A 56,758-nucleotide genomic window follows, 5' to 3' on the forward strand; every position below is an offset into this window, starting at 1 on the left:
GCCAACCATTCTTAGGGAACCCCGCCATGACCGATACCCCCGCCCTGGTCATCCGCCCCGCCACCGAGGCCGATCTGCCCGCCATCGTCGCCATGCTCGCCGACGACCCCCTCGGGGCCACTCGGGAATCCCCGGAGGACCTCACCCCGTACCTCGCGGCTCTCAAGCGCCTGGCCGAAGATCCGAACCAGCACCTGGTCGTCGCCGTCCGCGCGGACCGCGTCGTGGGCATCCTCCAGCTCACCATCGTCCCGGGCCTCTCCCGCAAGGGATCCACCCGCTCCATCATCGAAGGGGTCCGCGTCCACACCGACGAACGGGGCAGCGGCCTGGGTACCACCTTCGTCGAATGGGCCATCGAGAAGTCCCGCGACGAGAACTGCGACCTGGTGCAGTTGACCTCGGACGCGACCCGGACCGACGCCCACCGCTTCTACGAGCGGCTCGGCTTCGCCGCCTCCCACGTCGGGTTCAAACTTCAGCTCTGAGCGTCGGTGCCGTAGGCCGGCCGCCGTGTCGGCGGCCCGGCCTACGATCGGGAGGATGAGCCCCAGCCTTCCCCTCGTCAGCACCGCCGAGCGCCGCCACCGGCTCGGCCGTCGCCACCGCCTGGCTCCCTCGACTCGCGTCGCCACCGCTGCCCAGGCGGCGGACGCCGTCGTGGCCCTGCACGCCACCGACGCCGCGACCCTCTTCCTCTCCATCCGCGCCCGGCTCAGCGCGGGCGGCCCGGAGGCGATCGAACAGGCGCTCTACGAGGACGTGGGCCTTGTCCGGCTGCTGAGCATGCGCAACACGCTCTTCGCTGTCTCGAGGGACCTCGCTCCGCACGTCGACTCCTCCACCGCGCGGGCCATCGCCGTCAAAGAGCGCCGCACTCTCCTCAAGCACCTCGACGAGGACGGCCAGGGACTGGACGCCGCCTGGCTGGCCCAGGCCGAGAGCGCGGCGCTCGAAGCCCTCGACCGCAGCGGCCCCTGCACCGGCAGCCAGCTGTCAGCGGCCGTACCCGCCCTGCGCCGGAAGATCACCATCGGCAGGGGCAAGAAGTACGAGACGCAGACCGGTGTCGCCACCCGCGTCATCCGCCTGCTGGCCGCCGACGGCCGGATCCGGCGCGACCGCCCGCGCGGATCATGGACCTCCAGCCAGTTCCGCTGGGTCCACACCGAACCCTGGCCCGCCGTGCCCCCAGCCGAAGCCCGGGCCGAGATCGCCCGCCGCTGGCTCCACGCCTACGGTCCGGCCACCGAGACCGACCTCAGGTGGTGGACCGGCTGGACCCTCACCGACGTCCGCAAGGCCCTCGCGGCCGTGGGCCCCGACCAGGTCCGCCTCGACGACGGGACCACAGCCCTCGTCAGCCCCGGTGACACCACGCCCGAACCGGCCCCGGAGCCCTGGGCCGCCCTGTTGCCCGGGCTCGACCCCAGCGGCATGGGCTGGGCCGACCGCGGCTTCCACCTCGATCCCGCGCACCGGCCCGCCCTCTTCGACTACGCCGGCAACATCGGCCCCACCGTGTGGTGGAACGGCGAGATCGTCGGCGGCTGGGCCCAGCGCACCGACGGCCAGGTCGTCTGGCGGCTGCTGGGCAGCCCCGGCCGCGCCGCCGAGAAGGCGATCACCGCCGAGGCCGACCGCCTCGCCGCATGGGTGGGCGGCGCCCGCATCACCCCGCGCTTCCGCACCCCTCTGGAGCGCGAACTCGTCGCCTGAGCAAGGGCGTCAGCCGATACCCCGCCAGCCCTGCGGGTCCACCCCGCCGGGCACCGGGGCCTGGGCGTCGTACGGCTCCCGCGTGAACACGAAGGACGCCAGATCGAGGTGGCTCACCGAGCCGTCGGCACGGCGTACCGCCCGCAGCGTCTCTCCCGCGTAGTAGCCGGACAGGCCCGTCCACGTGCCGTCCGGCTCCGCACGGAAGCGGGCGGTGCGACCGGCCGCGCCCACCGGGGCGAGCTCCAGCGACCCGTCCGCCTTCAGCCGCACGACGTGCGGCAAGGTCCCCCAGTACCAGGGGCCGCACACCTCCAGCGGGACCTGATCGGCTTCCCGGAAGGGCCGCCACGGCTGCGGGAACCGCGGCTCGGCGTCCGCCACGATCGCCACCAGGTCCGCGGCCACCGAGGAGGCCGGCAGGCCCGAGGTGCAGTTCGCGAGCACCACCGCCGCCACGTCGTCCGCCTCGCTCAGCAACAGCCCCGCGACGAACCCCGGCAGCGATCCGCTGTGCCCCGCGAGCTGGCGCTCGCCCTGGGCCGTCAACTGCATCCCCAGCCCGTAGCCGAGCTCGGCGAAGCCCGGTTCCGGCGGCGCCGCCGACGTACGCATCTCCCGTACGGACTTGGCGCTCAGCACGCGCTCGTCCCCGCGCAGCAGGAAGTCCGCGAACCGCGCCAGGTCCCGCGTCGTGGACCACAGCTGGCCGGCAGGCGCCATGAGGCCCAGGTCCTCCAGCGGCTCGGGCAGCATCACGTCCGCCCAGGGGTGTACCGCCCAGCCGCCCGCGTGCGGCGCCTGCGGCAGCCCGCTCGTCCGGTCCAGACCCAGCGGTTCCAGCACCTCGGCCCGCAGCACCTCTTCCCACGGCTTGCCGCGCAGTGCCTCGACGAGCGAACCCAGCAGTGTGTAACCCGGGTTGGAGTAGTGGTGCCGGCTTCCGGGCGTGTGCCGGAACGGCTCGTCGCCCAGGACGTCGGCGAGCTCGGGCCGCAGCCCGCCCGGCGTGCGCTCCCACCACTCGCCGGGTGTTTCCGCCGCCAGACCGCCGGTGTGGGCCAGCAACTGAGCGACGGTCACCTCGCCGGCGCCGGTACCGGGCAGGTGCTTCTCCAGCTGATCCGCGAGCCCCAGCAGCCCCTCGTCCCGCAGCCGCATCACGAGAACAGCGGTGAAGGTCTTGCTGATCGACCCGATCCGGTACTGGACGTTCCCGTCGGGGCCGTGCCCCTCCACCGAGGTCCGGGAGCCCTCCCAGACCACTTCCCCGCCCCGCACGACGGCCGCCACCACGGACGGCGCCCGCCCTTCGCTCTGGGCGACGGCGATCCGGTGCCTCAGCGCACGCCGGGTGGCAGGGAGAAGTTCAAGGTCCTCAGAGAGCTCATCCATGATCGGATGCTACGTGTTGGCCATGTCCACGAAGCGCGAATAGTGGCCCTGGAAGGCGACGGTGATCGTGGCCGTAGGGCCGTTACGGTGTTTCGCCACGATCAGGTCCGCCTCACCCGCGCGCGGGGACTCCTTCTCGTACGCGTCCTCACGGTGCAGCAGGATCACCATGTCGGCGTCCTGCTCGATCGAGCCCGACTCACGCAGGTCGGAGACCATCGGCTTCTTGTCGGTGCGCTGTTCCGGGCCACGGTTCAGCTGGGAGAGCGCGATCACGGGGACCTCGAGCTCCTTCGCCAGCAGCTTGAGGTTTCGCGACATGTCCGAGACCTCCTGCTGGCGGCTCTCGGGACGGCGCGAGCCGCCCGACTGCATCAGCTGGAGGTAGTCGATGACCACGAGCGAGAGGTCATTGCGCTGTTTGAGCCGGCGGCACTTGGCCCGGATCTCCATCATCGACAGGTTGGGGGAGTCGTCGATGTACAGGGGGGCGGCGGAGACGTCCGGCATCCGGCGGGCCAGCCGGGTCCAGTCGTCGTCCGTCATCGTCCCCGAGCGCATGTGGTGCAGAGCCACCCGGGCCTCCGCCGACAGCAGGCGCATCGCGATCTCGTTGCGCCCCATTTCGAGGGAGAAGATCACGCTCGGCAGGTTGCTCTTGATGGAGCAGGCCCGGGCGAAGTCCAGCGCGAGGGTGGACTTGCCCATCGCGGGACGGGCGGCGATGACGATCATCTGGCCCGGGTGCAGGCCGTTGGTCAGCGAGTCGAGATCCGTGAAGCCGGTCGGAACGCCCGACATCTGGCCGCTGCGCGACCCGATCGCCTCGATCTCGTCGAGGGCGCCCTCCATGATGTCGCCCAGCGGCAGGTAGTCCTCGGAGGTCCGCTGCTCGGTGACGGCGTAGATCTCGGCCTGGGCGCTGTTGACGATCTCGTCGACGTCGCCGTCGGCGGCGTAGCCCATCTGCGTGATCTTCGTACCGGCGGCGACGAGGCGGCGCAGGACGGCTCGCTCGTGGACGATCTCCGCGTAGTACTCGGCGTTCGCAGCGGTCGGGACGGACTGCACCAGCGTGTGCAGGTACGAGGCCCCGCCGACCTTGCCGATCTCACCGCGCCGGGTCAGTTCGGCGCCGACGGTGATCGGGTCGGCCGGCTCGCCCTTCGCGTACAGGTCGAGGATGGCCTGGTAGATCGTTTCGTGCGAGGGCCGGTAGAAATCGTGTCCCTTGAGGACCTCGACCACGTCGGCGATCGCGTCCTTGGACAGCAGCATGCCGCCGAGGACCGACTGCTCGGCGTCGAGGTCCTGTGGGGGGACGCGCTCGAAGCCGCCACCGCCGCCGTCCCAGGAGCCGCCCTCGCGGCCCCGGTCGTGCTGTTCGTCCCCGCGGCCGCGGCCCTCGCCGTTACGGCGCGGACGGGCGGGCAGACGGTCGCCAGGACCGCTGTCGGCCCAAGGGTCGTCCATGGGCTCGGGCATGCTCACCGGGCCGCCTCCTCCCGTCCGCAACGCGGACCTCGCCGTGCCGACTCTTTCTACGACACGGCTCTGACATTTGGGGCACCCGAAACGGCTCACGGCGAGACGGGCAACGCACCACGGTAGGGCCGCGAGCGGCGTCAGCCAATCTTGTTATCCACAGGCTGTGTGGATGAGATGTGGACGACGGCGCCAATGCTGTGGGTAAGTCGCCGGAAGCTGTGCACGGACCGGGGGACGACGCTGTGGACAAAATCACCTGCCCCACCTCCACACCCGCACTGACCTGCTATTTTGCGGTTCGGAGCCCGCTCGACGGAAAAATCTTGGCCACTGTCTCAAGATCACCTCCAACGGGTCCGAAGGAACGCCCTAGTCAGGACCTCAGTAAGGATCCAACGACCCTTGCATCCATTACCTGTGGAAGATTAGATTGAGCCCATGACACAGGCCCCCGCAGCACCGAAGGCTGCGCCGAGACGGCACGACCGCGAGATCTTCGCACTCGCCGTTCCCGCCTTCGGCGCACTCGTCGCCGAACCCCTCTTCGTGATGGCCGACAGCGCCATTGTGGGACACCTCGGCACACCTCAGCTGGCGGGCCTCGGTATCGCAGCCGCTCTCCTCACCACCGCCGTCAGCGTCTTTGTCTTCCTCGCCTACGCCACCACCGCGGCCGTCTCCCGCCGGGTCGGGTCGGGCGACCTCCAGGCCGCGATCCGGCAGGGCATGGACGGCATCTGGCTCGCCCTGCTGATCGGCGCGGCCGTCATCGCCGTGGTCCTGCCCGCGGCGCCCTCGCTGATCTCCCTCTTCGGGGCCTCCGACACCGTCGCCCCGTACGCGATCACCTATCTGCGGATCTCCGCGCTCGGCATCCCGGCCATGCTCATGGTCCTGGCCGCCACGGGTGTCATCCGCGGCCTCCAGGACACCCGCACCCCGCTCTACGTCGCAGTCGGGGGCTTCGCCCTCAACGCAGGCCTGAACGCCCTCCTCGTCTACGGCGCCGGCCTGGGGATCGCCGGCTCCGCCTGGGGCACGGTCATCGCCCAGTGCGCCATGGCCGCCGCCTACCTGGTCGTCGTCGTCCGCGGGGCCCGGCGGCACGGGGCCTCGCTGCGCCCCGACCTCGCGGGGATCCGGGCCTGTGCACAGGCCGGCGCACCGCTGCTGGTCCGCACCCTGTCGCTGCGCGCCATCCTGATGATCGCGACGGCCGTGGCAGCCCGGCTCGGCGACGCCGACATCGCGGCCCACCAGATCCTGCTCTCCCTGTGGAGCCTGCTCGCCTTCGCCCTGGACGCCATCGCGATCGCCGGGCAGGCGATCATCGGGCGCTACTTGGGTGCGGGCGACACCGAGGGCGCCAAGGCCGTCTGCCGCCGCATGGTGCAGTGGGGGATCGCCGCGGGCGTCGTCCTCGGCCTGCTGGTCGTCCTGGCCAGTCCCGTGTTCATTCCGCTGTTCACCAGCGACCCGGCGGTCGAGGACACCCTGCTGCCTGCCCTCCTCGTCGTGGCTCTCTCCCAGCCCGTCTCCGGCATCGTCTTCGTGCTCGACGGGGTCTTGATGGGCGCAGGCGACGGCGGCTACCTGGCCAGGGCGATGCTGCTGACGCTGGCTGTGTTCACCCCGGCGGCCCTCCTCGTCCCGACCGTGGGAGGCGGCCTGACGACGCTCTGGTGGGCGATGACCCTCATGATGCTGGCCCGGATGGTCACCCTCCAGCTGCGCGCCCGCTCGGGCCGCTGGCTGGTCGCGGGAGCCACCCGCTGAACCACGGGGCATGTTTCACGTGAAACATCGCCCCTCACCCAGCCCAGATGTTTCACGTGAAACACCATCTGCGACCGGCAACGACGAAGGGCCGCACCCCAGGGGGTGCGGCCCTTCATGCGCAGCCCTTAGGCGGCGACGACCTCGATGCCCACGTTCGCGGCCACGTCGGCGTGCAGACGCACGGAGACCTGGTACGAACCGAGGGTCTTGATCGGGGAGCCCAGCTCAACGCGGCGCTTGTCGACCTTCGGGCCACCGGAAGCCTCGATCGCCGTGGCGATGTCGGCCGGGGTCACGGAACCGAAGAGACGACCGGCGTCACCCGCGCGGGTGGCCAGACGGACCTTCACGCCCTCGAGCTTGGCCTTGACTTCGTTGGCCTGCTCGATGGTCGCGATCTCGTGGATCTTGCGGGCGCGGCGGATCTGCGCCACGTCCTTCTCGCCACCCTTGGTCCAGCGGATCGCGAAACCACGCGGGACCAGGTAGTTGCGAGCGTAACCGTCCTTGACGTCGACGACATCGCCGGCGGCACCGAGGCCAGAAACCTCGTGGGTCAGGATGATCTTCATTAGTCGGTCACCCTTTCCTTATCGCGCGGTGGACGTGTAGGGCAGCAGCGCCATCTCACGGCTGTTCTTGACGGCCGTGGCGACGTCACGCTGGTGCTGCGTGCAGTTGCCGGTAACGCGGCGGGCACGGATCTTGCCGCGGTCGGAAATGAACTTCCGCAGCATGTTCGTGTCCTTGTAGTCCACGTAAGCGGTCTTGTCCTTGCAGAACGCGCAGACCTTCTTCTTAGGCTTGCGCACAGGCGGCTTCGCCATTGTGTCTCTCCTGTGAAATCAAGAAGTGGGGTTGCGAGCTGCCCTAGAAGGGCGGCTCGTCCGAGTAGCCACCACCGGAGCCGCCGGAGCTTCCGCCCCAACCGCCCCCGCTGCCGCCCTGCTGCTGCTGGCCGCCGGCCGGCGCGCTGGACGCCCACGGGTCGTCGGAGGGAGCTCCGCCGCCCTGAGGTGCGGCGCCGCTGGGGGCTCCGCCCCAGCCACCGCCGCCGCCACCCTGCTGCTGACCGCCGCCGCCGTATCCACCCTGGCCACCGCGACCGGTGGTCTTGGCGACCTTGGCCGTGGCGGTCTTCAGGCTGGGGCCGACTTCCTCGACGTCCAGCTCATAGACCGTGCGCTTGACACCCTCACGGTCCTCGTACGACCGCTGCTTCAGCCGGCCCTGCACGATGACGCGCATGCCCCGCTGAAGGGACTCGGCGACGTTTTCCGCCGCCTGACGCCAGACCGAGCAGGTCAGGAACAGGCCTTCGCCGTCCTTCCACTCATTGGTCTGCTTGTCGAAGATGCGGGGAGTGGACGCGACACGGAACTTCGCGACCGCCGCACCCGAGGGGGTGAAGCGCAGCTCGGGGTCGTCGACGAGATTGCCGACGACCGTGATGACGGTCTCGCCTGCCATGGATGAACCTCTCGGCGGGGATTTGCTGCTGGGCTGCTGTGCTACTCGGTCCCGATTACCGCTGAACCGAAGTTCAGTGGGTCTCGGGGCGAAGGACCTTGGTCCGGAGAACCGACTCGTTCAGGTTCATCTGTCGGTCAAGCTCCTTGACGACCGCAGGCTCGGCCTGAAGGTCGATGACCGAGTAGATGCCCTCGGGCTTCTTCTTGATCTCGTAAGCGAGACGACGACGGCCCCAGGTGTCGACCTTCTCGACCTTTCCGTTGCCCTCACGGACGACAGAAAGGAAGTTCTCGATCAGCGGGGAGACAGCGCGCTCCTCGAGATCGGGGTCGAGGATGACCATCACTTCGTAGTGACGCATGTGGAACCCACCTCCTTTGGACTCAGCGGCCACGGTCGTTCCGTGGCAGGAGGGTCGTGATGCGTGCGCACGGCGTCCGCAGAACAGACACCGCGCAGACCGTACAGACTACCTGCTCGACTCCTTCCGGTTGAAATCCGACGGCAGGGGGACACAATCTGTATCCATCGGGTGTGCTCGGTGCTATGCCCTCCCGGCCCCTCGGGAGGCGGCCCCGCAGCACCGCTCTGCTTCAGCCAGGAGGTGCCTTCCGATGGCACAGGCCATGCGACGCCAGTCCGACATCTCGCTGCTCGCGACGGACGGCAAGCCCCACCCGCTCCAGGACACCCTGCTCGCGATCACCCTCGTCCTCGGCGCCGTGGCGTTCGTCACGGCGTTCTTCCACAACCTGCACCTGATCAGCTCGTGGACAGGGCTCCTCGGGATCCTGACCGGCGCGTACGGACAGTTCGTCTCCGTCACGACACGCGAGCGCTTCGCGCTGATCATCGGCCTTGGCGCTGCTGCCATCGGCTTCTTCCTCGGAATGGCGCACGGCGGCCTCTTCGGCGGCTGGCTGGGCTGACCGGGGGAACCTCCGCGACGGGGCGCCGGCCTCCCACCGGCCCAGGTACCGGCCTGTCCCCCAGATGGGTGGCGCCTCTGTCGCAGTAGGCTTCGCGCCATAGCCAGCGAAGCCGCCGGAGGAGACACCCCGCATGAGCCTGTCCCTGAGCACCATCAGCCGAGAGCAGCACCTGGCCTACCTCCAGAGCCTGCCTTCGGCTAGCCACTGCCAGGTCCCGGCATGGGCCGACGTCAAGAACGAGTGGCGCTCGGAGAACCTCGGCTGGTTCGACAAGTCCGGTGAACTCGTCGGGGTCGCGCTCGTGTTGTACCGCCAGCTGCCCAAGGTGAAGCGGTACCTCGCGTACCTCCCCGAGGGCCCGGTCATCAACTGGTACGCCCCGAATCTGGAGGAGTGGCTCCAGCCGATGCTGGCCCACCTCAAGAACCAGGGCGCCTTCACCGTGAAGATGGGCCCGCCGGTCGTCATCCGCCGCTGGAACGCGGCCGCCATCAAGGCCGGCATCCAGGACCCGGAGGTCAAGCGCCTGCGCGACGTGGAGGCCTCGGTCATCGAACCCCGCGCCTTCGAGGTGTCCGACAAGCTGCGCCGTATGGGCTGGCAGCAGGCGGAGGACGGCGGCGCCGGCTTCGGCGACGTCCAGCCCCGCTACGTCTTCCAGGTGCCGCTGGCGAACCGCTCGCTGGACGACGTCCTCAAGGGCTTCAACCAGCTGTGGCGCCGCAACATCAAGAAGGCCGAGAAGGCCGGCGTCGAGGTCGTCCAGGGCGGTTACGAGGACCTGCCGACCTGGCAGCACCTGTACGAGATCACGGCCGAGCGCGACAAGTTCCGTCCGCGCCCGCTCAGCTACTTCCAGCGCCAGTGGACGGCCCTCAACTCCGAGGACCCCAACCGGATGCGCCTCTACATCGCGAAGCACGAGGGGGAGCCGCTGGCCGCCGCCACGATGCTCACCGTCGGCCAGCACGTCTGGTACTCGTACGGCGCCTCCGCCAACCACAAGCGCGAGGTACGGCCCTCGAACGCCATGCAGTGGCGCATGCTGCGCGACTCCTACGCGCTGGGTGCCGGCGTCTACGACCTGCGCGGCATCTCTGACACGCTGGACGAGAACGACCACCTGTTCGGTCTGATCCAGTTCAAGGTCGGCACGGGCGGCGAGGCCGTCGAGTACGTCGGCGAGTGGGACTTCCCGCTCAACAAGATGCTGCACAAGGCGCTCGACATCTACATGTCGCGTCGCTGACCCCCTACCCACCCACCCACGCACCGCTGCACCCGCAGCTTTTCAGGAGAGGTTCCGGACGGGCATGGCGCTCACGCTCTACGTCGACACCGCGCGCTGGCGTGCGCACCAGAAGCAGATCCAGGACCGGTTCCCCGGGATGATCCCGGTCTGCAAGGGCAACGGCTACGGCTTCGGCCACGAGCGGCTGTGCGAGGAGGCGACCCGGCTGGGCGCCGACGTACTGGCCGTCGGGACGACGTACGAGGCGGCGAGCATCAAGGACTGGTTCGGCGGCGACCTGCTCGTCCTCACCCCGTTCCGGCGGGGCGAGGACCCGGTGCCGCTGCCGGACCGGGTGATCCGCTCGGTGTCCTCGCTGGACGGGGTCCGCGGCCTGGTCGGCGCCCGGGTGGTCATCGAGTGCATGAGCTCGATGCGCCGCCACGGCGTCTCCGAGCAGGACCTGGGGCAGCTCCACGCGGCGATCGAGGACGTCCGGCTGGAGGGCTTCGCCCTGCACCTGCCGCTGGACCGCCCGGACGGCTCGGACGCCGTCGAGGAGGTCATCGGCTGGATGGACCGGCTGCGCGCGGCCCGGCTGCCGCTGCACACCATGTTCGTCAGCCACCTCCGGGCCGAGGAACTGGCCCGGCTCCAGCAGCAGTTCCCGCAGACCCGCTTCCGTGCCCGCATCGGCACGCGGCTGTGGCTGGGCGACCACGAGGCCACCGAGTACCGCGGTGCGGTCCTCGACGTCACGCGCGTGGCCAAGGGCGACCGCTTCGGCTACCGCCAGCAGAAGGCCGCCTCCGACGGCTGGCTGGTCGTGGTGGCCGGCGGTACGTCGCACGGGGTGGGCCTGGAGGCCCCCAAGGCCCTCCACGGCGTGATGCCGCGCGCCAAGGGCGTTGCCCGTGCGGGCCTGGCCACGGTCAACCGGAACCTGTCGCCGTTCGTGTGGGCGGGCAAGCAGCGCTGGTTCGCCGAGCCGCCGCACATGCAGGTGTCGATCCTGTTCGTGCCGTCGGACTCACCCGAGCCCAAGGTCGGCGACGAGCTCGTGGCGCACCTGCGCCACACCACGACGCAGTTCGACCGGGTGCTCGACGCCTGATCCGCTCCGGGCCGGTCCACGACCGGCCGGCCCGGTCAGTCCCTGGGGCTCGTGCCCCAGTCGACCCGCTGTCCGTCCGAGGGCGTCGCGTACCGCGGCGCCCTCGCCGCGTCCGACAGCACGAACACGTCCTCGGCCCCGTCCAGGACACCGCCGGACGGGTCGTCCGAGCCGTCCCGGCGTACGACGTCCCGCTCGGGCATCAGGATGTCGCGGACGATGACCGCGCACAGGTAGACGGTGGCCAGCAGGTGGGCCGTGATCGCCAGCTGGTAGCCCTCGACGGGCAGTCCCTGGTGCTTGTCCCCGCTGGTCGTGTAGGCCAGGTAGAACCAGATCCCGAGGAAGTGCAGGACCTCGCCGGCCTGCCAGATCAGGAAGTCCCGCCAGCGCGGCCGGGCCAGCGCGGCGAGCGGGATGAGCCACAGCACGTACTGCGGTGAGTAGACCTTGTTCGCCAGGATGAAGACGGCGACGACCAGGAAGGCCAGCTGCGCGAAGCGGGGCCGCCGGGGGGCGGTCAGGGTGAGCAGTCCGATCGCCCCGCACAGGAGCAGCGTCAGCCCCGTCGCGTACGTGTTGGCGTCTTCCAGGGGGTTGCCGGAGCGCTGGGAGATCAGCAGCCACACGGAGCCGAAGTCGATGGGGCGTTCCTGGCTGAAGGTGTAGAACTTCGTCCAGCCCTCCCAGGCGAAGGCCATGACGGGCAGGTTGACCACCAGCCACGCTCCGGCCGCGCCGAGGGCGGCGGCGCCGAAGTCCCGCCACTTGCCGGCCCGCCAGCAGAGCACGAACAACACCCCGAGCAGCAGGACGGGATAGAGCTTCGCGGCGGTCGCCAGGCCGATGAAGACGCCGAAGAGGACCGTCCGGCCGCGTGACCACATGAGCATCCCCGCGGCGGTCAGGGCGATGGCCAGCAGGTCCCAGTTGATCGTCGCGGTGAGCGCGAAGGCCGGCGCGAGGGCGAAGAGCAGGGCGTCCCAGGGGCGGCGGCGGTGGGTGCGGGCCACGCACACGGCGATGACCGACGCGCAGGCCATCAGCATGCCCGTGTTGACCATCCAGTACATCTGTTCGCGGTGCTGCATGGAGCCGCTGCCCGGGGTCAGCCAGGAGGCGATCTCCATGAAGAGCCCGGTGAGCACCGGGTACTCCAGGTACTCCATGTCGCCGGGCAGCCGGTCGAAGTAGGGCGTGAGATTGTCGGCGAAGCCGCGCACCGCGTACAGGTGCGGGATGTCGGAGTAGCAGGCGTGGGTGTACTGCGAGCCCGCTCCCCGGAACCACGCCCAGTCGTAGCAGGGCAGCTTCTGCACCATGCCCAGGGCGAACATGCCGATGGCGATGAGGGCCACCACGCGGACGGGCCCCAGCCAGTGGCCGCCCAGCCGGGCGTAGCGGCCGAGCGGGCCACCGATGAACTCACTGCCGGCCGCCGCGACCTCGTCCTGCCGGGTGGGCAGTACGGGGCGGTCCTCGTGCACCTTGGTCATGGGCTCATCCTGCCGTACGGGGCCGGACATGGGGGGAAGGCCGTCGCACCGGGTGCGACGGCCTTCCCCCAGCGGTCGGCGGTCCGACTACTGACTCGGTGCCAAGGTGGGCCAGCCGGTCTGGCGGCCCGGTTTGCCGCTGGTCGTCGGAGACGGCGATCCGCTGGGTCCGCCGCTGGATCCACCGTTCGTGGTGCCCTCGGTGGTCCCCGACGTGGGGTCGGGGTCGCAGTACAGCTCCCACGGCTTGCACGACGGCTTGCCGCCCTTGGACGGGGACGGGGACGGCGGCGGGGCGGAGCTCGTCGCCGGCATCGAGGGAGTGGCGGACGGCGGCGCGACGGCCGAGGGGGTGGGGGAGGGGGCTCCGGCGGAGTCGGCGGTGACGCCGATGTCCTCGGCCTCAGGGAACGGCTTGACCGGCATGCCCTTGAGCGCCTCGCGCATGTACTCGGTCCAGATCACGGCCGGGATGTCACCACCGTGGATGGAGTCGGTGCCACCCACGCCGTTCATGGACCTCAGTTCCTTCCCCGCGGAATTGGGGTCCGTGCGGAAGAGGGTGACGGAGGTCGCGAGCTCGGGGGTGTAGCCGACGAACCAGGCCGACTTGTTCTGGTCGGTGGTACCGGTCTTGCCCGCGGCGGGCCGGCCCAGCTTCTTGACCTTGGTGCCGGTGCCGTTCTGGACCACGTTCTCCAGGACCTTGGTGACGTTGTCGGCGATGGAGCTGTCCATGGCCCGCTCGTCCTTGGGCGCCTCGAAGCCGCTCAGGGCCTCGCCGTCCTTCTCGACTTTGGTCACGGAGAAGGGCTCGCGGTGCGTACCGGAGGCGGCGAAGGTGGCGTACGAGTCGGCCATGCGGATGGCACTCGGGGTCGAGGTGCCCAGCGCGAACGAGGCGGTGTTGTCCTTGTCCATCGAATCTTCGAGGATCCCGGTCGACTTGGCCACGTCACGCACCTTGGCGTGACCGACGTCGAAGACGAGCTGGGCGAAGGGGACGTTGATGGACTTCTCCATCGCCTCGGTGAGGGTCACGTAGCCGTGGGCCGTGGGGCTCTCGTTCTTCTGCCGGAACGGCTTGCCGTCCTTGTCCATCAGTGGCTGGCCCTGACGGTTCTTGATCACGGTGAGGTCGTCGGCCAGGTACTTGCTGTCGGGCGAGATGCCCCGGCCCTTGGAGTTCTGGGTGCCGTACTGCATCGCCGCCGCCAGGACGTACGGCTTCCAGGTCGAGCCGACCGGGACGCCGATGGTGTTGGCGTTGTTGGTGAAGTGCTTCTGATCCCAGCCGGGCCCGCCGTACAGGGCCACGATCGCGCCGCTCTTCACGTCGACGGAGGCGGCGCCGAACTGCACGAAGGTGTCGAGGTCGGGGCGCTTCTTCTCGTCGAGGAAGTCGTTGCGGGTGTCCTCGACGGCCTTGACCAGCGCGTCCACCTTCGGCTTCTGGAAGGTGGTGTGGATCTGGTACCCGCCCAGGGCCATCTGCTCGGCGGTGATGTTCTTGGTCTTCATCACGTACTGCTTGGCCGTCTCGACCAGGTAGCCGATCTGGCCGGACATGCCGCGGGCCTGCTCGGATTCCACCCGGGCGGGGAAGTCGGAGGGCTGGTACTTGGCCCGCTCCTCCTTGGTCATCCGGCCGACCTCGACCTCGCGGTCCAGCACCCAGGCCCAGCGCTTCCTGGCCCGGTCCTCGTTGAGGGCGGGGGTGGCCGCGGCGCCGATGCCGCCATCCGGGTTGTACAGGTTGGGGCCCTTGAGCACGGAAGCCAGGAAGGCGCACTCGGACGGGTTCAGGTCCTGGGAGTCCTTGCCGAAGTAGGCGCGGGCCGCGGCCTGGATTCCGTAGGCGTCCCGGCCGTAGTAGGCGGTGTTCAGGTAGCCCGCGAGGACCTTGTCCTTGTCTACCGAGACGCCCAGCCTGATCGCGATGAAGAGCTCGGTGGCCTTCCGCTTGAGCGTCTGGTCCGAGTCGAGGTAGGTGTTCTTCACGTACTGCTGGGTGATCGTCGAGCCGCCCTGGGTGGAGCCGCCCGTGGCCATGTTCCACACGGCGCGGGCGATGCCCATCGGGTCGACGCCCTTGTCCGTCTCGAAGGACTGGTTCTCCGCGGCGATCACGGCGTCCCTCATCGACCGGGGGATCTTGTCGATGGTCACGATCTGCCGGTTCATCGAGCCGCCGGTCGCGACCATCTGGCTGCCGTCCTCCCAGAAGAAGACGTTGTTCTGCGCCTGGGCCGCCTTGTTCGGGTCGGGTGTGTTGACCATGGCGATGCCGACACCGGCTCCGGCCGTGATGATCGCGAAGAAGCCCAGGACCGTACCGCCGACGAACTTCCAGGACGGTACGAAGCGCTTCCAGCCGTCCCGGTCGGACCGCGGGTAGTTGATGAGCCGCTTGTCCGGGCGGCCCGAGCCGCGCGCGGCCTTGGCGGAGCCGCGTCCGCGGCCCGTGGAACCTCTCTGTGCGGCCCGGCGGGCCCCGGCTCTGCTCCCCTGCGCGGAACGTTCCGCATAGGAGCCGCTGGGCGACGCGGTGGGGACGTCACGTCCGGCCTCGGCGCCCCGGCCGGGGCGCTGCTGGGCGGCCCGGCGGGCCGAGGCTCGCCCACCACCCTGGGGCTGCGGCGGTTTACGGCGGTGCTCGCTCATCGAACGACTACTCCTCGGGCAGGCGAGTGGCCTGGAAGCGGCAGGTGAATTCCGGTTCCCCCGGTGTCATGGCGCACAGACTACGCACGGTCAAAACCCCAACAGTGCCGAAGTTCACCCCAAATCAGGCAACTTGCCTCGTACGAATTGGTGATGTGACGCCGGTCACCACGTCCCCACTTGTCGTCGGCCCCGACCCGTTCTATCGTCTGGATGTATCGAGCCGATACATCAGCTCGGTATAAAGACTCAGTGTCGGAGGAGAGGCAGGCGGATGAGCAGACGCTCAGGCATCCTCGAATTCGCCGTCCTCGGCCTGCTTCGCGAATCCCCCATGCACGGCTACGAGCTGCGGAAGCGGCTCAACACGTCACTGGGGGTGTTCAGGGCCTTCAGCTACGGGACGCTCTATCCCTGCCTCAAGACGCTGGTCGCCAACGGCTGGTTGATCGAAGAGCCGGGCAACGCCCCGGAAGACGCTCTCGCCGCTTCACTCGCAGGGCGCCGCGCCAAGATCGTCTATCGGTTGACGGCCGCGGGCAAGGAGCACTTCGAGGAGCTCCTCTCCCACACCGGCCCCGACACCTGGGAGGACGAGTCCTTCGCCGCCCGCTTCGCCTTCTTCGGTCAGACCGAGCGAGAAGTGCGCATGCGGGTACTGGAGGGCCGCCGCAGCCGGCTGGAGGAGCGCCTGGAGAAGATGCGCGCCTCACTGGCCCGCACGCGAGAGCGCCTCGACGACTACACGCTCGAGCTGCAGCGACACGGCATGGAGTCCGTGGAGCGCGAAGTGCGCTGGCTGAACGAGCTCATCGAGAGCGAGCGGGCGGGACGGGATCAGAGACGACCCGGCCCATCCGACGACACCGCAAAATGAGGCCTGCATCTCGCAGGCCTCGTACGAGAACAAACAGGGAGCAACCGGAATGGGTTCGGTTCGCGTAGCCATCGTAGGCGTGGGCAACTGCGCCGCCTCGCTGGTGCAGGGCGTCGAGTACTACAAGGACGCCGACCCGGCGGCCAAGGTCCCCGGTCTGATGCACGTCCAGTTCGGCGACTACCACGTGCGTGACATCGAGTTCGTCGCCGCGTTCGACGTCGACGCGAAGAAGGTCGGCCTCGACCTTTCGGACGCCATCGGCGCCAGCGAGAACAACACCATCAAGATCTGCGACGTCCCGAACACCGGCGTGACCGTGCAGCGCGGCCACACCCTGGACGGCCTGGGCAAGTACTACCGCATGACCATCGAGGAGTCCGCCGAGGCTCCGGCCGACGTGGTGCAGATCCTCAAGGACCGCCAGGTCGACGTCCTGATCTGCTACCTGCCCGTCGGCTCCGAGGCTGCGGCGAAGTTCTACGCCCAGTGCGCCATCGACGCCAAGGTCGCCTTCGTCAACGCTCTCCCGGTCTTCATCGCCGGCACCAAGGAGTGGGCGGACAAGTTCACCGAGGCCGGTGTCCCGATCGTCGGCGACGACATCAAGTCGCAGGTCGGCGCCACCATCACGCACCGTGTGATGGCGAAGCTGTTCGAGGACCGCGGTGTCCGTCTTGAGCGCACCATGCAGCTCAACGTCGGCGGCAACATGGACTTCAAGAACATGCTCGAGCGCGACCGCCTCGAGTCGAAGAAGATCTCCAAGACGCAGGCCGTCACCTCGCAGATCCCCGACCGTGATCTCGGCGAGAAGAACGTCCACATCGGCCCGTCCGACTACGTCGCGTGGCTCGACGACCGCAAGTGGGCCTACGTCCGCCTCGAAGGCCGCGCGTTCGGCGACGTCCCGCTGAACCTCGAGTACAAGCTCGAGGTGTGGGACTCCCCGAACTCCGCCGGTGTCATCATCGACGCCCTGCGCGCCGCGAAGATCGCCAAGGACCGCGGTATCGGCGGCCCGATCCTGTCGGCGTCCAGCTACTTCATGAAGTCCCCGCCGGTGCAGTACTTCGACGACGAGGCCTACGCGAACGTCGAGAAGTTCATCAGGGGCGAGGTCGAGCGCTAGCCGAACCCCCCAAGGGTCCCAGCGGACACCTGGACTTAGGCTGTTCTTCCGCGGAGGGTCCCCGGGCAATGTGTCCGGGGACCCTCCGCGTATGTGACCCTTGCCCACATGCCTGTCGTACGTGATCTGCGCGTACTCCTGCGCCTGCGGGACTTCCGCAACCTGCTCGCCGTACGGCTGCTCTCGCAGGCGGCGGACGGCGTCTACCAGGTCGCGCTCGCCACCTACGTCGTCTTCTCGCCGGAGAAGCAGACCTCGCCCGCGGCGATCGCCTCGGCCATGGCGGTCCTGCTCCTGCCCTACTCGGCGATCGGCCCGTTCGCCGGCGTGCTGCTCGACCGCTGGCGCCGCCGCCAGGTCTTCCTCTATGGCAACCTGCTGCGGGCCTTCCTCGCCTGCGTCACCGGCATGCTGATCGTGGCGCACGTCCCCGACTGGGTCTTCTACGCCTCGGCGCTGTCCGTGACCGCCGTCAACCGCTTCGTCCTGGCCGGGCTCGCCGCCTCCCTGCCCCGCGTCGTCGACCCCGGGCAGCTGGTCACCGCCAACGCACTGTCCCCCACCGCCGGAACCCTCGCGGCGACCGCCGGCGGGGGCCTGGCCTTCCTCGTCCGGCTGGTCGCCTCCGACCCGGACGCCCTCGTCATCCTGCTCGGGGCGGGGCTCTACCTGTGCGCGGCCCTGGTCTCGCTGCGTCTGGCCCCCGAACTCCTCGGGCCCGACCATCCGCCCGGTGTGATCCACCCGTCGGTCGGCGAGGGGATCGCGCTCACCGTCCGGGGCATGGTCGCAGGCCTGCGGCACCTGGCCGCCCGCCGGGAGGCCGCCCAGGCGCTCACCGCGATGACCATGATGCGCTTCTGCTACGGGGCGCTCTTCGTCATGCTGCTCATGCTGTGCCGCTACGCCTGGTCGGACAACGAGTCCGACGGGCTGGCCCTCCTGGGCGTCGCCGTCGGCGTCTCCGGGGCCGGATTCTTCACGGCCGCCGCCGTCACGCCCTGGATGGTGGGACGGCTGGGCACGCTGGGCTGGATCACCGCCTGCTCCGCCGGCGCCGCCGCCCTGGTCCCGGCGCTCGGCTTGTCCTTCGCCCCCGGACCCATGCTGGTCGCCGCATTCGTCCTCGGCCTCGCCACCCAGGGCGCCAAGATCTCCACCGACACGGTGGTGCAGTCCCGGGTGGCCGACGACTACCGCGGACGCGTCTTCTCCGTCTACGACGTGCTGTTCAACGTCGCGTTCGTCGGCGCGGCGGCGGTGGCCTCCCTCATGCTCCCCGCCGACGGGCGCTCCATGACCCTGATCCTCTGTGTCGCCGCCCTCTACGCCGCGACCGCGGCGCTGCTGGGCCGGCAAGCGCGATGTTTCACGTGAAACATCGCCACCGGCACCCGTGCGTCAGGCCTGAGCGGCCCACCACTCCTTGAGAGCGGCGACGGCCGCCTCGTGCCCCATCGGGCCGTTCTCGAGCCGCAGCTCCAGCAGGAACGCGTACGCCTTCCCGATCACCGGACCGGGGCCGACGTCGAGGACCCGCATGATCTCGTTGCCGTCAAGGTCGGGCCGGATCGCGTCCAGCTCCTCCTGCTCCTGGAGCTGGGCGATGCGCTCCTCCAGCCCGTCATAGGTACGGGAGAGGGCGTTGGCCTTGCGCTTGTTGCGCGTGGTGCAGTCGGACCGGGTCAGCTTGTGCAGGCGCTCCAGCAGCGGGCCCGCGTCGCGGACGTAGCGCCGCACCGCGGAGTCGGTCCATTCCCCGTCGCCGTATCCGTGGAAGCGCAGGTGCAGCTCCACCAGCCGGGACACGTCCTTGACGATGTCGTTGGAGTACTTCAGGGCCGTCAGCCGCTTCTTGGTCATCTTCGCCCCCACCACCTCGTGGTGGTGGAAGGAGACCCGGCCGTCGCTCTCGAAGCGGCGGGTGCGCGGCTTGCCGATGTCGTGCAGCAGGGCCGCGAGGCGCAGCACCAGGTCGGGGCCGTTCTCCTCCAGGGCGATGGCCTGCTCCAGCACGATCAGCGAGTGGTCGTAGACGTCCTTGTGCCGGTGGTGCTCGTCGCTCTCCAACCGGAGCGCGGGCAGCTCGGGCAGGACCCGGTCGGCCAGACCGGTGTCCACGAGCAGGCCCAGGCCCTTGCGCGGGTTGACCGAGAGGATCAGCTTGTTGAGCTCGCCCTGGACCCGTTCCGCCGAGACGATCTCGATCCGGTCGGACATGGCCTTCATGGCCGCCACGACCTCCTGGGCGACCTCGAACTCCAGCTGCGCGGCGAAGCGCGCCGCCCGCATCATGCGCAGCGGATCGTCGGAGAACGAGTCCTCCGGGGTGCCGGGGGTGCGCAGGATGCCGGCGGCCAGGTCCTCCAGACCGCCGTGCGGATCGATGAACTCCTGCTCCGGCAGGGCCAGCGCCATGGCGTTGACCGTGAAGTCACGCCGGACCAGGTCCTCCTCGATCGAGTCGCCGTAGGAGACCTCGGGCTTGCGCGACGTACGGTCGTAGGCCTCCGAGCGGTACGTCGTCACCTCGATCTGGAAGCCTGATTTCTGCGCACCGACGGTGCCGAAGGCGATCCCGACGTCCCACACCGAGTCCGCCCACGGCCGGACGATCTTCAGTACCTCCTCGGGCCGGGCATCGGTGGTGAAGTCGAGGTCGTTGCCGAGACGCCCGAGCAGCGCGTCGCGGACGGACCCGCCGACCAGGGCGAGGCGGAATCCCGCCTCCTGGAACCGGCGGCCGAGCTCGTCGGCGACAGGAGCGACCCGCAGCAGTTCACTCACCGCGCGGCGCTGCACCTGACTCAGGGCAGTGGGGTTGTCTTCATTGGCGTTCGGCACAACTGAAAAGGGTACGTGCCCCGCCCGGCCTGAGCTTCCCCGTTTTCCGGGGACCCCGGTACACCGGCGCCCCGGGGCTGAGCCGATCATGTGGAGCAAGGCGCGGCACTCGCGCACAGCGGGCCTCGTTACCATGCGTGGACGCACAGACGACGACCACTGACACTTCGAGGGACGGGCTAGCGCGTGGCCGAGGCGGCAGACATCCTGGGGGCGTCCCCCGTCCCTGTCCGACGCCGATGGCTGCGGAGGGCGGTGGTCCTGCTGGCCGGGACGCCCGTGCTCGCCGCTCTGGTCTACTCCCCCGCCCCCAAGGCCCAGGCCGCCCAGGCGACCGCCGTGGACGTCCAGCTGACCTCCATGGCCCCCGCCGCCCCGGTCAAGGGCGACACCCTGACCATCTCCGGCACCGTGGTGAACACCGGCTCCGAGACGATCAACGACGCACATGTGGGACTTCGGGTCGGGCCCACGCTCGCGGACCGGTCCTCCATCGACGAGGTGGCGGAACGCAGCGGCTTCCGGGCCGGCGCCGACCCGGGTGAGATCGATCCGGCCTACGCCGTGAAGATCGCCTCGCTGCCGTCGAAGGTCCGCCACGAGTTCACGCTCACCATCCCGGTGAACAAGCTGGAGCTGGACAAGGACGGCGTCTACCAGCTCGGCGTCTCCCTGTCCGGGGCGACCGAGAGCCGCCCCGTCGAGCAGGTGCTGGGCATCGAGCGGACCTTCCTGCCCTGGCAGCCGGAAGCCGCCGCCAAGCGTGCCCAGCTCACCTACGTGTGGCCGCTGATCTCCCCCACCCACGTGACCGCCGAGACCGGCTCGGACGAGACCCAGACCCCTGTCTTCCTCGACGACTCCCTCGCCGAGGAGCTCAAGCCGCAGGGTCGCCTGGGACAGATGGTCTCGCTCGGCAAGGAGCTGCCGATCACCTGGGTCATCGACCCCGACCTGCTCTACACCGTCGACGCCATGACGAAGGGCTACCGGGTCCGTACTCCCGACGGGAAGTCCGTCCAGGGCAGGAACAAGGCCGTCGCCGAGCAGTGGCTGAGCTCCCTCGAAACGGCCGTCCAGGGCAAGAAGGTCGTCGCCCTGCCCTTCGCCGACCCCGATCTCGCCTCCCTCGCCCACCGCGGCAAGGACGTCTCGGGCACCCTCGGCCAGCTGCGGCCCGCCACCGACAAGGCGAAGCAGGCCGTCGAGACGGTCCTGCACGTCCCGGCGTCCACCGACTTCTCCTGGCCTGTGGACGGGGCCGTCGATCCCTCGATCGTCAATGTCGCCACCTCGGCCGGCGCGCACAACGTGCTCACCCGGAGCGACAGCCTGGGCGAGACCGGAAGCCTCGGCTACACCCCCTCGGCCGCCCGCCCCATCGGCGCGGGCGCCACGGCCGTGGTCGCGGACGCGGAACTGTCCACCGCCTTCGAAGGCGACATGCTGAGTGCCGGGACGTCTACCCTCGCCGTCCAGCAGTTCCTCGCGCACAGCCTCGCCCTGAACCTCCAGAAGACCGACGAGCAGCGCAGCTTCGTCGTGGCCCCGCAGCGGATGCCGTCCGTCAGCCAGGTGAACAGCATGGCCGCCGCCCTGCGCGCCCTCCAGGCCGGCCGCTGGACCCAGCCTGGGGACCTCGAAGCCGCGGCCGCGGCCAAACCCGACCCGCGCGCCGCCACCCAGGTCCCCGGAGCCGGGCAGTACCCCGAGGCCCTGCGCAAGCAGGAGCTGCCGGTGGCCGCCTTCGAGAAGATCCGCACCACTCAGAACACGCTCGACCACTTCAAGGTGATCCTCGCGGCACCCGACCGCGTCGAGATCCCCTTCGGCAACACCACCAACCGGGAGATGTCCGCGTCCTGGCGCGGCCGCCCGGATGAGGCCGGGGTCTACCGGGACCAGGTCCAGAACTACCTGCTCGACCTCACCGAGAGGGTCAAGGTCATCCCCAAGTCCGACGCCACGCTGTCGGGACACAGTGCCACCATCCCGATCAGCGTCCAGAACAGCCTCGTCCAGGATGTCCACGACCTGGTCCTGCGGGTGCAGTCGGCCAACCCGACCCGCCTGATGTTCGGCGACAGCGGCCAGGCCGAGCAGCAGGTCACCGTTCAGGGCGACCACACCCAGACGGTCAAGTTCCCCGCCAACGCAACCGCGAGCGGGCCCGTCGAGGTCACCGCCCAGCTCTTCACCAAGGACGGCGTCGCCTACGGCAAGCCCCGCAAGTTCACCGTGGAGGCCACCGAGATCACCCCCACCGTCATGCTCGTCATCGCCGGCGGTGTGCTCCTCCTCGTGCTGGCGGGCATCAAGATGTACGCCAGCCGCAAGCGCGTCGCGGCCCGGGCGGCCGCCGAGGAGGGCACGCAGCAGAGTGACGAGTCCCCGGACACCGGACCGCAAAGCACCGAGGGGTCCGGCACGGGTGAGACAGTGGACCGTTGAGCGATGCCGTGGCCGGTCGGCCTGGGGACGATGAGGTGGGGTTTCGATGAACGCGCCGTACGACGGTGACCGTGCGCAGGGCACTGGTGGGCCCGCGCCCTCCCAGGGCACTGCCCCGGGCGCCCCGGTGCCCGGGCAGGTCCCCGCGCCTGGAACCGCGCCGGACAGCGACCCGTATGTCCAGGACGCCTACGACCACGACCCCTACTGGTCGCAGGACCTGTCCGCCCAGGATCCCGTCGCCGAGGTCCTCTACGACCGGGCCGCGCACCCCCCGCCGGCGCCCGGCACCTTCCGCGAGCCCGGCCCGCTCTACGCGGCGCCGACCGCGCCCGCGTACGCGCCCGACCCGCGCGTCTGGGCGCAGACCCCGCCGCCCGAGCCGGACGGCCCCTCCCGCCACCTGCCGTACGGCGACCACGCCAGCACCACCGAGTTCGTCGGTGTGGACTCCCTCGTCACCAAGGCCGCGGACGAGCAGCCCGAACCCGACGCCTTCGCCCACCTCTACCGGGACCAGGAGGCGGCGCCCCGCATCCCCGCCGAGGACGCCCCCGTCGCCGCCCCGGCGCCGAGCAAGCCCGCCGGACGCGCCTCCAGCCTCCTGAAGTCCAGCGCGCTCATGGCCGCCGGCACGATCGTCTCCCGCATCACCGGCTTCCTGCGGACCCTCGTCATCGCCGGTGCCATCGGCGTCGGCACCTTCAACGACACCTACCAGATCGCCAACACCCTCCCCACGATGATCTACGTGCTGGTCGGTGGCGGCGCCCTCAACGCGGTCTTCATCCCGCAGCTGGTCCGGGCCATGAAGAACGACAGCGACGGGGGAGAGGCCTACGCCAACCGGCTGCTGACCCTCGTCGTGGTGCTGCTGGCCGCCATCACCACCATCTGTGTGCTCGCCGCACCGGTGTTCATCACGATGATGTCGCCGAAGATCGCCTCCGACCCGCACCAGATGGACGTCGCGGTCGCCTTCGCCCGTTACTGCCTGCCCACCATGTTCTTCATGGGCGTCCACGTGGTCCTCGGTCAGATCCTCAACGCCCGCGGCCGGTTCGGCGCGATGATGTGGACCCCGGTCCTCAACAACATCGTGGTCATCGCCACCTTCGGCGCCTTCATCTGGGCCTTCGGCGGCTTCACCACCTCCGGCGTCAACGCCACCACCGTCACCGCCGACGGCGTCCGCCTGCTGGGCCTGGGCACCCTGCTCGGCCTCACCGTCCAGGCTCTCGCGATGCTGCCCTACCTGCGCGACGCGGGCTTCAAGCCGCGCCTGCGCTTCGACTGGAAGGGCCACGGCCTCGGCAAGGCCGCCGGACTGGCCAAGTGGACGTTCTTCTTCGTCCTGGCCAACCAGATCGGGCTCGTCGTCGTCACCCAGTTCGCCACGTGGGCCGGCTCCGTCGCCGAGAAGCAGGGCCACCCCGGCACCGGCATCACCGCCTACAACTACGCGCTACTGCTGTGGCAGATGCCGCAGGCGATCATCACCGTGTCCGTCATGACGGCCGTCCTGCCGCGCATCTCCCGCTCCGCCCACGACGGGGACGCGGCCGCCGTCCGCGACGACATCTCCTACGGCCTGCGCACCTCGGCCGTGGCGATCGTGCCCTGCGCCTTCGCGTTCCTCGCGCTCGGCGTCCCCATGGCCACCCTGCTGTACGCGGGCTCCGGCGCCGGCGCCCAGAACATCGGCTACGTCCTGATGGCCTTCGGCCTCGGCCTCATCCCGTACTCGGTGCAGTACGTCGTCCTGCGCGGCTTCTACGCCTACGAGGACACCCGCACGCCCTTCTACAACACCGTCATCGTCGCCGCCGTCAACGCGGCGGTCTCCGCGGCCTCCTTCTTCGCGCTTCCCGCCCGCTGGGCCGTCGTCGGCATGGCCGCCGCCTACGGCCTCGGCTACACCGTGGGCGTCGGCGTCGCCTGGCGCCGCCTGCGCACCCGCCTGGGCGGCGACCTCGACGGGGCGCACGTGATGCGCACCTACGCCCGCCTCACCGGCGCCAGCGTCCCCGCGGCCGCCGTGGGCGGTGGCGCTGCCTACGCGGTCACCCAGTGGCTGGGCAGCGGAGTTGCCGGCTCCGCCGCCGCCCTCGTGGCCGGCGGCATCGCCCTGGCCGCCGTGTTCCTCATCGCCGCCAAGCGCATGCGGATCGAGGAACTCAACTCGATGGTCGGAATGGTCCGCGGACGTCTGGGGCGCTGATGCGCAGACCCGCAAACCGACCAGCCCCTCTTCGCGTGTCGTGCATAGCGGCGGACTGTGGGCACAATTGGCATGGCTTCGCAGACTGGCCGACAGTGCGCAACGGATGGGGAGGCGGGAACGACGGTGGCGGAACGTAGTACGGCTGCCGTCGACGTGGCCGACAACAGCGGCGACGAGCCGCTGGCCGCAAAAGCGGACAAGGTCACGGCCGACGGGGTGGACACCCAGAACGGACGAGCCGCGGACGGACCCATGCCCGACAAGGACGGCGAGCGCACGACAGCGGCCCCCGCAGCCGCACCCGAGCTCCACAGCGGCCACAAGCTCGCCAGACGCTACCGGCTCGAAGAGTGCGTCACCCGTGTGGACGGATTCAGCAGCTGGCGCGCGATGGACGAGAAACTGCGCCGGGCCGTGGGCGTCCACCTGCTGCCCGCCGACCACCCGCGGGCCCGCTCCGTCCTGGCCGCGGCCCGCTCCTCCGCCCTGCTCGGTGACCCCCGGTTCGTCCAGGTCCTCGACGCCGTGGAGGAGAACGACCTCGTCTACGTCGTCCACGAGTGGCTGCCCGACGCCACCGAACTCACCGCGCTCCTCGCCGCGGGGCCCCTGGAGGCCCACGAGGCCTACCAGCTCGTCAGCCAGGTCTCCCAGGCGATGGCCGCCGCCCACCGCGAAGGCCTCGCCCACCTGCGCCTGACGCCCAGCGCGATACTGCGCACCTCCACGGGCCAGTACCGCATCCGGGGCCTCGCCGTGAACGCCGCCCTGCGCGGGATCACCAGCGAGACGCCGCAGCGAGCCGACACCGAGGCCATCGGCGCACTCCTGTACGCCGCCCTCACCCAGCGCTGGCCCTACGAGAACGACGCATACGGCCTCACCGGCCTGCCCAAGGGCGTCGGCCTGATCGCCCCCGACCAGGTCCGCGCCGGTGTCCACCGGGGTCTGGGCGAGCTCGCCATGCGCGCCCTCGCCAACGACGGGGCCACAGCGTCCCGTCAGGAACCCGCCTGCACCACCCCCGAGGAGCTGGCCAAGGCCGTCGCCGCGATGCCCCGCATCCGGCCGCCGGAGCCCGCCTTCACCGCCCCGCCGGAATACCAGCACACCACCTACCAGCAGGGCAGCTACGGCCGCCCCACGGCCCCCGGTGTGCCCTCCGCCCAGACCGTTACGGTCGTGCCCCCGCCGCCCCCGCTCCAGAGCCGGACCGGCCGGGTCCTCAAGTGGGGTGTCGCCGCCCTGCTGATCGCCGCGCTGGGGCTCGGCAGCTGGCAGCTGGCCGGCACCCTGCTGGACCGCAACAGCGGCGGAACCAACGGCCCGAACCACCCGCAGCCGACATCCGACGACACCCCGCCGAAGACCGAGCCCGGCAAGCCGCTGCACCTGGCCCGTGCCACGGTTCTGGCCATAGGCGGAGACCAGGTCAAAGCCGAAGACGCCCGCAAGGCCGTCGACGGCAGCGCCAACACCGGCTGGGTGACCCCTCAGTACCTGGGGTTCGCGAACTTCGGCAACCTCGACGGTCGCAAGGACGGCAGCGGCATCGTCGTCGATCTCGGCAGCGTCCAGGACGTGGCCGGGCTCGACGTGGACCTCTACGTCGCCGGGCAGAAGCTGCAAGTCCTCGCCGCACCCCCGGACGCCTCCGGCCCGGATTCGCTCTCCGACTTCTCCCAGCGGCTCGCCAAGCTGGGGACCGCGGAGAAGAGGCTGCAGACCACGCTGGACGCCCCGATCCGCACACGGTACGTCCTCATCCACATCACCGAGCTGCCCTCCGACGGCGAGGGCGGCTACCGCGGCGGCATCAACGAGATCAAGATCCTCGGCAAGGCTTCCTGACTGCCTGGCTCAACGGGGTCCGCTGCGCCACCGGCTCAGCGGACCCTCGTGCCTTCCCCGTCCAAGCCGTAATCTCCCTCCGGGAGGCAGGTGTGATGCACGACGCGAGGACCGGCGACGATAGCGACGGGGACCTGCTCGCCCGGCACGTCGCCGGAGACCCCGATGCCTTCGGTGAGCTCGTACGGCGCCACCGCGACCGGCTGTGGGCCGCGGCCCTGCGCACCCTCGGCGACCGGGAGGAAGCCGCCGACGCGGTGCAGGACGCCCTCGTCTCCGCCTACCGCGCCGCCCACAGCTTCCGCGGGGACTCCGCCGTCACCACCTGGCTGCACCGCATCACCGTCAATGCCTGCATCGACCGGGCCCGCAAGGCGGCGTCCCGCCGGACCGCGCCCCTGGACGACACGGACCGCCTGGAGCGCCTTCTGGAGCCCTACGAGTCCGCGGAAGCCCCCGCGGAGCGCCAAGACCTCCACCGCCAGCTCCTGGCGGCCCTGGGCACCCTCCCTGCCGAACAGCGGGCCGCACTCGTCCTCGTCGACATGCAGGGCTACCCCGTCGCCGAGGCCGCGCGCATCCTCGACGTCCCCACCGGCACCGTGAAGAGCCGCTGCGCACGCGGCCGGGCGAAACTCCTCCCGATGCTCACTCATCTGCGCACGAATGCCGGGGATAACACCGCCGCCGAGCGGGGAAGGAACCGGACGCCGGGCACGGCCGTCCCACCAGCGGCAGCACCCAGGCATCCAGACCCAGACGCAGACGCAGTGAAGGGCGGAGGTGGACGACCGTGACCCCCTCGACTGGCGTGCCCGGCACGACCGGCACGATCCGGCACCCGGACGTCTCGGAGATCTCCGACCTGACCGAAGGACTCCTCTCCCCGTCCCGGACCGCCGAAATCCGCCGCCACCTCGGCGACTGCCCCCTGTGCGCCGACGTGCGCGCCTCCCTGGAGGAGATCCGCTCCCTGCTGGGCACCCTCCCCGGACCGGTCCGGATGCCGGCCGACATAGGGGGTCGCATCGACGCGGCCCTGGCCGCGGAAGCGCTCCTCGACGCGACCAGTCCCCGGACCCGGCCCGCGGCGGCTCCTCGGACCCGCGCGACCGGAGGCGATGTTTCACGTGAAACGCCCCGCCCCCGGCCGACCGCTGCCGGCGGATCCGGCGTCCACCCGCCCTCCGGTCACCCGACCGGCCCAAGCGGACCCGGCCGTCGTCGCGCCCGCCGCCGGATCGCCGTACTGACGGGACTGGCCGGGGCCGCCGCCTGCGCGCTCGGGATCTTCCTGTTCAGCGACCCGTCCGGCACACCCGCCCGGACCACGGCCCGCAGCGAGACCCCGAGTTCCACGGCTCAGCACTCCGCCGAAGCCGGCGCCTACACCGCGCAGGGCCTGCAGAAGAACGTCCAGCAGCTCCTCTCCTCCGCGCAGATCACCGGGACCGATGCCGGGGAGCAGAACAACACCTACGGGGTGGAGAACACCCCGTCCGCCCAGGGAGTCGCCCCCAGCGACCGGCGGGCTGCCCCCGTCCCGCCCTGTGTCCAGGCTGCCACCGGCCGCCCCGACACCCCGCTCGCCGCCGAGCGCGGCCGCTACCAGGGCGCAGCCGTCTACCTCCTCGTCCTGCCGCACCCTGACGACCCCTCCCTCGTGGATGCCTATCTCGTCGGCACCGGCTGCGAGGACGGGTCCTCCGGAGCCCCCGGAAAGCCCCTGCTGACGAGTACCTATCCCCGAAGCTGAGATGCGGGGACCCGCACCGGGACAGGTGGGGAATGCAGGCGCCGTAGGATCCGTTGGGTGGGGTGAGAGTCCGCACCGGCCCCCGGTAGGCAGCACGCAGTCCGCAGAGACGAGGAAGAAACCCGTGAGCGACGTCCGAAACGTGATCATCATCGGCTCCGGGCCGGCCGGTTACACCGCCGCCCTGTACACCGCACGCGCTTCGCTCAAGCCCCTGGTCTTCGAAGGTGCCGTCACCGCCGGTGGCGCCCTGATGAACACCACCGAGGTGGAGAACTTCCCCGGGTTCCAGGACGGCATCATGGGCCCGGACCTGATGGACAACATGCGCGGCCAGGCCGAGCGCTTCGGCGCCGAGCTCGTCCCCGACGACATCGTCGCCGTCGACCTCACCGGTGAGATCAAGACCGTCACCGACACCGCCGGCACGGTCCACCGCGCCAAGGCCGTCATCGTCACGACCGGCTCCCAGCACCGCAAGCTCGGCCTGCCCAACGAGGACGCCCTGTCCGGCCGCGGTGTCTCCTGGTGCGCCACCTGCGACGGGTTCTTCTTCAAGGACCACGACATCGCCGTCGTCGGCGGCGGCGACACCGCGATCGAGGAGGCCACCTTCCTCTCCCGGTTCGCCCAGTCCGTCACGATCGTCCACCGCCGTGACACGCTGCGCGCATCGAAGGCCATGCAGGACCGCGCCTTCGCCGACCCGAAGATCAAGTTCGCCTGGGACAGCGAGGTCGCCGAGGTCCACGGCGAGCAGAAGCTCTCCGGCCTCACCCTGCGCAACACCAAGACCGGTGAGACCTCGGAGCTGCCCGTGACGGGCCTCTTCATCGCCGTCGGCCACGACCCGCGCACCGAGCTGTTCAAGGACCAGCTCGAACTCGACGCCGAGGGCTACCTCAAGGTCGACGCCCCCTCTACCCGGACCAACGTGACCGGTGTGTTCGGCGCCGGCGACGTCGTGGACCACACGTACCGTCAGGCCATCACCGCCGCGGGCACCGGCTGCTCCGCCGCCCTCGACGCCGAGCGCTTCCTCGCCGCCCTCGCGGACGCCGAGAAGGCCCACGCAGCGGTCTGACCGGCCTGACCCCCGTACCAGCCCCCCACCCCACACCCCGTAGGAAGAAGAAGGAGGCCGCTGTGGCCGGCACCCTCAAGAACGTGACCGACGCTGACTTCGATGCCGAGGTCCTCAGGAGCGACAAGCCCGTACTGGTGGACTTCTGGGCCGCCTGGTGCGGACCGTGCCGCCAGATCGCGCCGTCCCTCGAGGCCATCGCCGCCGAGTACGGCGACCAGATCGAGATCGTCAAGCTGAACATCGACGAGAACCCGGCCACGGCTGCGAAGTACGGCGTCATGTCCATCCCGACCCTGAATGTCTACCAGGGTGGCGAGGTCGCCAAGACCATCGTCGGTGCCAAGCCCAAGGCCGCCATCCTGCGCGACCTCGCGGACTTCGTCGAGGTCAAGACCGCCTGACGGGTTCGATGTTTCACGTGGAACGGGGCCGCCCCTCGCAGGGGCGGCCCCGTTCCACGTTTTTCAATGAAACAGAGTTCCGGCTCACAGCGGGCGCAGTGCGGGCTCCTTCCGCGCCGCACCCAACAGCCGGTCCAGCGCCAGCTCCACGTCTTCCTTCCACGACAGCGTCGACCGGAGCTCCAGACGCAGCCGAGGATGCACCGGGTGGGGACGTACCGTCTTGAAGCCCACCGCCAGCAGGTGGTCCGCCGGCAGCAGGCACGCCGGGCCCTCCCACCGGGCGTCCCCGAAGGCCTCGACGGCCCGGAACCCGCGCCGCAGCAGATCCTTCGCCACCGTCTGGACCATCACCCGACCCAGGCCCTGCCCCTGATACCCCGGCATGATCCACGCCGTGATCAGCTGTACGGCGTCGGGCGAGACGGGACTGGTCGGAAACGCGGTCGCCCGCGGCACGTACGCCGGCGGTGCGTACAGCACAAAACCCACCGGAACCTCGTCCACGTAGACCACACGGCCGCACGATCCCCATTCCAAGAGGACGGCGGAAATCCAGGCTTCCTTCTCCAGCGCGGGCGTACCCGCCTTCACCGCAGCATCACCGCTGACCGGATCCAGTTCCCAGAACACACAGGACCGGCAACGACGGGGCAGGTCCTGGAGGTTGTCCAGCGTGAGCGGTACCAGCCGACGACCCATGAACGCATCGTATCCACTGACCCTCACTCTTTCGACAGCAAAAGGGCGGACCGTACCGGTTCGCACCGGCACGATCCGCCCTTCGGCGGCCGGGGTCACTCCCCGGAAAGGCCCTGCTCCAGCACCCGGCCCTCGCCCGGCGCCAGCGTCCCGAGAATCCGCTCCAGATCCTCCATCGAGGCGAACTCGACGGTGATCTTGCCCTTCTTCTGGCCCAGATCCACCTTCACCCGCGTCTCGAACCGGTCCGACAACCGCGTCGCCAGCTCGCTGAGCGCCGGAGCCACCCGGGCACCCGCACGCGGGCCCTTTGGCTTCACCGCACTCGCGGGCTCAGACGCCATCAGCGTCACGATCTCCTCGACCGCACGCACCGACAGCCCCTCGGCCACGATCCGGTGCGCCAGACGGTCCTGCTCCTCGGAGTCGTCGACCGACAGCAGCGCCCGCGCGTGCCCCGCCGACAGCACACCCGCGGCCACCCGGCGCTGAACCGAAGGCGACAGCTTCAGCAGCCGCAGCGTGTTCGACACCTGGGGACGCGATCGGCCGATACGGTCCGCCAGCTGGTCATGGGTGCACTTGAAGTCCTGGAGCAGTTGGTCGTACGCCGCAGCCTCCTCCAGTGGATTCAGCTGGGCCCGGTGCAGGTTCTCCAGCAGCGCGTCCAGCAGAAGCTTCTCGTCGTCCGTGGCCCGGATGATCGCCGGAATGCTCTCCAGACCGGCCTCACGACAGGCCCGCCAGCGCCGCTCGCCCATGATGAGCTCATAGCGACCCGGGGTGGACTGTCGCACCACCACCGGCTGAAGCAGACCCACCTCCTGAATGGAGGTCACGAGCTCGGCGAGCGCGTCCTCGTCGAACACCTCGCGCGGCTGACGCGGGTTCGGCGTGATCGCGTCCATCGGGAGCTCCGCGAAGGTCGCTCCCGCCACCACATTGGCTTCGGCCGCCGTCGGCACCGGCTCGCCGGCTGCCACCGCCGGCGACGTTTCTCCCCCAGCTACCGCTGGAGGTGCCCCCAGTGAAACATCCGCCTGCGCCAGCGAAGCCAGCTTCGCCGCCGCGATCCCGCGCTCCGAAGTCAACACCGGCACCGCCGACGGGGACGCCGAGCCGGCACCGATCACCGGCGGCGTCTTCTCCTGCGGAGCCGCGGGGATCAGCGCACCGAGCCCCCGCCCCAGGCCTCTACGTCGCTCGCTCACTGGATCCCCTCCACCACATTCTGCGTGCTGTTCATACCCGCGCCCAGATGGGCGTGCTGGGCTTCGTACTGCATTCCGACCCCGCGATACGCGATCTCCCGCGCCGCCTCCAGATAGGAGAGGGAACCACTGGAACCCGGGTCGTACGTGAGCACCGTCTGCCCGTAGCTCGGTGCCTCGGAAATGCGCACCGACCGCGGGATGCTCGTCCGCAGCACCTCCTTGCCGAAGTGGCTGCGCACCTCCTCCGCCACCTGCGAGGCCAGCCGGGTCCTGCCGTCGTACATCGTCAGCAGGATCGTCGACACATGCAGCGTCGGGTTCAGGTGGGCCCGCACCAGATCGACATTGCGCAGCAGCTGACCCAGGCCCTCCAACGCGTAGTACTCGCACTGGATCGGGATCAGCACCTCCGCACCGGCCACCAGGGCGTTGACCGTCAGCAGCCCCAGGGAGGGCGGGCAGTCGATCAGGATGTAGTCGAGCGGCTGCTCGTACGCCTGGATCGCCCGCTGGAGGCGGCTCTCACGGGCCACCAGGGACACCAGCTCGATCTCCGCACCGGCCAGGTCGATCGTGGCCGGGGCGCAGAAGAGGCCCTCCACGTCCACCACGGGCTGGACGACCTCCAGGAGGGGCCGACTGTCCACGAGCACGTCGTAGATCGAGGGCACATCCGCGTGGTGGTCGATGCCGAGCGCCGTGGAGGCATTGCCCTGCGGGTCGAGGTCGACCACCAGGACACGTGCCCCGTGCAGCGCCAGCGAGGCCGCCAGGTTCACGGTCGTCGTGGTCTTGCCCACGCCGCCCTTCTGGTTGGCGACCACGATGACCCGGGTCTGCTCCGGCCGGGGCAGCCTTTCGGTACGCCCCAGCGCCTCGACCGCCAGCTGGGCGGCACGGCCGATGGGGGTGTCGTTGTCTACAAGGGGCGAGGATGTTTCACGTGAAACATCCTCGCCCGCCGATTCAGAGCGGGGACCGGGGACCGGATCGGCCATCGGCCCCGCGAGGTTGGCGTCGGACCGCACGGTGTCACTCTCCTCGACATCAGGCTCGCGATGAACAGAGCCTGCCATGTCACCGGGGTCGCGAACCAGCGGGGCCCGTACTCCTGTGGATGAATCCACCGATGTGGACAACTCCGTCCCCCTCACATCCTTGGGGCGGCGGGGGGACGCAGCCGCACGACCGCGGCTGATGATTCCGTGCAGCAGAGAGCGACGTTTCACGTGAAACACGATGCCCGGAGGGAGTCTTCCGGCCGCTACGACACTCCGAAATCCATACCTATAGGACCCAACACAGGCCAAATCTCCTCTGCAACTCCGAGAATCCGGAGGCTCAGCGGCGCCTTCGCGTGCGTCCCACCCGGGCAGCCTTAGCCCGCTTGGCCGCGAATCTCACCCCACCGGGGCTCTCTCCGACCTCGACCCGCACCACCGTCGCCAGCGGATCCACGACACCCTCGCCCACATGCAGCACCGAGGTCTTCACCACACCGAGCTTGGCCAGCGCCGTCTTGGCCGACACCAGCTCTTCCTCCGCGGTGTCGCCCTTCAGCGCCAGCATCTCCCCGTACGGGCGCAGCAGGGGCACACCCCAGCCGGCCAGCCGGTCCAGCGGAGCCACCGCCCGCGCCGTCACCACGTGCACCGGCTGCACCTTGCCGAGTACCTCCTCGGCCCGGCCGCGCACCACGGTGACGTGGTCGAGGCCCAAGAGCTCCACGGCCTCCTGGAGGAAGTTCGTCCGCCGCAGCAGCGGCTCCAGCAGCGTGATCTTGAGATCACGACGCACCAGCGCCAGCGGGATACCGGGCAGACCCGCGCCCGAACCCACGTCGCACACGGTGACGCCCTGGGGCACCACCTCCGAGAGCACGGCGCAGTTCAGCAGGTGCCGCTCCCACAGCCGCGGCACCTCACGCGGCCCGATCAGGCCCCGCTTGACTCCCGCGTCCGCCAGCAGCTCCGCGTACCGCACAGCTTCCGGGAAATACTCACCGAACACGGCGCGCGCCTCTTCAGGCGCCGGGGGAAGCTCAGCTGCTTCCGTCACGGGGACCGTCCTTCCGTACCGCATGGTTGTTCACATGCCAGGCTGACAAACATCGGCCCCGTCTGCGAGACAGACGGGGCCGAACACGCGCGCTACCGATCAGGCCGGAAGCACAACGACGAAGCGCTGCGGCTCCTCACCCTCGGACTCGCTCCGCAGACCCGCGGCCGCCACGGCGTCGTGGACGACCTTGCGCTCGAACGGCGTCATCGGGTCCAGCTTCAGCGGCTCGCCGGACGCCTTCACGTCCTCGGCGGCCTTGGCACCCAGCGCCGCCAGCTCCTCGCGCTTCTTCGCACGGAACCCGGCGATGTCCAGCATCAGCCGGCTCCGGTCCCCGGTCTCCCGGTGCACGGCAAGGCGGGTCAGCTCCTGGAGAGCCTCCAAGACCTCGCCGTCGCGGCCCACGAGCTTCTGCAGGTCACGGCCGGCGGAATCACTGACGATCGACACCGCGGCCCGGTCGGCCTCGACGTCCATGTCGATGTCGCCGTCCAGGTCGGCGATGTCCAGCAGACCCTCGAGGTAGTCGGCCGCGATCTCACCCTCCTGCTCAAGGCGGGTCAGGGTGTCGCCGCCCTCAGCGGCGGCGGTGGTGGTGCCTTCCGTCACGGGAGGGACTCCTTCTTACTTCTTGGGAGAGGGCTTGCTGGGCGTCTGGCGCTTCGACTTCGGCTGCCGCTTCGGCTGCTGGCGCTTCGCGGCACCGCCGCTCGCCGCGTCCGCGTCGGCCGTGGCCTCGGAACTCTTGACCACCGAGCCGTCCGCCTGGGCGGCCATCCCCTGCTTGGTCAGGGCGGTGATGAACTTGCGCTCGTTGTCGTTGCGGTCCGGGCCCTTGGCCACGATCGCCGCGACGATCTTCCTCTTGGAGCGGCCCTTCACGTCACCGTGCGAGCCGATGTGCTTCAGCAGACGGGTCAGGTACTGGTCCTGCGCCTTGCTTCCCGGCGTCGGGTTCTGGTTGATCACGTACATCTGCTGACCCATGGTCCACAGGTTCGTGGTCAGCCAGTAGACGAGAACGCCCACGGGGAAGTTGATGCCCATGACCGCGAAGATCAGCGGGAAGATGTACATCAGCATCTTCTGCTGCTGCATGAACGGCGTCTTGACCGACAGGTCGACGTTCTTCTGCATCAGCTGACGCTGGGTGTAGAACTGCGACAGCGACATCAGGATGATCATGATGGCGGTCACGACGCGCACATCGGTGATCGAGGCGTTCAGGCCGGCGACCTTGTCGGCGCTGTCCGTGAACTTGGCGGCCAGCGGGGCGCCGAAGATATGCGCCTGGCGGGCGCTCTCCAGCAGCGACTGGTTGATGACGCCGATGGTCTTGCCGCTGGCGATGGCCGAGAGCACGTGGTACAGCGCGAAGAAGAACGGGGACTGCGCCAGAATGGGAAGGCACGAGGAGAGCGGGTTGGTACCCGTCTCCTTGTACAGCTTCATCATCTCTTCGGACTGACGCTGCTTGTCGTTCTTGTAGCGCTCCTGGATCGCCTTCATCTTCGGCTGGAGCGCCTGCATGCCCCGCGTCGCCTTGATCTGCTTCACGAAGAGCGGGATCAGACAGATACGGATCAAAATCACCAGGGACACGATGGACAGGCCCCAGGCCCACCCACTGTCCGCACCGAAGATCGCCCCGTACAGCTTGTGGAACTGGACGATGACCCACGACACGGGTGTGGTGATAAAGCTGAACAGACTGGCAATCGTGTCCACTAATCAGGCTCCTTGAGCATTGCGAGATCTACGCAACGCACTGCGCAGCTGCTCGTGCCAACGCGGGCGTTTACGAGGTGGGACGTGGTCCACACCCCCCGGGGACCACGGATTGCACCGCAGGATCCGCCAGGCGGTCAGGAACGTCCCCTTCACCGCACCATGCCGGTCGATGGCCGTGTACCCGTAGCGCGAACACGACGGGTAGTAGCGGCACACCGGCCCGAGCAGCGGACTGATCGTCCACTGGTACAGCTTGATCAAAGCGAGCAGCGGGTACTTCATCGAGCCGCGCCTCCCAGGAGCCGCATCAGAGCGGCGTCCAGGTCCCGGGCCAGTTCGTCGGGGCCGGCGTCACCCGCTCCGGGCAACGCACGTACCACCACCAGGCTACCGGCGGGCAGCTGGGACAGCCGCTCGCGGACAAGATGGCGCAAACGGCGCTTCACCCGGTTACGGACGACGGCGCCGCCGACAGCCTTGCTGACGACGAAACCCGCACGCGTCGAGGGATCGATCTCCCCCGACTCGTGCGGGTCCGTTGCACCGCTTGTACGTAGGTGGACGACGAGGAGCGGGCGACCAGCCCGACGCCCTCGGCGTACCGCGCTCGCGAAGTCCTCGCGCCGCCTCAGCCGGTTTTCGGGAGACAGCACGACGTCACGACCTGCGTGTGGTTACGCGGAAAGGGCGGCGCGGCCCTTGCCACGGCGGTTCGCGAGAATCGCGCGACCGGCACGGGTACGCATCCGCAGGCGGAAGCCGTGGGTCTTGGCACGACGGCGGTTGTTCGGCTGGAAGGTGCGCTTGCTCACTCGGGGGCTCCAGAGAATGAATCGTTGTGGCGGGACATCGCCTGGCTGTCACCGTGCGCCCACGAGGAAACTCGCGTGTTCGCCCGAGTGGCACCGCTAAACGATCACTAAAAGTGACCTTCGCCCATCGGTAGGCAGGCGGCAGCAGCCATCGACAACTCGACCTCGTTACGGTACGCGCGGCTACGCCATCCGGTCAAACCGAGCCGGGGCTGCCCCACACTGTGCACAGGCTGTGGACAACGACTTGAACCGTACCCGCTGGCCTGACTACCGTTGACTGATCCCGGATTTTTCGTCCCGACCGTCCCAAAGAACCACACATTCGTGGGACTCCTGTGAGAGAGCGTGCTCTGTGGCTGACGTACCTGCCGATCTTGCCGCAGTGTGGCCAAGGGTGCTCGAAAAGCTCCTCGGGGAGGGACAGCCGGGGATCGAACCCAAGGACAAGCAGTGGGTCGAGCGGTGCCAGCCCCTGGCACTCGTCGCCGACACCGCGCTGCTGGCCGTGCCCAACGAATGGGGCAAGCGCGTCCTCGAAGGCCGCCTCGCCCCCCTCATCAGCGACGCGCTGAGCCGGGAATGCGGCCGCCCCATCCGGATCGCCATCACCGTGGACGACTCCGCCGGCGAGCCCGCGCCCCCCGCCCCGCCCCTCCAGCAGCGCGACGCCTACGAGCCCTACGCCGGCCAGCGCCCCGGCGGCGGACCGGGCGGACCCGGCGGGCCTTCCGACGACCAGCTGCCCACCGCCCGCCCCGCCTACCCGGACTACCAGCAGCAGCGCCCCGAGCCCGGCGCCTGGCCCCGCGGCGGCCAGCAGGACGACTACGGCTGGCAGCAGCCCCGCCTCGGCGGCTTCCCCGAGCGCGACCCGTACGCCTCCCCGCAGCCGGGCTACCTCCAGCAGTCCGAGCCCTCCGGCTACGAGCAGGGCTCCTACGAGCCGTCCCCGTACGAATCCCAGCAGTCGCACCAGCAGCACCAGTACGAGCAGCAGAAGTACGAGCAGCAGAAGTACGAGCAGCAGCAATACGAGCAGCCCTCGCCGCGCCAGGCCCCCGGCCGGCCCGCGGCGCCCCCGGCCCCGTCCGGCGGCTCCACCTCGGGCCCGCTCGAGCCGACCGCCCGGCTGAACCCCAAGTACCTGTTCGACACCTTCGTCATCGGCGCCTCCAACCGCTTCGCGCACGCCGCCGCGGTGGCCGTCGCCGAGGCGCCCGCGAAGGCGTACAACCCCCTCTTCATCTATGGGGAGTCGGGTCTCGGCAAGACGCACCTGCTGCACGCCATCGGGCACTACGCGCGGAGCCTCTACCCCGGCACCCGCGTGCGGTACGTGAGCTCCGAGGAGTTCACGAACGAGTTCATCAACTCCATCCGCGACGGCAAGGGCGACGCGTTCCGCAAGCGCTACCGCGAGATGGACATCCTGCTCGTCGACGACATCCAGTTCCTCGCGAGCAAGGAGTCGACGCAGGAGGAGTTCTTCCACACCTTCAATACGCTCCACAACGCCAACAAGCAGATCGTCCTCTCCTCCGACCGGCCGCCCAAGCAGCTCGTCACCCTGGAGGACCGGCTCCGCAACCGCTTCGAGTGGGGCCTGATCACCGACGTCCAGCCGCCCGAGCTGGAGACCCGTATCGCGATCCTGCGCAAGAAGGCCGTCCAGGAGCAGCTCAACGCCCCGCCGGAGGTACTGGAGTTCATCGCCTCCCGCATCTCGCGCAACATCCGCGAGCTGGAGGGGGCGCTGATCCGGGTCACGGCCTTCGCGAGCCTCAACCGGCAGCCGGTCGACCTGGGCCTGACCGAGGACGTCCTCAAGAACCTCATCCCGGGCGGCGAGGACAGTGCGCCCGAGATCACCGCCGGCGACATCATGGCGGCCACTGCCGACTACTTCGGCCTCACGGTGGACGACCTGTGCGGCTCCTCGCGCAGCCGGGTCCTGGTCACCGCACGGCAGATCGCCATGTACCTGTGCCGGGAGCTCACCGACCTCTCGCTGCCCAAGATCGGGGCGCAGTTCGGCGGCCGCGACCACACCACCGTCATGCACGCGGACCGAAAGATCCGCGCGCTGATGGCCGAGCGGCGCTCCATCTACAACCAGGTCACGGAGCTCACCAACCGCATCAAGAACGCCTGAGCCAGGGGCTGGGCAGCCTCCGCAGAGCCCCTTCACACGCTCGTCGAGGGCGCTCCCGGGTCACCACGGGGGCGCCCTTCTTCGTGCGCGCGCCCCTGACCTGTTCGAATACGCCCCCAGCGGAGCACGTCATCCACAGATTCGCGGACTTTCTTCCGTCCACACCCTGGGGACGGCGACCGTCACCCACAATCTGTCCACAGGGCTGCCGGGTGAGGCACCATCAGGGCAGGTCAACCCCCTGTGGAATTGTGCGTGACCGTCATCCACAGCCTGTGGACAGAGAAATCATCCACAGGCCCGTCCACGGGGTTGTCCACCGGCCACCCACAGGATCCCGGACGCTGTGCACAGGATCCGATCTCTTCTCCACACCGTTGTCCACTGTTCGGCAACGCGCCACCCCTCCTCACCGCCCGGAGTGAAAGCCGTCACACCAGGGTGGACGTTTGGGCTGTGGAGTACCGGGGGAAAGCTGGGGACACACCTGTGGAGTAATCGGGGTCTCCTGGGGACGGCCTGTGCAGAACTTTTCGTTCTCCACAGAGGCACCGTGTTGTCCACCGGTGCCACCCACAGGGTGTGGGGATAAAAAACGCGGGGTGACCTGCGAGAACGGGCTTATCCACCGTTTCCACAGGCCCTACTACTACCCCCAAGGAGAGTGAGGCCGGTTTCGGTTTTCAAGCAGGTCCTGTGCACAACTCGTCGCTCGGCCGCCCCGGCGCCTCGCTCCCGACTTGACCGCCGGCAGCCACGACTGTCGGCGCCGTACGTCAGACTGGTCCCCGGCATCGATCGAGGCATCGAGCCGACGACGAAAGCCGGCAGACGAGCGAGCAACAGCAGGAGGCGGTTCCGGTGAAGATCCGGGTGGAGCGCGACGTACTCGCGGAGGCGGTGGCCTGGGCTGCCCGTAGCCTCCCGGCCCGGCCGCCGGTGCCCGTTCTCGCGGGCCTGCTGCTCAAGGCCGAGAACGGCACGCTGAGCCTCTCCGGCTTCGACTACGAGGTCTCGGCCCGGGTCTCCGTCGAGGCGGACGTCGAGGAGGACGGCACCGTCCTCGTCTCCGGCCGGCTACTCGCCGACATCTGCCGCGCCCTCCCCAACCGCCCGGTGGAGATTTCCACAGACGGTGTACGGGCGGTCGTGGTCTGCGGCTCCTCCCGGTTCACACTCCACACCCTGCCTGTGGAGGAATACCCGGCGCTGCCGCAGATGCCGACCGCGACCGGCACCGTGTCCGGTGAGGTCTTCGCCTCCGCCGCCGCCCAGGTCGCCATCGCCGCCGGCCGCGACGACACGCTGCCCGTGCTGACCGGTGTCCGCATCGAGATCGAGGGCGACCGCGTCACCCTCGCCTCCACCGACCGCTACCGCTTCGCGGTCCGCGAGTTCCTGTGGAAGCCGGAGAACCCGGACGCCTCCGCCGTGGCCCTGGTGCCCGCGAAGACGCTCCTGGACACCGCCAAGGCCCTGACCAGCGGTGACACCGTCACCCTGGCGCTGTCGGGCTCCGGTGCCGGTGAGGGCCTCATCGGCTTCGAGGGCGCGGGCCGCCGCACCACCACCCGCCTCCTCGAGGGCGACCTGCCGAAGTACCGCACGCTCTTCCCGACGGAGTTCAACTCCATCGCCGTGATCGAGACCGCCCCGTTCGTCGAGGCCGTCAAGCGCGTGGCCCTCGTCGCCGAGCGCAACACTCCGGTCCGGCTCAGCTTCGAGCAGGGCGTGCTCATCCTGGAAGCCGGCTCCAGCGACGATGCACAGGCTGTGGAACGTGTGGACGCCAAGCTGGAGGGCGACGACATCTCGATCGCCTTCAACCCGACCTTCCTGCTCGACGGCCTGAGCGCGATCGACTCGCCCGCCGCCCAGCTGAGCTTCACCACGTCCACCAAGCCGGCGCTGCTCAGCGGCCGCCCGGCCGTCGACGCCGAAGCCGACGAGGCGTACAAGTACCTGATCATGCCGGTGCGCCTGTCCGGCTGACGCCCTCGTACGTCGGGCCCGGTCTCGCAGGCTGCGGGCCGGGCCCGACGGCTTTTCCGCCGGCGCGCGGCGCCCGCGCCGTACGCCCGGGCCGTATGCCGCCCGGGAGCGCCCGTGGGGCCGGCCGGGGCCGCCCGGCGTAGGCTCGGAGCCTGGGCGGCCCCCGGAAGTCAGGGGCAGCCCGGCACAGACGGTCACAACGCTTAAGGAACCACCTGATGGAGCTTGGTCTCGTCGGTCTCGGCAAGATGGGCGGCAACATGCGCGAGCGCATCCGCCGCGCAGGCCACACCGTCATCGGATACGACCGCAACCCGGACCTCGCCGATGTCCACAGCCTGCAGGAACTTGTGGACAGCCTGCAGGCCCCCCGCGTGGTGTGGGTGATGGTCCCGGCGGGTGCGGCGACGCAGTCCACCGTCGACGAGCTGGCGGTGCTGCTCTCGCCCGGCGACGTCGTCGTCGACGGCGGCAACTCCCGCTGGACCGACGACGAGAAGCACGCCGAGGAGCTGAAGGCCAAGGGCATCGGCTTCGTCGACTGCGGTGTTTCCGGCGGCGTGTGGGGGCTCGAGAACGGCTACGCCCTCATGTACGGCGGCGACAAGGAGCACGTCGCCGCGGTCCAGCCGGTCTTCGACGCCCTCAAGCCCGAGGGCGAGTTCGGCGCCGTGCACGCCGGCAAGGTCGGCGCGGGCCACTTCGCGAAGATGGTCCACAACGGCATCGAGTACGCCATGATGCAGGCCTATGCCGAGGGCTGGGAGCTCCTGGAGAAGGTGGACTCGGTCACCGACGTCCGCGAGGTCTTCCGCTCCTGGCAGGAGGGCACGGTCATCCGCTCCTGGCTGCTGGACCTGGCCGTGAACGCGCTGGACGAGGACGAGCACCTCCAGCAGCTGCGCGGCTTCGCCCAGGACTCGGGCGAGGGCCGCTGGACGGTGGAGGCGGCGATCGACAACGCCGTGCCGCTGCCCGCGATCACGGCCTCGCTCTTCGCGCGGTTCGCGTCCCGCCAGGAGGACTCCCCGCAGATGAAGATGATCGCCGCGCTGCGCAACCAGTTCGGCGGCCACGCGGTCGAGAAGAAGTAGTTCCACCGCGGTACCACCGCGGCACAGCACCACAGAGCACAGCAGCAGGAAGCCGGGGGAGGTCGGCGCCGTATGCATGTTTCGCATCTCTCATTGGCCGACTTCCGCTCGTACGCCCGGGCCGAGGTTCCCCTCGACCCGGGCGTCACGGCTTTCGTGGGCCCCAACGGCCAGGGCAAGACGAACCTCGTCGAGGCGATCGGCTACCTGGCGACGCTGGGCAGCCACCGGGTCTCGTCGGACGCCCCCCTCGTACGGATGGGGGCGGACCGGGCGATCATCCGCGCGGCCGTCACCCAGGGCGAGCGGCAGCAGCTGGTCGAGCTGGAGCTGAATCCGGGGCGGGCGAACCGGGCGCGTATAAACCGGTCCTCGCAGGTCAGGCCGCGGGATGTGCTGGGGATCGTACGGACGGTGCTGTTCGCGCCGGAGGACCTGGCCCTGGTGAAGGGGGACCCGGGGGAGCGGCGCCGGTTCCTGGACGAGCTCGTCACGGCGCGGTCGCCGCGGATGGCGGCGGTCCGGTCGGACTACGAGCGGGTGCTGAAGCAGCGGAACACGCTGCTGAAGTCGGCGGCGATGGCGCGCCGGCACGGCGGGCGGTCGATGGACCTGTCCACCCTGGATGTGTGGGACCAGCACCTCGCGCGCGCGGGCGCGGAGCTGCTGGCGCAGCGGCTGGACCTGATCGCGACCCTGCTGCCGCTGGCGGACAAGGCGTACGAGCAGCTCGCGCCCGGGGGCGGCCCGTTGGGGCTCTCGTACAAGTCCTCCGCGGGCGAGCCGGTGGACAGCGGTGCGGCGCGCAGTCGCGAGGCGATCTACGAGGCGCTGCTGGCGGCCCTGTCGGAGGTGCGCAAGCAGGAGATCGAGCGGGGCGTGACCCTGGTCGGGCCGCACCGTGACGACCTGCTGCTGCGCCTGGGCGAGCTGCCGGCCAAGGGGTACGCGAGCCACGGGGAGTCGTGGTCGTACGCGCTGGCCCTGCGGCTGGCCTCGTACGAGCTGCTGCGGTCGGAGGGGAGTGAGCCGGTGCTGATCCTGGACGACGTGTTCGCGGAGCTGGACGCGCGGCGCCGGGAGCGGCTGGCCGAGCTGGTGGCTCCGGGTGAGCAGGTGCTGGTGACGGCGGCGGTGGACGATGACGTTCCGGGTGTGCTGGCGGGGGTGCGGTTCGGGGTGTCCGGCGGTGAGGTGACGCGGCTGTGAGCGACCAGGGCGGTGGCCAGGGGAAGGAACCGGGGAAGGTGCCGGAGGCTTCCGGGGTGGACCTGGCGCGGCAGGCGCTGGCCGCGGCGCGGGAGCAGGCGCGGGCCCGGGGGAACGCGGCGGGCGGCCGGAAGCGGCAGCATCAGCCGGGGCTGAGGTCGGGGGCGCGGGCGGACGGCCGTGATCCGATGCCGTTGATGGCGGCGCTGGACCGGTTGCGCACGGAGCGCGGCTGGGAGATGCCGATGGCGGTGGCGGGCGTGATGGAGCGCTGGCCGGAGATCGTCGGGCCGGAGATCGCGGCGCACTGTGAACCGGAGCGGTACGAGGACCGCGAGCTCGTCGTGCGGTGTGACTCTTCGGCGTGGGCGGCGCAGCTGAAGCTGTTGGCTCCGCAGCTGGTGGCGCGGCTGAACGCGGATCTGGGGCAGGGGACGGTGCGGATGATCCAGGTGCGGGGGCCTGGGGGGCGGCCCAAGCCGTACGGGGCGTGGCGGGTGCCGGGGAGTTCGGGGCCGGGGGACACGTACGGGTAGGCCCGTGCCGGGGCGCCCCCGGCTGCCCCGGGACCCGGGGCTCCACCCCGGACCCCGGCGCCTCAAACGCCGGCGGGGCTGGATGTGGTCGGCCGTGCTGGGTGGGTGCGGCTCAAGGATTCGGGGCTCCGCCCCGGGCCCCGCGCCTCAAACGCCGGCGAGGCTGGTAGTGCCCGGCGAGGCTGGTAGTGCCCGGCGAGGCTGAGAGTGCCCGGCGGGGCTGGATTGGGCCCGGGCAGGGATCCGGGCTCTGGCCCAGGTTCCGCGTCTCGAACGCCGACAGGGCTGGTGGTGCTCGGCCCGGTTGTATCCGGCTGCGTCAGGTGGTGTCCCTCACGGTAGTCGGAGGTTGACAGGCCGAAGGGCTGGATGCCCGTGTGAGCCTCTTTGAGCCCCTTCCCGGATATGGGGAGTCGGAGAGTGGCGGTTCAGGGCGGCACATGCGGACTCAGGTACCGGCAAACCCCCATTCATGTCCGCGGTACCGGTAGACTGAAAGAAATCCCGCCCGTTCGCGGGATCACGCTGACAACGCAGATCGACGCGGCCGCTCCTCCGGCGCACACGCTGGTCCGGAGTACGGGCTGCGCTGTGCCAGAAAGGGCGCTTCGTGGCCGATTCCGGCGACTCCAACGAGAAGAATTACGACGCCAGTGCGATCCAGGTCCTCGAGGGCCTGGACGCGGTCCGCAAGCGGCCCGGCATGTACATCGGCTCGACCGGTGAGCGAGGTCTGCACCACCTCGTCCAGGAGGTCGTCGACAACTCCGTCGACGAGGCCATGGCCGGGCACGCGGACACCATCGACGTCACGATCCTCGCCGACGGCGGCGTCAGGGTGGTCGACAACGGTCGCGGCATCCCGGTCGACATCGTGCCGTCCGAGGGCAAGCCGGCTGTCGAGGTCGTCCTGACCGTCCTGCACGCGGGCGGCAAGTTCGGCGGCGGTGGCTACGCCGTCTCCGGTGGTCTGCACGGTGTGGGCGTGTCCGTCGTGAACGCCCTGTCGACCAGGGTCGCGGTCGAGGTCCGGCGTGACGGATACCGCTGGACCCAGGATTACAAGCTGGGTGTCCCGACGGCCGCGCTGCAGCGGAACGAGGAGACCGACGAGTCCGGTACGACGGTCACGTTCTGGGCCGACCCGGACATCTTCGAGACCACCGAGTACTCCTTCGAGACGCTGTCGCGGCGCTTCCAGGAGATGGCCTTCCTCAACAAGGGCCTGACCCTGACGCTGACCGACGAGCGCGAGTCCGCGAAGGCCACCGTCGGCGCCGACGACCCGGACGCGGAGGCGGCCGAGCCCGTGGCGCGGACGGTGAAGTACCACTACGAGGGCGGCATCGTCGACTTCGTGAAGTACCTCAACTCGCGCAAGGGCGAGCTGATCCACCCGACCGTCATCGACGTCGAGGCCGAGGACAAGGAGCGCATGCTCTCGGTCGAGATCGCGATGCAGTGGAACTCGCAGTACACGGAGGGGGTCTACTCCTTCGCGAACACGATCCACACGCACGAGGGCGGCACCCACGAAGAGGGCTTCCGCGCGGCGCTGACCGGCCTGGTCAACCGCTACGCGCGAGAGAAGAAGTTCCTCCGCGAGAAGGACGACAACCTTGCGGGCGAGGACATCCGCGAGGGTCTGACGGCGATCATCTCGATCAAGCTGGGCGAGCCGCAGTTCGAGGGCCAGACGAAGACCAAGCTGGGCAACACGGAGGCCAAGACCTTCGTGCAGAAGGTCGTCCACGAGCACCTCAACGACTGGTTCGACCGCAACCCGGTCGAGGCCGCGGACATCATCCGCAAGTCGATCCAGGCGGCCACGGCGCGCGTCGCGGCCCGCAAGGCGCGCGACCTGACCCGCCGCAAGGGCCTGCTGGAGAGCGCTTCGCTGCCGGGCAAGCTGTCCGACTGCCAGTCGAACGACCCCACCCAGTGCGAGATCTTCATCGTCGAGGGTGACTCCGCCGGCGGTTCCGCGAAGTCCGGCCGCAACCCGATGTACCAGGCCATCCTGCCGATCCGCGGCAAGATCCTGAACGTCGAGAAGGCCCGTATCGACAAGATCCTCCAGAACACCGAGGTCCAGGCGCTGATCAGCGCCTTCGGCACCGGCGTGCACGAGGACTTCGACATCGAGAAGCTCCGCTATCACAAGATCATCCTGATGGCGGACGCCGACGTCGACGGCCAGCACATCAACACCCTGCTGCTGACCTTCCTCTTCCGCTTCATGCGGCCGCTGGTCGAGGCCGGTCACGTCTACCTCTCGCGCCCGCCGCTCTACAAGATCAAGTGGGGCCGGGACGACTTCGAGTACGCGTACTCGGACCGCGAGCGCGATGCCCTGGTCGAGCTCGGCAAGCAGAACGGCAAGCGGATCAAGGAAGACTCGATCCAGCGCTTCAAGGGTCTGGGCGAGATGAACGCCGAGGAGCTGCGCGTCACCACCATGGACGTGGACCACCGTGTCCTCGGCCAGGTCACGCTGGACGACGCGGCGCAGGCCGACGACCTGTTCTCGGTGCTGATGGGCGAGGACGTCGAGGCGCGGCGCTCCTTCATCCAGCGCAACGCCAAGGACGTCCGCTTCCTCGACATCTGAGTCGGTCTCCGCTGACCGCCTGAAAGGACTTCTGACCAGCAATGGCCGACGAAACCACCCCCACCGCAGAGAACCCCGCGGAGGAGCAGCCCGTGCTGCGCATCGAGCCCGTCGGGCTCGAGACGGAGATGCAGCGCTCCTACCTCGACTACGCGATGTCCGTCATCGTCTCGCGTGCGCTGCCCGACGTGCGGGACGGCCTCAAGCCGGTGCACCGCCGTGTGCTGTACGCGATGTACGACGGCGGCTACCGGCCCGAGAAGGGCTTCTACAAGTGCGCCCGCGTCGTCGGCGACGTCATGGGCACCTACCACCCGCACGGTGACTCCTCGATCTACGACGCCCTGGTCCGCCTGGCCCAGACGTGGTCGATGCGCATGCCGCTGGTGGACTCGAACGGCAACTTCGGCTCTCCGGGCAACGACCCGGCGGCCGCGATGCGCTACACCGAGTGCAAGCTGATGCCGCAGGCCATGGAGATGCTCCGGGACATCGACGAGGAGACCGTCGACTTCACGGACAACTACGACGGCCGCAACCAGGAGCCGACGGTCCTGCCGGCGCGCTTCCCGAACCTGCTGGTCAACGGCAGCGCCGGTATCGCGGTCGGCATGGCCACCAACATCCCGCCGCACAACCTGCGCGAGGTCGCGGCCGGCGCGCAGTGGGCGCTGGAGCACCCGGAGGCCTCGCACGAGGAGCTCCTGGACGCGCTGCTGGAGCGGATCAAGGGCCCGGACTTCCCGTCGGGCGCCCTGGTCGTGGGCCGCAAGGGCATCGAGGAGGCGTACCGCACCGGTCGCGGCTCCATCACGATGCGCGCGGTGGTGGAGGTCGAGGAGATCCAGAACCGCCAGTGCCTGGTGGTCACGGAGCTCCCGTACCAGACCAACCCGGACAACCTCGCGCAGAAGATCGCCGACCTGGTGAAGGACGGCAAGATCGGCGGCATCGCCGACGTCCGTGACGAGACCTCGTCGCGGACCGGCCAGCGCCTGGTGATCGTGCTCAAGCGCGACGCCGTCGCCAAGGTCGTGCTGAACAACCTGTACAAGCACACCGATCTGCAGACGAACTTCGGCGCGAACATGCTGGCGCTGGTGGACGGCGTGCCGCGCACGCTGTCGGTCGACGCGTTCATCCGCCACTGGGTGACGCACCAGATCGAGGTCATCGTCCGGCGCACGCGCTTCCGCCTGCGCAAGGCGGAGGAGCGCGCCCACATCCTGCGCGGTCTGCTCAAGGCCCTGGACGCGATCGACGAGGTCATCGCGCTCATCCGGCGCAGCAACACCGTCGAGATCGCGCGCGAGGGCCTGATGGGCCTGCTGGAGATCGACGAGATCCAGGCGAACGCGATCCTGGAGATGCAGCTCCGCCGCCTCGCGGCCCTGGAGCGGCAGAAGATCGTCGCCGAGCACGACGAGCTCCAGGCCAAGATCAACGAGTACAACGCGATCCTGGCCTCGGAAGAGCGTCAGCGCCAGATCGTCAGCGAGGAACTCGCGGCGATCGTCGAGAAGTTCGGCGACGACCGGCGGTCGAAGCTGGTGCCGTTCGACGGCGACATGTCCATGGAGGACCTGATCGCCGAAGAGGACATCGTCGTCACGATCACGCACGGCGGCTACGTCAAGCGCACCAAGACCGAGGACTACCGCTCGCAGAAGCGCGGCGGCAAGGGCGTGCGCGGCACGAAGCTGAAGCAGGACGACCTGGTCGACCACTTCTTCGTCTCCACCACGCACCACTGGCTGCTGTTCTTCACGAACAAGGGCCGGGTCTACCGGTCCAAGGCGTACGAGCTCCCCGACGCCGGCCGTGACGCGCGCGGGCAGCACGTGGCGAACCTGCTGGCCTTCCAGCCGGACGAGAAGATCGCCCAGATCCTCGCGATCCGCGACTACGAGGCGGCGCCCTACCTGATCCTGGCCACCAAGGGCGGCCTGGTGAAGAAGACGGCGCTCAAGGACTACGACTCGCCCCGTTCGGGTGGTGTCATCGCCATCAACCTGCGGGAGACCGAGGACGGCAGCGATGACGAGCTGATCGGCGCGGAGCTGGTGTCCGCCGCCGACGACCTGCTGCTGATCAGCAAGAAGGCGCAGTCGATCCGCTTCACGGCGACCGACGACGCGCTGCGCCCGATGGGCCGTGCGACCTCGGGCGTGAAGGGCATGAGTTTCCGCGGAGGTGACGAACTGCTCTCCATGAGCGTGGTGAGGCCGGGTACGTTCGTCTTCACCGCGACCGACGGCGGCTACGCCAAGCGGACGCCGGTCGACGAGTACCGCGTCCAGGGTCGCGGCGGTCTGGGCATCAAGGCCGCCAAGATCGTGGAGGACCGCGGGTCCCTCGTCGGGGCGCTGGTGGTGGACGAAACGGACGAGATTCTCGCCATCACGCTCAGCGGTGGTGTGATTCGTACGCGCGTCAACGAAGTCAGGGAGACCGGCCGTGACACCATGGGCGTCCAGCTGATCAACCTGGGCAAGCGCGATGCCGTAGTCGGCATCGCCCGCAATGCCGAGGCCGGTCAGGAAGCTGACGAGATCGACGAGATCGAGGCAGCCGAAGGACAGGCCGCCGAGGCCGCCGAGGGCACGGAGCCTTCGGCTGGGGAGCACGAGGAGTAAGTCGTGAGTGGAGCCACGGGCGCCGGACCGGCCGAGACTGGAGAGAACGGTGCCCGTGGCCCCGCCGCGGACTCCCAGGGTGGGGGTGCCCCCGCCGAAGGCAGGGGGAGGATCGTGACGGATACCCGAGGACAGCAGGCGCAGCCGCCCGCGCAGCCGTACCACCCGCCGCAGGCCTACTCGGCGCCCTCGGGCCCAGGGGCGCCACGGGGCGGCGGGCAGGGTGCCGGGCAGCGCAAGCCGCGTACGGGGGCCCGTATGACCCCCAGGACGCGCAAGGCACGGCTGCGGGTGGCCAAGGCCGACCCGTGGTCGGTGATGAAGGTCAGCTTCCTGCTGTCGATCGCGCTGGGCGTCTGCACGATCGTGGCGGCGGTGGTGCTGTGGATGGTCATGGACGCGATGGGCGTCTTCTCGACCGTCGGCGGCACGATCAGCGAGGCGACCGGCTCGAACGAGAGCAACGGCTTCGACCTCCAGTCGTTCCTGTCGCTGCCGCGCGTTCTGATCTTCACGTCGGTCATCGCGGTCATCGACGTGGTGCTGGCGACGGCTCTGGCCACGCTCGGCGCGTTCATCTACAACCTGTCGGCGGGGTTCGTCGGCGGGGTGGAGCTGACGCTCGCCGAGGACGAGTGACCTGCGCAGACGCTCGGCGGGAACGGATTTTGGACCTCCCGGGTCTGTGCGCTAACCTTCAGGAGTCAGCGCGCAGCGCGGATGGGGCTATAGCTCAGTTGGTTAGAGCGCATCCCTGATAAGGATGAGGCCACAGGTTCAAATCCTGTTAGCCCCACAGTGTCGAAGACCCCCAGGCCCAAGGCCTGGGGGTCTTTGTCGTTGGGCCAGTTGGTGGCTCGCCAGGTCACCGATCGGTATCGGTCGGTGTGTATTGTTGGCCGCCAGAAGTCCCCTACGTCAACGAAAGACGAGGTCGCGCGGTGAAGAAGCTGCTCCTGGTCGCACTGGCCGCCATCGGCGGGCTCCTCGTGTACCGCCAGATCCAGGCGGACCGCGCCGAGCAGGACCTGTGGACGGAGGCAACTGACTCCGTGCCCTCTGGTTCCGGCGTGTGAGACCCGAAGGTTGATCACATGGAGCCCCGGCTGCCGCTGCGGTCGGGGCTTTGTGCTGTTCTGTGACAAAAACTACGTTATGCAAAGATTTGGCTTGCGCTGGCAAACTCGGGGACTCGGGGTGGGCGTGATGGGTCGGGTACGGAGAACTGCGCTCGCGGGGGCGGCGGCCCTCGGGCTGGCGGCCGCCGCGCTGCCCGGAGCGGCGCACGCCGGGGAGCAGGCGCCGCAGCCGGTGCCGACGTACCGCGCGGCGAAGGGCGCGAAGGCGGTCGAGGGCCAGCCCTCCACGGCGGACGCCCCGCTGCTGGAGGCGGGGAACATCTACGAGGACACGCTGGCGCCCGGAGAGCGCGTGTACCGGCTCGTCCTGAAGAAGGACCAGTCCAACGTGTACGTCTCCGCCGTGGCCCGGCCCGCGCCGGGTGCCAAGGTCTCGTACGGCGACGGCATCGCGGTGGAGATCATGAACACCGCCGGGACGTCCTGTCCGGGCAGCGCCGGCAGCTCCAGCCTCGGCTACAACCCGGCGCTTGTCAGCGCCGCCGGCGTCCGGTGGGGCGTGGAGGACCACGACTGCGCCCCGGCCGGCGTCTACTACGCCAAGGTGACCCGTACGTCGGCCAAGGGCTCCGACCCGAGCCCCTGGCCGCTCGAACTGCGGGTCCAGCGCGAGCCCGGCCGCGGCCCCGGCGGCCCGACCGCCGCGCCCAGCGCCTGGCCCTCGGGGACCCCGGCCGCCCTGCCCGGCACCGAGGCGGTGGGCCGCACCGGCGGGACCGGCTTCAATGACGCCCGGGCGGTGGACGCCGGGGTGTGGCGGGACGAGCTGCGGCCCGGGCAGACCCGGTTCTACCGGGTGCCGCTGGACTGGGGACAGCAGCTGGGCCTCAGCGCGGAGCTGGCCAAGGCCAAGATGACCAAGCAGTTCGGCGCCGCCTCGGGCGGGCTCGTGGTCTCGCTCTACAGCCCCTACCGGGATCCGGTCATGGCCGAGGACACCTCCTACGACGGGAAGCAGGCCGGGATCACGCTGGAGAAGACCCCGCCGGTGGCCTACGAGAACCGCTACGCGAGCGATCCCGACGTACAGCCCGTGGGGATCGCCGGCTGGTACTACATCGCCGTGACCATGGGCGCGAAGGTCGCCGAGTTCACCGAGGACGCGACTCCCGTGCCGCTGACCCTGCGCATGGAGGTCACCGGCACCCCGGCCAAGGCGCCCGCGTACACGGAGAGTCTGGCCGCGGGCGGCTTCGGGGTCGGGGACGCGGATCGGGCCGCGGCCAAGGAGGGGCTCACCGCCCCGGAGGCCGCGCAGGCCGCCGGGAAGCACTCCGCGATGCGGGTGGTGGCGGGCGCCGGGTTCGGCACCGGGACGCTGCTGCTGCTCGTGCTGGGCGGCTGGATCCTGCTGGCCCGGCGGGGCCGCGGGGCTACAGCCGGCTGAGGGCCCAGACGCCGACGGCGAAGCAGAGCAGCGCCGCGGCGAGGATCCCGGCCGTGACCTTCCGGGGCGGCGGGGCCGGCCCGCCGCCGCGGGCCGTCGGGAGCGCCGAGGTCGCAGGGCCGGTCACGACGGGCGGCGGCAGGTGGAAGCTGCCGGTCTGCGAGGGCCCGTACGCAGGCCCGTACGAGGGCACCTGGGCCGGGACCGCCGCGTACGGGGCGGGCGCGCCGGCCGGGGCCGCCGGTGCGCCGTACCCGGGAGCCGTCACCGTGCCGGCCGTGCCGCGGGGATCGGTGCGGGTGGGCTCCGCCGACACCGCCACCGTCGTGGAGGCGGAGGCGGAGGGGGAACCGCCCGGCGGAGCCGTGGCGGCCGTGGGCGCCGCAGTGCCGCCCGCCGGGCCCGCGGCGGCCGTCAGCGGCCCCTGGGGGTCGAAGCCGGGCGGGAGCGGGCCGAGTTGGTCGAACACCTCCACCACACCCTCGTCCGGCGCGGGCGGGGGCAGCAGCTCCACGGCCTCGGCAAGGGCCTTGCGCGCCCCTGTGGCCGTCTTGAACCGGCTCTGGGGATCAGGCAGGAGCAAGCCGGCGATGACGTCCCACAGCGGCGTGGGAACGCCCTCGGGGGCGCCGGGGGTGCCGTGGGCGAGGAAGTGCTCGACGAGGGCCTGGGAGTCGGGCTTGCGGCCCTGGAGGAGGTACAGGGCGACCAGCCCGACGGCGAAGAGGTCGGCGGGGAAGTCGGGCTCGGCGCCCAGCAGTTGCTCGGGGGCGAAGTAACCGGGTGTGCCGACCACGTAGTTGGTCTCGGTCAGCCGGGGCTCGCCCTTGCGCATGGAGATCCCGAAGTCGGACAGCCGCAGGTGCGGCCGCCCGGTCCCGGTGGCCTCCATCAGGATGTTGGCCGGTTTGATGTCGCGGTGGACGACACCTTCCGCGTGCACCGCCGCCAGCCCCGACAGGAGCTGGTCCAGCAGGGTGCAGACGAAGCGCGGCGGGAGAGGGCCGTAGTCCCCGATCACGTGGCCGAGCGAGCCGCCGCTGACCAGGTCCATGGTGAACAGGACCTTGTCGTCGTCGGCCGCCCAGCTGGCGGGGGCCAGTACGTGCGGGTGATCGATCCGCAGCGCCTGCTCCCGTACGAACCTCAGGAGTGTGTGGGCGTCGCTCTGGAGGAGGACCTTCGCCGCCACGTAACGGCGGCGACGGTGGTCCCAGGCACGCCACACGGCGCCGGCGCCACCGCGCCCGATCGGGTCGATCAACTCGTACCGACCGGCGAAAACCTCACCCATTGCTGTGCCCGTCCCCCGTCACCCGTTGTCCGTCGTCGTGCGTGTCAGTTCTGGTGGGCCTCGTAATGGGCGACCGCTTCGGCGGTGCGGCCCGCGCCGTACACCCGGAGGAACTCTGCCAGTTCCGGGTGGCTGGGGGCGAGGGTGTTCGCCGCGTCGATGATGTCGCCGGCCGCGGAGACCGAGCGCAGCAGCGACTGGATCTCACGGACGACCCGCTTGACGGTGGGAGCGCCCGAGCCGGTGGCGGTCTGGCCGCTGTTGCTGAGGACGGAGCCTCCCTGGGACTTCTTGATCTCGTCCATCCGGTCGGTGGCCTCCCCCGCGCTGACGCTCCCGTCGGCCACCTGGCCGGCGAGGTCCTGGAGGGCCTGGACCCGCTGCACCACGGCCGGGTTGCCGATCTTGGCGCGCTGGCCGCTCATCAGCTGGGACAGCATGGGCGCCGACAGTCCGAGGACGGCAGCGAGGCGGGCCTGGTTCAAGCCGAGGTCATCTATGAGCCGGCGGAAGAGCGCGCCCAGGGGCTCCCCGTACCAGCTGCGCTGAAGCTCTCTGGCTCTGGCCGTGGCCTCTTGTTGTACTGCGTCCACTCTTCGTACTCCCCTTCGCTGGTGCGAACCTCGCGAGCATCTTACGGAGAGTGGTCGCGGGGCGGGAGTCCCTATCATTTTGCGAGATGAGGGGGTACACCCGGTACTCTGTTCTGCGGAACGGCCGCTCCCCGCACGGGGGACAGGCGTGCCCGGATCCACGGGGCCTTAGCTCAGTTGGTAGAGCGCTGCCTTTGCAAGGCAGATGTCAGGAGTTCGAATCTCCTAGGCTCCACAGGTGAACCCCTCTGAACTGCGGAAACGCGGGGCAGAGGGGTTTTTGCGCGGTCTCAGAGGTCGATCCAGTAGCGGCGCTTGGGCCCGATGAGGGTGTCGCGGACGTCCTCGAGCACGCCGCCGTTCCGCTCGATCGTGCGCACCGACGCGGTGTTGTCCGGATCGCAGGTCAGCAGGACCCGGTCCATCCCCATGATGCGCGCCTCGTGGAGTACCGCACCCAGCGCCCAGGTGGCCAGGCCGCGCCCGCGGGCCGAGGGGCGGACGCTGTAGCCGATGTGGCCGCCCGCGTCGAGGAGGAAGGCGTTCAGGTGGTGGCGCAGGTCGATGGCGCCGAGGTAGGTGTCGCCCTCCGCGATCCACCAGTACGTCGCGTGCACCCGGCCCTGCTCGACCGGCACCGTGCGGTCGGCGTACCGGTGGAGCCGCTCCACCCAGGCCGCGAACCCCACGGGGCTCTCCACCTCGTCGTCGGAGCCGAGTCCGGCCCCGTCGATGTGCGCGTCGTCGCCCCATTCGGCGCGGGCGGCGAGCCAGGAGGCGTGCAGGCGGGGGGTGGGCGTGATGAGGTCGGGCATGGTGCGGACGATAACAGCCGGCTCTTCCCCCCTGACCTGAGCAAACGCGGGCAGGGGGGTGTGCACGGCCCTCCCGTCAGCCGTCGAGCCAGCCGCAGCGGCGGGCGTAGCTGCCGGCCTGGAAGCGGCTCTCCGCGCCCAGCTCGTTCATCAGGTCCGTGACGTGCCGGCGGTAGGTGCTGGTGGACATGGAGAGCCTGCGGGCCGCCATCTCGTCCTTCATCCCCGACTCCAGCAGCCGGACGATGGAGCGCCGCAGCTCGTCCTTGGCGGAGCCGTAGCCGACGCCGCTCGGCGCCGAGGTGAAGGGGCGGGCCGAGTCCCAGGTGCTCTCCCACGCCCGGTAGAGGTGGTCGACCAGCGAGGGGTCGCGAATGGCTATGGCGGCCTCGCCCCCGGAATTGCGGCGGTCCGCGATGATGGCGGTCTCCCCGTCGAAGAAAATAATGCGGTCCGGGATGTGACCGATAGTCCGGACCTGCGCCCCGAGAGCCACCATTTTCGTCAGGTGCTGCTGCATGTATTGATGGGCCAGTACGGAATGCGGATAGAGCGTTCGCATCACAATTCCGCGGTCTATTACCTCCGCCGTTCGCGCCAATCCCTCCTCCAGTGCTTCTTGAGGGGGAAGCCGGGGATGTGCGGCCGCGACCTCCGCCCGGGTACCGGCGGAAAGCCGCTCCAGAGTGGAGCGGACGGTGTCCAGGAGAGTGAGGTGCTCGATGGGATTCCGCATGAAATGACTCTGCCAGGATTCCTCGAATACCGACTTCATGGTCATTACATGGTTGCGCAGGCGCTCGGCCTCCCGGTGGCGCTTCTGGATCTCGGCCTCGATCGGGCCGACCAGGTGGGCCGCCGCCGCGTCCGGGCTCGCGGGCAGGTAGCCGGGGGCGTCGGGGCTGTGGAGGTGGTCCCGGCCGGCCGGGCCGGCGGCGTCCTCGGGCTGCTGCGGATCGACCCACTCCGGTCGTAGCAAGTGGAGTTGGGTCAAGTCCCGCACGGCCGAGTCGACGTCGGCCAGCGGCACGCCCATGCGCATGGCGGCCTTGGCCGGGTCCAGGCGGCCCTGCTCGAGTGCCCATTGGTAGAGGGCGACGTGCAGGTCTCCGAGGGGCGGGGTGCCACTTACCTCCGAGGTGGATTTGTGCATCTTCGTACCCTTCGCGGGTGAGTGCTAGTCACTTACCACTTCTCGTCACCAGGGTTTCCCTGGCGCGCAGTACGTCAAGTCCGGCACGGTTGCTCCAGCGGCCGGAAACGGGGGCCGAAAGCTACAGCAGACTAAAAGGGGTTCGTCCGTGAAGCTCAAGTTCGTCGCACTGTCGCTCATTTCGCTCTTTTCCATCGGTGGCCTCGGCTTCGCCGCATCCCCCGCCTCCGCCGCGGTTCCGACGGGCGCGGATGCGACGGACACGACCGGTGCAGACGACATCATTTGGCACTAGCTCCCGGTCCGCAACGGAGGGGAATAACAGAGTCCGGCTCGAGAAAGTGACGGGGAGATGAATAAGGGTTTCTGCTCGATCGCGTGGGGAAGTCTGTCCCAGTATCTGGACAAAGTCGAGGGTCTTTCAAGATCTGGACCTCGGCTTCTCGGTGGGGGAGACAGACCGTGAGCGCCCTGGCCGCCTTCGACGGCGTCAGCGGCGGCCTGCCCCCTGAGGACTGGGACGCCCTGGCCGGAAACCGGCTCTACTCCTCATACGACTGGCTGCGGTTCTGCGCCACCGACATCGGCGGCCGGACGGCCACCGGTGCGGTGCACGCGGCCGGCGCGGCCGTCAGCGTCACCGCCGTCGCGGAGGAGCCCAACCCCTTCTACCAGTGGAACACCCAGCTCACGGCACGGGGCCTGCCCGCACCCGACGCGGCCGGCCTGCTCGTCGGCCAGCGCCGCGGCTACCAGACCCACCTGCTCACCCCGGGCGGAGCCACCGCGGACAGGGCGGCGCCGGCCCTGCTCGACGGGGTCCGCTCGCTGGCCGCCGAACTGGCCGGAAGTGAACTGCTCGACGGCGCCTTCGGCGGTCCTGCGGGGGCGAAGGAACCCCTGCCGTGCGTCGCGAGCTTCGTCGGCACCCCCGACGTCCAGGCCCTCCGCGCGGCCGGCGTACGGACGGCGCCGGTCCTCCTGACGACGGACGCCTGGGTCTCCATCCCCGAGGGAGGGTGGCCGGAGTGGCTGCGCCGGCTCCCCTCGAAGGGCCGCAGGGACTCCGTCAAGCAGGAGGTCAAGGCCTTCGCCGCGGCGGGCTACGAGATCACTCGGGAACCGCTTGAGGACTGCTACAGGCAGGCCGCGGATTTGCTCGCCGGCACGCAGAAGCGATACGGGCATTCCTACGACTTGCATGTGCTGAGCGAGTCCTTCCGGCTTCAGGGCGCCGCCATGGGAGCCAAGGCGCAGGTGCTCTTCTGCGCCCGCTCCGGCGAGCCTCCGGTGGGTTTCTGCCTCTTCTATATCCACGGCGACACGCTGTTCGTCCGCGCGGTCGGCTTCGACTACGAACGGTTGATCCGTGGTGCCGCGGAGTATTTCAACCTGGTGTACTACGCCGCCGTCCGCATAGCCGCCGAGAATGGCCTGCGGTGGCTGGCCCCGGGAATCGAATCCGCCGACGCCAAGGCGCTGCGCGGTGCGCGGCTCCGCCCGCTGTGGCTCCTCGACCTGTCGGAGCGGAGCGTTCTGCTCGGCCGGGACGACGAGGTCCGCGCCTACAACGCCGCCGAGTTGAGCCGGCTCTCCGCCATCTCCCCGGCGGTCTCCAAGGCGCTGGAGCACGACCTCTACGCGCCCTTCTGCTGACCCCCGAACTGACTCCGGACTGACCCCGGACGGCCACCGCCCCACCGCCCCACC

At 69.8% G+C, this 56,758-nt stretch carries 50 protein-coding genes and 2 tRNA genes; 30 read left to right on the forward strand and 22 right to left on the reverse strand.

Annotated features, from left to right (window positions below; all coding sequences use genetic code 11):
* Positions 1-26 precede the first annotated feature (26 nt).
* Positions 27-488 carry a GNAT family N-acetyltransferase gene (locus J7E94_RS21335; RefSeq protein WP_215017793.1) on the forward strand — a complete coding sequence of 154 codons (462 nt, stop codon included), beginning with the start codon at positions 27-29 and terminating at the stop codon, positions 486-488.
* Between the two features lie 55 nt (positions 489-543).
* The gene (locus J7E94_RS21340; protein ID WP_215017795.1) at positions 544-1,719 is read left to right on the forward strand and encodes a winged helix DNA-binding domain-containing protein; all 1,176 of its coding nucleotides are present in this window, start codon (positions 544-546) and stop codon (positions 1,717-1,719) included.
* A gap of 9 nt (positions 1,720-1,728) precedes the next feature.
* On the opposite strand, the gene J7E94_RS21345 is transcribed toward J7E94_RS21340, so the two are convergent.
* Together J7E94_RS21345 and dnaB are read right to left on the reverse strand one after the other, a co-directional pair.
* Positions 1,729-3,114 (reverse strand): serine hydrolase, encoded by a 1,386-nt coding sequence (locus tag J7E94_RS21345; protein WP_215017797.1) that lies wholly within the window; start codon positions 3,112-3,114, stop codon positions 1,729-1,731.
* Positions 3,115-3,123: 9 nt separating this feature from the next.
* On the reverse strand, positions 3,124-4,587 hold the full coding sequence (gene dnaB / locus J7E94_RS21350) for a replicative DNA helicase (RefSeq protein WP_215017895.1): 1,464 nt from the start codon (positions 4,585-4,587) through the stop codon (positions 3,124-3,126).
* A gap of 453 nt (positions 4,588-5,040) precedes the next feature.
* Here dnaB and J7E94_RS21355 point away from each other — a divergent pair, with 453 nt between their 5' ends.
* Complete coding sequence (locus J7E94_RS21355; protein ID WP_215017799.1) at positions 5,041-6,378, forward strand: MATE family efflux transporter; 1,338 nt, start codon at positions 5,041-5,043, stop codon at positions 6,376-6,378.
* Between the two features lie 128 nt (positions 6,379-6,506).
* On the opposite strand, the gene rplI is transcribed toward J7E94_RS21355, so the two are convergent.
* From rplI to rpsF, 4 genes are all read right to left on the reverse strand, one after another.
* The gene (gene rplI, locus J7E94_RS21360) at positions 6,507-6,953 is read right to left on the reverse strand and encodes a 50S ribosomal protein L9 (protein ID WP_031156063.1); all 447 of its coding nucleotides are present in this window, start codon (positions 6,951-6,953) and stop codon (positions 6,507-6,509) included.
* Between the two features lie 18 nt (positions 6,954-6,971).
* On the reverse strand, positions 6,972-7,208 hold the full coding sequence (rpsR, locus tag J7E94_RS21365; protein ID WP_005315025.1) for a 30S ribosomal protein S18: 237 nt from the start codon (positions 7,206-7,208) through the stop codon (positions 6,972-6,974).
* Positions 7,209-7,251: 43 nt separating this feature from the next.
* The gene (locus tag J7E94_RS21370) at positions 7,252-7,851 is read right to left on the reverse strand and encodes a single-stranded DNA-binding protein (protein WP_215017802.1); all 600 of its coding nucleotides are present in this window, start codon (positions 7,849-7,851) and stop codon (positions 7,252-7,254) included.
* A 73-nt stretch (positions 7,852-7,924) separates the two neighbouring features.
* Complete coding sequence (gene rpsF / locus J7E94_RS21375; RefSeq protein WP_004950685.1) at positions 7,925-8,215, reverse strand: 30S ribosomal protein S6; 291 nt, start codon at positions 8,213-8,215, stop codon at positions 7,925-7,927.
* 253 nt (positions 8,216-8,468) lie between these two features.
* Here rpsF and J7E94_RS21380 point away from each other — a divergent pair, with 253 nt between their 5' ends.
* The 3 genes from J7E94_RS21380 to J7E94_RS21390 all read left to right on the forward strand — a co-directional run bounded on the left by J7E94_RS21380 (position 8,469) and on the right by J7E94_RS21390 (position 11,131).
* On the forward strand, positions 8,469-8,783 hold the full coding sequence (locus tag J7E94_RS21380) for a hypothetical protein (RefSeq protein ID WP_215017803.1): 315 nt from the start codon (positions 8,469-8,471) through the stop codon (positions 8,781-8,783).
* A 133-nt stretch (positions 8,784-8,916) separates the two neighbouring features.
* A complete protein-coding gene (locus J7E94_RS21385; protein ID WP_215017805.1) occupies positions 8,917-10,035 on the forward strand; it encodes a peptidoglycan bridge formation glycyltransferase FemA/FemB family protein in 1,119 nt (372 codons plus the stop codon).
* A 64-nt stretch (positions 10,036-10,099) separates the two neighbouring features.
* A complete protein-coding gene (locus tag J7E94_RS21390; RefSeq protein WP_215017807.1) occupies positions 10,100-11,131 on the forward strand; it encodes an alanine racemase in 1,032 nt (343 codons plus the stop codon).
* Positions 11,132-11,166: 35 nt separating this feature from the next.
* Here J7E94_RS21390 and J7E94_RS21395 read toward each other — a convergent pair whose 3' ends face one another.
* Complete coding sequence (locus J7E94_RS21395) at positions 11,167-12,627, reverse strand: glycosyltransferase family 87 protein (RefSeq protein WP_215017809.1); 1,461 nt, start codon at positions 12,625-12,627, stop codon at positions 11,167-11,169.
* 87 nt (positions 12,628-12,714) lie between these two features.
* A complete protein-coding gene (locus J7E94_RS21400) occupies positions 12,715-15,291 on the reverse strand; it encodes a transglycosylase domain-containing protein (protein WP_215017811.1) in 2,577 nt (858 codons plus the stop codon).
* A gap of 274 nt (positions 15,292-15,565) precedes the next feature.
* Here J7E94_RS21400 and J7E94_RS21405 point away from each other — a divergent pair, with 274 nt between their 5' ends.
* From J7E94_RS21405 to J7E94_RS21415, 3 genes are all read left to right on the forward strand, one after another.
* Positions 15,566-16,168 (forward strand): PadR family transcriptional regulator, encoded by a 603-nt coding sequence (locus J7E94_RS21405; protein ID WP_215017813.1) that lies wholly within the window; start codon positions 15,566-15,568, stop codon positions 16,166-16,168.
* A 49-nt stretch (positions 16,169-16,217) separates the two neighbouring features.
* Entirely contained in the window at positions 16,218-17,300 is a 1,083-nt protein-coding gene (locus J7E94_RS21410; RefSeq protein WP_215017815.1) for an inositol-3-phosphate synthase, read from the forward strand.
* A gap of 108 nt (positions 17,301-17,408) precedes the next feature.
* On the forward strand, positions 17,409-18,677 hold the full coding sequence (locus J7E94_RS21415; protein ID WP_215017817.1) for an MFS transporter: 1,269 nt from the start codon (positions 17,409-17,411) through the stop codon (positions 18,675-18,677).
* Positions 18,678-18,701: 24 nt separating this feature from the next.
* Here the strand turns inward: J7E94_RS21415 and J7E94_RS21420 are convergent, their stop codons facing one another.
* Positions 18,702-20,144, reverse strand: coding sequence for a CCA tRNA nucleotidyltransferase (locus J7E94_RS21420; protein WP_215017836.1), 1,443 nt, complete (start codon positions 20,142-20,144; stop codon positions 18,702-18,704).
* A gap of 186 nt (positions 20,145-20,330) precedes the next feature.
* On the opposite strand from J7E94_RS21420, the gene J7E94_RS21425 reads away from it, so the two are divergent.
* The 7 genes from J7E94_RS21425 to trxA all read left to right on the forward strand — a co-directional run bounded on the left by J7E94_RS21425 (position 20,331) and on the right by trxA (position 29,914).
* Positions 20,331-22,595: a DUF6049 family protein gene (locus J7E94_RS21425; RefSeq protein ID WP_215017839.1), complete on the forward strand. Its 2,265-nt coding sequence runs from the start codon at positions 20,331-20,333 to the stop codon at positions 22,593-22,595.
* A 46-nt stretch (positions 22,596-22,641) separates the two neighbouring features.
* Complete coding sequence (gene murJ / locus J7E94_RS21430; protein WP_215017841.1) at positions 22,642-24,816, forward strand: murein biosynthesis integral membrane protein MurJ; 2,175 nt, start codon at positions 22,642-22,644, stop codon at positions 24,814-24,816.
* A 126-nt stretch (positions 24,817-24,942) separates the two neighbouring features.
* Complete coding sequence (locus J7E94_RS21435) at positions 24,943-26,670, forward strand: protein kinase family protein (RefSeq protein ID WP_215017843.1); 1,728 nt, start codon at positions 24,943-24,945, stop codon at positions 26,668-26,670.
* A gap of 95 nt (positions 26,671-26,765) precedes the next feature.
* Positions 26,766-27,467 (forward strand): RNA polymerase sigma factor SigM, encoded by a 702-nt coding sequence (gene sigM, locus J7E94_RS21440; protein ID WP_215017845.1) that lies wholly within the window; start codon positions 26,766-26,768, stop codon positions 27,465-27,467.
* Positions 27,464-28,426 (forward strand): hypothetical protein, encoded by a 963-nt coding sequence (locus J7E94_RS21445; RefSeq protein WP_308345415.1) that lies wholly within the window; start codon positions 27,464-27,466, stop codon positions 28,424-28,426. Before sigM ends, J7E94_RS21445 begins: the two co-directional genes overlap by 4 nt.
* 124 nt (positions 28,427-28,550) lie before the next feature.
* A complete protein-coding gene (gene trxB / locus J7E94_RS21450) occupies positions 28,551-29,510 on the forward strand; it encodes a thioredoxin-disulfide reductase (protein WP_215017847.1) in 960 nt (319 codons plus the stop codon).
* A 62-nt stretch (positions 29,511-29,572) separates the two neighbouring features.
* Positions 29,573-29,914, forward strand: a complete 342-nt coding sequence (trxA, locus tag J7E94_RS21455; RefSeq protein ID WP_030839308.1) for a thioredoxin — start codon at positions 29,573-29,575, stop codon at positions 29,912-29,914.
* Positions 29,915-29,998: 84 nt separating this feature from the next.
* On the opposite strand, the gene J7E94_RS21460 is transcribed toward trxA, so the two are convergent.
* From J7E94_RS21460 to rpmH, 9 genes are all read right to left on the reverse strand, one after another.
* Positions 29,999-30,616, reverse strand: coding sequence for a GNAT family N-acetyltransferase (locus J7E94_RS21460; RefSeq protein WP_215017900.1), 618 nt, complete (start codon positions 30,614-30,616; stop codon positions 29,999-30,001).
* 95 nt (positions 30,617-30,711) lie between these two features.
* Complete coding sequence (locus J7E94_RS21465) at positions 30,712-31,827, reverse strand: ParB/RepB/Spo0J family partition protein (RefSeq protein ID WP_215017849.1); 1,116 nt, start codon at positions 31,825-31,827, stop codon at positions 30,712-30,714.
* Positions 31,824-32,906 carry a ParA family protein gene (locus tag J7E94_RS21470; RefSeq protein WP_215017851.1) on the reverse strand — a complete coding sequence of 361 codons (1,083 nt, stop codon included), beginning with the start codon at positions 32,904-32,906 and terminating at the stop codon, positions 31,824-31,826. The genes J7E94_RS21465 and J7E94_RS21470 overlap by 4 nt, the downstream gene beginning before the upstream one ends.
* Positions 32,907-33,171: 265 nt before the next feature.
* Positions 33,172-33,912: a 16S rRNA (guanine(527)-N(7))-methyltransferase RsmG gene (gene rsmG, locus J7E94_RS21475; protein ID WP_215017853.1), complete on the reverse strand. Its 741-nt coding sequence runs from the start codon at positions 33,910-33,912 to the stop codon at positions 33,172-33,174.
* A 75-nt stretch (positions 33,913-33,987) separates the two neighbouring features.
* Complete coding sequence (locus J7E94_RS21480; protein WP_215017855.1) at positions 33,988-34,500, reverse strand: R3H domain-containing nucleic acid-binding protein; 513 nt, start codon at positions 34,498-34,500, stop codon at positions 33,988-33,990.
* A gap of 15 nt (positions 34,501-34,515) precedes the next feature.
* Positions 34,516-35,619, reverse strand: a complete 1,104-nt coding sequence (gene yidC / locus J7E94_RS21485) for a membrane protein insertase YidC (RefSeq protein ID WP_215017857.1) — start codon at positions 35,617-35,619, stop codon at positions 34,516-34,518.
* A gap of 3 nt (positions 35,620-35,622) precedes the next feature.
* Positions 35,623-35,904 carry a membrane protein insertion efficiency factor YidD gene (gene yidD, locus J7E94_RS21490; RefSeq protein ID WP_215017859.1) on the reverse strand — a complete coding sequence of 94 codons (282 nt, stop codon included), beginning with the start codon at positions 35,902-35,904 and terminating at the stop codon, positions 35,623-35,625.
* The gene (gene rnpA, locus J7E94_RS21495) at positions 35,901-36,275 is read right to left on the reverse strand and encodes a ribonuclease P protein component (RefSeq protein WP_215017860.1); all 375 of its coding nucleotides are present in this window, start codon (positions 36,273-36,275) and stop codon (positions 35,901-35,903) included. The genes yidD and rnpA overlap by 4 nt, the downstream gene beginning before the upstream one ends.
* A gap of 21 nt (positions 36,276-36,296) precedes the next feature.
* A complete protein-coding gene (gene rpmH / locus J7E94_RS21500) occupies positions 36,297-36,434 on the reverse strand; it encodes a 50S ribosomal protein L34 (protein ID WP_008741645.1) in 138 nt (45 codons plus the stop codon).
* Positions 36,435-36,789: 355 nt separating this feature from the next.
* Between rpmH and dnaA the strand changes: the two genes are divergently transcribed.
* From dnaA to J7E94_RS21555, 11 genes are all read left to right on the forward strand, one after another.
* Positions 36,790-38,589 carry a chromosomal replication initiator protein DnaA gene (gene dnaA, locus J7E94_RS21505; protein WP_215017863.1) on the forward strand — a complete coding sequence of 600 codons (1,800 nt, stop codon included), beginning with the start codon at positions 36,790-36,792 and terminating at the stop codon, positions 38,587-38,589.
* 861 nt (positions 38,590-39,450) lie between these two features.
* A complete protein-coding gene (gene dnaN / locus J7E94_RS21510; protein WP_215017865.1) occupies positions 39,451-40,581 on the forward strand; it encodes a DNA polymerase III subunit beta in 1,131 nt (376 codons plus the stop codon).
* A gap of 218 nt (positions 40,582-40,799) precedes the next feature.
* Complete coding sequence (gene gnd, locus J7E94_RS21515; protein ID WP_215017867.1) at positions 40,800-41,675, forward strand: phosphogluconate dehydrogenase (NAD(+)-dependent, decarboxylating); 876 nt, start codon at positions 40,800-40,802, stop codon at positions 41,673-41,675.
* A gap of 72 nt (positions 41,676-41,747) precedes the next feature.
* Positions 41,748-42,884, forward strand: coding sequence for a DNA replication/repair protein RecF (gene recF / locus J7E94_RS21520; RefSeq protein WP_215017869.1), 1,137 nt, complete (start codon positions 41,748-41,750; stop codon positions 42,882-42,884).
* A 38-nt stretch (positions 42,885-42,922) separates the two neighbouring features.
* Complete coding sequence (locus tag J7E94_RS21525) at positions 42,923-43,420, forward strand: DUF721 domain-containing protein (RefSeq protein WP_374224481.1); 498 nt, start codon at positions 42,923-42,925, stop codon at positions 43,418-43,420.
* 589 nt (positions 43,421-44,009) lie between these two features.
* Positions 44,010-46,031, forward strand: a complete 2,022-nt coding sequence (gene gyrB, locus J7E94_RS21530) for a DNA topoisomerase (ATP-hydrolyzing) subunit B (protein WP_215017903.1) — start codon at positions 44,010-44,012, stop codon at positions 46,029-46,031.
* A 41-nt stretch (positions 46,032-46,072) separates the two neighbouring features.
* Positions 46,073-48,667, forward strand: coding sequence for a DNA gyrase subunit A (gene gyrA, locus J7E94_RS21535; protein ID WP_215017873.1), 2,595 nt, complete (start codon positions 46,073-46,075; stop codon positions 48,665-48,667).
* A 3-nt stretch (positions 48,668-48,670) separates the two neighbouring features.
* Positions 48,671-49,306 carry a DUF3566 domain-containing protein gene (locus tag J7E94_RS21540; protein WP_215017875.1) on the forward strand — a complete coding sequence of 212 codons (636 nt, stop codon included), beginning with the start codon at positions 48,671-48,673 and terminating at the stop codon, positions 49,304-49,306.
* Positions 49,307-49,389: 83 nt separating this feature from the next.
* A tRNA-Ile gene (locus J7E94_RS21545) sits at positions 49,390-49,463 on the forward strand.
* Positions 49,464-49,608: 145 nt separating this feature from the next.
* A complete protein-coding gene (locus tag J7E94_RS21550) occupies positions 49,609-49,743 on the forward strand; it encodes a DLW-39 family protein (protein ID WP_208809277.1) in 135 nt (44 codons plus the stop codon).
* Between the two features lie 130 nt (positions 49,744-49,873).
* Positions 49,874-51,193: a hypothetical protein gene (locus J7E94_RS21555; protein ID WP_251057015.1), complete on the forward strand. Its 1,320-nt coding sequence runs from the start codon at positions 49,874-49,876 to the stop codon at positions 51,191-51,193.
* On the opposite strand, the gene J7E94_RS21560 is transcribed toward J7E94_RS21555, so the two are convergent.
* Both J7E94_RS21560 and J7E94_RS21565 read right to left on the reverse strand, forming a co-directional pair.
* Positions 51,180-52,487, reverse strand: a complete 1,308-nt coding sequence (locus tag J7E94_RS21560) for a serine/threonine-protein kinase (protein ID WP_215017880.1) — start codon at positions 52,485-52,487, stop codon at positions 51,180-51,182. The genes J7E94_RS21555 and J7E94_RS21560 overlap by 14 nt on opposite strands.
* Positions 52,488-52,531: 44 nt before the next feature.
* On the reverse strand, positions 52,532-53,080 hold the full coding sequence (locus J7E94_RS21565; RefSeq protein WP_215017882.1) for a DNA-binding protein: 549 nt from the start codon (positions 53,078-53,080) through the stop codon (positions 52,532-52,534).
* Positions 53,081-53,242: 162 nt separating this feature from the next.
* Between J7E94_RS21565 and J7E94_RS21570 the strand changes: the two genes are divergently transcribed.
* Positions 53,243-53,315: transfer RNA gene (locus tag J7E94_RS21570), tRNA-Ala, on the forward strand.
* A gap of 55 nt (positions 53,316-53,370) precedes the next feature.
* Here J7E94_RS21570 and J7E94_RS21575 read toward each other — a convergent pair.
* Entirely contained in the window at positions 53,371-53,895 is a 525-nt protein-coding gene (locus tag J7E94_RS21575) for a GNAT family N-acetyltransferase (protein WP_215017884.1), read from the reverse strand.
* A gap of 76 nt (positions 53,896-53,971) precedes the next feature.
* Entirely contained in the window at positions 53,972-55,048 is a 1,077-nt protein-coding gene (locus tag J7E94_RS21580) for a hypothetical protein (RefSeq protein WP_215017886.1), read from the reverse strand.
* 148 nt (positions 55,049-55,196) lie between these two features.
* Between J7E94_RS21580 and J7E94_RS21585 the strand changes: the two genes are divergently transcribed.
* Both J7E94_RS21585 and J7E94_RS21590 read left to right on the forward strand, forming a co-directional pair.
* Positions 55,197-55,343 carry a hypothetical protein gene (locus J7E94_RS21585; protein ID WP_215017888.1) on the forward strand — a complete coding sequence of 49 codons (147 nt, stop codon included), beginning with the start codon at positions 55,197-55,199 and terminating at the stop codon, positions 55,341-55,343.
* A 167-nt stretch (positions 55,344-55,510) separates the two neighbouring features.
* On the forward strand, positions 55,511-56,704 hold the full coding sequence (locus tag J7E94_RS21590) for a peptidogalycan biosysnthesis protein (protein ID WP_215017891.1): 1,194 nt from the start codon (positions 55,511-55,513) through the stop codon (positions 56,702-56,704).
* Positions 56,705-56,758: the final 54 nt, after the last annotated feature.

This window comes from Streptomyces sp. ISL-94 (assembly GCF_018614075.1).
Lineage (GTDB): Bacteria > Actinomycetota > Actinomycetes > Streptomycetales > Streptomycetaceae > Streptomyces.

Coding starts and splice junctions, on each gene's coding strand:
- J7E94_RS21385 (WP_215017805.1), top strand. CDS start 8,917: ATGAGCCTGTCCCTGAGCACCATCAGCCGAGAGCAGCACCTGGCCTAC.
- rpsF (WP_004950685.1), bottom strand. CDS start 8,215: ATGCGTCACTACGAAGTGATGGTCATCCTCGACCCCGATCTCGAGGAG.
- J7E94_RS21370 (WP_215017802.1), bottom strand. CDS start 7,851: ATGGCAGGCGAGACCGTCATCACGGTCGTCGGCAATCTCGTCGACGAC.
- sigM (WP_215017845.1), top strand. CDS start 26,766: ATGCACGACGCGAGGACCGGCGACGATAGCGACGGGGACCTGCTCGCC.
- J7E94_RS21335 (WP_215017793.1), top strand. CDS start 27: ATGACCGATACCCCCGCCCTGGTCATCCGCCCCGCCACCGAGGCCGAT.
- yidD (WP_215017859.1), bottom strand. CDS start 35,904: ATGAAGTACCCGCTGCTCGCTTTGATCAAGCTGTACCAGTGGACGATC.
- J7E94_RS21380 (WP_215017803.1), top strand. CDS start 8,469: ATGGCACAGGCCATGCGACGCCAGTCCGACATCTCGCTGCTCGCGACG.
- rpsR (WP_005315025.1), bottom strand. CDS start 7,208: ATGGCGAAGCCGCCTGTGCGCAAGCCTAAGAAGAAGGTCTGCGCGTTC.
- J7E94_RS21345 (WP_215017797.1), bottom strand. CDS start 3,114: ATGGATGAGCTCTCTGAGGACCTTGAACTTCTCCCTGCCACCCGGCGT.
- J7E94_RS21405 (WP_215017813.1), top strand. CDS start 15,566: ATGAGCAGACGCTCAGGCATCCTCGAATTCGCCGTCCTCGGCCTGCTT.
- J7E94_RS21560 (WP_215017880.1), bottom strand. CDS start 52,487: ATGGGTGAGGTTTTCGCCGGTCGGTACGAGTTGATCGACCCGATCGGG.
- J7E94_RS21355 (WP_215017799.1), top strand. CDS start 5,041: ATGACACAGGCCCCCGCAGCACCGAAGGCTGCGCCGAGACGGCACGAC.
- J7E94_RS21410 (WP_215017815.1), top strand. CDS start 16,218: ATGGGTTCGGTTCGCGTAGCCATCGTAGGCGTGGGCAACTGCGCCGCC.
- rsmG (WP_215017853.1), bottom strand. CDS start 33,912: ATGCGGTACGGAAGGACGGTCCCCGTGACGGAAGCAGCTGAGCTTCCC.
- gnd (WP_215017867.1), top strand. CDS start 40,800: ATGGAGCTTGGTCTCGTCGGTCTCGGCAAGATGGGCGGCAACATGCGC.
- J7E94_RS21390 (WP_215017807.1), top strand. CDS start 10,100: ATGGCGCTCACGCTCTACGTCGACACCGCGCGCTGGCGTGCGCACCAG.
- J7E94_RS21340 (WP_215017795.1), top strand. CDS start 544: ATGAGCCCCAGCCTTCCCCTCGTCAGCACCGCCGAGCGCCGCCACCGG.
- gyrA (WP_215017873.1), top strand. CDS start 46,073: ATGGCCGACGAAACCACCCCCACCGCAGAGAACCCCGCGGAGGAGCAG.
- J7E94_RS21415 (WP_215017817.1), top strand. CDS start 17,409: ATGCCTGTCGTACGTGATCTGCGCGTACTCCTGCGCCTGCGGGACTTC.
- J7E94_RS21470 (WP_215017851.1), bottom strand. CDS start 32,906: ATGGCAGGCTCTGTTCATCGCGAGCCTGATGTCGAGGAGAGTGACACC.
- J7E94_RS21575 (WP_215017884.1), bottom strand. CDS start 53,895: ATGCCCGACCTCATCACGCCCACCCCCCGCCTGCACGCCTCCTGGCTC.
- J7E94_RS21555 (WP_251057015.1), top strand. CDS start 49,874: ATGGGTCGGGTACGGAGAACTGCGCTCGCGGGGGCGGCGGCCCTCGGG.
- J7E94_RS21580 (WP_215017886.1), bottom strand. CDS start 55,048: ATGCACAAATCCACCTCGGAGGTAAGTGGCACCCCGCCCCTCGGAGAC.
- J7E94_RS21395 (WP_215017809.1), bottom strand. CDS start 12,627: ATGACCAAGGTGCACGAGGACCGCCCCGTACTGCCCACCCGGCAGGAC.
- recF (WP_215017869.1), top strand. CDS start 41,748: ATGCATGTTTCGCATCTCTCATTGGCCGACTTCCGCTCGTACGCCCGG.
- rplI (WP_031156063.1), bottom strand. CDS start 6,953: ATGAAGATCATCCTGACCCACGAGGTTTCTGGCCTCGGTGCCGCCGGC.
- dnaB (WP_215017895.1), bottom strand. CDS start 4,587: ATGGACGACCCTTGGGCCGACAGCGGTCCTGGCGACCGTCTGCCCGCC.
- J7E94_RS21400 (WP_215017811.1), bottom strand. CDS start 15,291: ATGAGCGAGCACCGCCGTAAACCGCCGCAGCCCCAGGGTGGTGGGCGA.
- murJ (WP_215017841.1), top strand. CDS start 22,642: ATGAACGCGCCGTACGACGGTGACCGTGCGCAGGGCACTGGTGGGCCC.
- J7E94_RS21460 (WP_215017900.1), bottom strand. CDS start 30,616: ATGGGTCGTCGGCTGGTACCGCTCACGCTGGACAACCTCCAGGACCTG.